Annotated in this window: 47 protein-coding genes; 7 read left to right on the forward strand and 40 right to left on the reverse strand. The window is 37.7% G+C overall.

Annotation, left to right across the window (positions count from 1 at the left end; translation table 11 throughout):
* Positions 1–163: 163 nt before the first annotated feature.
* The 6 genes from tnpA (at position 164) to ACOEN1_RS09690 (ending at position 6,418) form a co-directional block, all read left to right on the forward strand.
* Entirely contained in the window at positions 164–526 is a 363-nt protein-coding gene (gene tnpA / locus ACOEN1_RS09665; protein ID WP_422486690.1) for an IS66 family insertion sequence element accessory protein TnpA, read from the forward strand.
* Positions 520–876 (forward strand): IS66 family insertion sequence element accessory protein TnpB, encoded by a 357-nt coding sequence (gene tnpB, locus ACOEN1_RS09670; protein ID WP_422486691.1) that lies wholly within the window; start codon positions 520–522, stop codon positions 874–876. Before tnpA ends, tnpB begins: the two co-directional genes overlap by 7 nt.
* 112 nt (positions 877–988) lie before the next feature.
* Entirely contained in the window at positions 989–2,560 is a 1,572-nt protein-coding gene (gene tnpC / locus ACOEN1_RS09675) for an IS66 family transposase (protein ID WP_422486692.1), read from the forward strand.
* A gap of 293 nt (positions 2,561–2,853) precedes the next feature.
* Positions 2,854–4,086: an IS21 family transposase gene (gene istA / locus ACOEN1_RS09680; RefSeq protein WP_422486693.1), complete on the forward strand. Its 1,233-nt coding sequence runs from the start codon at positions 2,854–2,856 to the stop codon at positions 4,084–4,086.
* Positions 4,079–4,876 (forward strand): IS21-like element helper ATPase IstB, encoded by a 798-nt coding sequence (gene istB / locus ACOEN1_RS09685; protein WP_422486694.1) that lies wholly within the window; start codon positions 4,079–4,081, stop codon positions 4,874–4,876. Before istA ends, istB begins: the two co-directional genes overlap by 8 nt.
* 576 nt (positions 4,877–5,452) lie before the next feature.
* Positions 5,453–6,418 carry a tyrosine recombinase XerC gene (locus tag ACOEN1_RS09690; RefSeq protein ID WP_422486695.1) on the forward strand — a complete coding sequence of 322 codons (966 nt, stop codon included), beginning with the start codon at positions 5,453–5,455 and terminating at the stop codon, positions 6,416–6,418.
* A gap of 17 nt (positions 6,419–6,435) precedes the next feature.
* Here ACOEN1_RS09690 and yneA read toward each other — a convergent pair whose 3' ends face one another.
* Entirely contained in the window at positions 6,436–6,753 is a 318-nt protein-coding gene (gene yneA / locus ACOEN1_RS09695; RefSeq protein ID WP_422486696.1) for a cell division suppressor protein YneA, read from the reverse strand.
* Positions 6,754–6,927: 174 nt separating this feature from the next.
* Between yneA and lexA the strand changes: the two genes are divergently transcribed.
* The gene (gene lexA / locus ACOEN1_RS09700; RefSeq protein WP_422486697.1) at positions 6,928–7,545 is read left to right on the forward strand and encodes a transcriptional repressor LexA; all 618 of its coding nucleotides are present in this window, start codon (positions 6,928–6,930) and stop codon (positions 7,543–7,545) included.
* A gap of 49 nt (positions 7,546–7,594) precedes the next feature.
* Here the strand turns inward: lexA and ACOEN1_RS09705 are convergent, their stop codons facing one another.
* The 39 genes from ACOEN1_RS09705 to efp form a co-directional block, all read right to left on the reverse strand.
* Positions 7,595–8,890 (reverse strand): aminotransferase class I/II-fold pyridoxal phosphate-dependent enzyme, encoded by a 1,296-nt coding sequence (locus ACOEN1_RS09705; protein WP_422486698.1) that lies wholly within the window; start codon positions 8,888–8,890, stop codon positions 7,595–7,597.
* A gap of 63 nt (positions 8,891–8,953) precedes the next feature.
* Positions 8,954–9,175, reverse strand: a complete 222-nt coding sequence (hfq, locus tag ACOEN1_RS09710) for an RNA chaperone Hfq (RefSeq protein ID WP_422486699.1) — start codon at positions 9,173–9,175, stop codon at positions 8,954–8,956.
* Positions 9,176–9,191: 16 nt separating this feature from the next.
* On the reverse strand, positions 9,192–10,214 hold the full coding sequence (gene miaA / locus ACOEN1_RS09715; RefSeq protein WP_422486700.1) for a tRNA (adenosine(37)-N6)-dimethylallyltransferase MiaA: 1,023 nt from the start codon (positions 10,212–10,214) through the stop codon (positions 9,192–9,194).
* Positions 10,139–11,950, reverse strand: a complete 1,812-nt coding sequence (gene mutL / locus ACOEN1_RS09720) for a DNA mismatch repair endonuclease MutL (protein ID WP_422486701.1) — start codon at positions 11,948–11,950, stop codon at positions 10,139–10,141. The genes miaA and mutL overlap by 76 nt, the downstream gene beginning before the upstream one ends.
* Positions 11,951–11,954: 4 nt before the next feature.
* Positions 11,955–14,567 (reverse strand): DNA mismatch repair protein MutS, encoded by a 2,613-nt coding sequence (gene mutS / locus ACOEN1_RS09725; protein WP_422486702.1) that lies wholly within the window; start codon positions 14,565–14,567, stop codon positions 11,955–11,957.
* A gap of 9 nt (positions 14,568–14,576) precedes the next feature.
* Entirely contained in the window at positions 14,577–15,896 is a 1,320-nt protein-coding gene (gene miaB / locus ACOEN1_RS09730; protein ID WP_422486703.1) for a tRNA (N6-isopentenyl adenosine(37)-C2)-methylthiotransferase MiaB, read from the reverse strand.
* A gap of 144 nt (positions 15,897–16,040) precedes the next feature.
* The gene (locus ACOEN1_RS09735) at positions 16,041–17,033 is read right to left on the reverse strand and encodes a M42 family metallopeptidase (RefSeq protein WP_422486704.1); all 993 of its coding nucleotides are present in this window, start codon (positions 17,031–17,033) and stop codon (positions 16,041–16,043) included.
* Entirely contained in the window at positions 17,034–18,056 is a 1,023-nt protein-coding gene (locus ACOEN1_RS09740) for a M42 family metallopeptidase (protein ID WP_422486705.1), read from the reverse strand.
* Positions 18,047–19,099, reverse strand: coding sequence for a M42 family metallopeptidase (locus tag ACOEN1_RS09745; protein ID WP_422486706.1), 1,053 nt, complete (start codon positions 19,097–19,099; stop codon positions 18,047–18,049). Before ACOEN1_RS09745 ends, ACOEN1_RS09740 begins: the two co-directional genes overlap by 10 nt.
* Positions 19,100–19,178: 79 nt before the next feature.
* Positions 19,179–21,203: a bifunctional 4-hydroxy-3-methylbut-2-enyl diphosphate reductase/30S ribosomal protein S1 gene (locus tag ACOEN1_RS09750; protein WP_422486707.1), complete on the reverse strand. Its 2,025-nt coding sequence runs from the start codon at positions 21,201–21,203 to the stop codon at positions 19,179–19,181.
* Between the two features lie 3 nt (positions 21,204–21,206).
* Positions 21,207–21,785 (reverse strand): lysophospholipid acyltransferase family protein, encoded by a 579-nt coding sequence (locus ACOEN1_RS09755; protein WP_422486708.1) that lies wholly within the window; start codon positions 21,783–21,785, stop codon positions 21,207–21,209.
* 2 nt (positions 21,786–21,787) lie between these two features.
* A complete protein-coding gene (gene cmk, locus ACOEN1_RS09760) occupies positions 21,788–22,450 on the reverse strand; it encodes a (d)CMP kinase (protein WP_422486709.1) in 663 nt (220 codons plus the stop codon).
* A gap of 309 nt (positions 22,451–22,759) precedes the next feature.
* Positions 22,760–23,980, reverse strand: coding sequence for an NAD(P)/FAD-dependent oxidoreductase (locus ACOEN1_RS09765; protein ID WP_422486710.1), 1,221 nt, complete (start codon positions 23,978–23,980; stop codon positions 22,760–22,762).
* A gap of 170 nt (positions 23,981–24,150) precedes the next feature.
* Positions 24,151–25,017 carry a MurR/RpiR family transcriptional regulator gene (locus ACOEN1_RS09770; protein WP_422486711.1) on the reverse strand — a complete coding sequence of 289 codons (867 nt, stop codon included), beginning with the start codon at positions 25,015–25,017 and terminating at the stop codon, positions 24,151–24,153.
* Between the two features lie 15 nt (positions 25,018–25,032).
* Positions 25,033–25,560 (reverse strand): 2-oxoacid:acceptor oxidoreductase family protein, encoded by a 528-nt coding sequence (locus tag ACOEN1_RS09775; protein ID WP_422486712.1) that lies wholly within the window; start codon positions 25,558–25,560, stop codon positions 25,033–25,035.
* 1 nt (position 25,561) lies between these two features.
* Positions 25,562–26,383 (reverse strand): 2-oxoacid:ferredoxin oxidoreductase subunit beta, encoded by an 822-nt coding sequence (locus tag ACOEN1_RS09780; RefSeq protein WP_422486713.1) that lies wholly within the window; start codon positions 26,381–26,383, stop codon positions 25,562–25,564.
* The gene (locus ACOEN1_RS09785; RefSeq protein WP_422486714.1) at positions 26,376–27,512 is read right to left on the reverse strand and encodes a 2-oxoacid:acceptor oxidoreductase subunit alpha; all 1,137 of its coding nucleotides are present in this window, start codon (positions 27,510–27,512) and stop codon (positions 26,376–26,378) included. The genes ACOEN1_RS09780 and ACOEN1_RS09785 overlap by 8 nt, the downstream gene beginning before the upstream one ends.
* Positions 27,513–27,514: 2 nt before the next feature.
* On the reverse strand, positions 27,515–27,715 hold the full coding sequence (locus ACOEN1_RS09790) for a 4Fe-4S dicluster domain-containing protein (protein ID WP_422486715.1): 201 nt from the start codon (positions 27,713–27,715) through the stop codon (positions 27,515–27,517).
* Positions 27,716–27,972: 257 nt separating this feature from the next.
* Complete coding sequence (locus tag ACOEN1_RS09795) at positions 27,973–29,370, reverse strand: oxaloacetate decarboxylase subunit alpha (protein WP_422486716.1); 1,398 nt, start codon at positions 29,368–29,370, stop codon at positions 27,973–27,975.
* Complete coding sequence (locus ACOEN1_RS09800) at positions 29,358–29,945, reverse strand: tRNA (mnm(5)s(2)U34)-methyltransferase (RefSeq protein WP_422486717.1); 588 nt, start codon at positions 29,943–29,945, stop codon at positions 29,358–29,360. Before ACOEN1_RS09800 ends, ACOEN1_RS09795 begins: the two co-directional genes overlap by 13 nt.
* Entirely contained in the window at positions 29,938–30,336 is a 399-nt protein-coding gene (locus ACOEN1_RS09805) for a GNAT family N-acetyltransferase (protein ID WP_422486718.1), read from the reverse strand. The genes ACOEN1_RS09800 and ACOEN1_RS09805 overlap by 8 nt, the downstream gene beginning before the upstream one ends.
* 47 nt (positions 30,337–30,383) lie before the next feature.
* Positions 30,384–31,094 (reverse strand): pseudouridine synthase, encoded by a 711-nt coding sequence (locus tag ACOEN1_RS09810; protein ID WP_422486736.1) that lies wholly within the window; start codon positions 31,092–31,094, stop codon positions 30,384–30,386.
* A 27-nt stretch (positions 31,095–31,121) separates the two neighbouring features.
* Positions 31,122–31,643 (reverse strand): SMC-Scp complex subunit ScpB, encoded by a 522-nt coding sequence (gene scpB / locus ACOEN1_RS09815; RefSeq protein ID WP_422486719.1) that lies wholly within the window; start codon positions 31,641–31,643, stop codon positions 31,122–31,124.
* Positions 31,644–31,661: 18 nt separating this feature from the next.
* Positions 31,662–32,393: a segregation and condensation protein A gene (locus ACOEN1_RS09820; RefSeq protein ID WP_422486720.1), complete on the reverse strand. Its 732-nt coding sequence runs from the start codon at positions 32,391–32,393 to the stop codon at positions 31,662–31,664.
* 9 nt (positions 32,394–32,402) lie between these two features.
* A complete protein-coding gene (locus ACOEN1_RS09825) occupies positions 32,403–32,990 on the reverse strand; it encodes a site-2 protease family protein (protein WP_422486721.1) in 588 nt (195 codons plus the stop codon).
* A gap of 136 nt (positions 32,991–33,126) precedes the next feature.
* Entirely contained in the window at positions 33,127–34,428 is a 1,302-nt protein-coding gene (locus ACOEN1_RS09830) for a pyrimidine-nucleoside phosphorylase (protein WP_422486722.1), read from the reverse strand.
* An 11-nt stretch (positions 34,429–34,439) separates the two neighbouring features.
* Positions 34,440–35,321: a tyrosine-type recombinase/integrase gene (locus ACOEN1_RS09835; RefSeq protein ID WP_422486723.1), complete on the reverse strand. Its 882-nt coding sequence runs from the start codon at positions 35,319–35,321 to the stop codon at positions 34,440–34,442.
* 27 nt (positions 35,322–35,348) lie between these two features.
* Positions 35,349–35,882 carry an NUDIX hydrolase gene (locus ACOEN1_RS09840; protein WP_422486724.1) on the reverse strand — a complete coding sequence of 178 codons (534 nt, stop codon included), beginning with the start codon at positions 35,880–35,882 and terminating at the stop codon, positions 35,349–35,351.
* Between the two features lie 60 nt (positions 35,883–35,942).
* Positions 35,943–37,619, reverse strand: coding sequence for a DNA repair protein RecN (gene recN, locus ACOEN1_RS09845; RefSeq protein ID WP_422486725.1), 1,677 nt, complete (start codon positions 37,617–37,619; stop codon positions 35,943–35,945).
* 14 nt (positions 37,620–37,633) lie between these two features.
* A complete protein-coding gene (locus ACOEN1_RS09850; RefSeq protein WP_422486726.1) occupies positions 37,634–38,431 on the reverse strand; it encodes a TlyA family RNA methyltransferase in 798 nt (265 codons plus the stop codon).
* A gap of 1 nt (position 38,432) precedes the next feature.
* Positions 38,433–39,047 carry a hypothetical protein gene (locus ACOEN1_RS09855; RefSeq protein WP_422486727.1) on the reverse strand — a complete coding sequence of 205 codons (615 nt, stop codon included), beginning with the start codon at positions 39,045–39,047 and terminating at the stop codon, positions 38,433–38,435.
* A gap of 675 nt (positions 39,048–39,722) precedes the next feature.
* Entirely contained in the window at positions 39,723–40,577 is an 855-nt protein-coding gene (locus tag ACOEN1_RS09860; RefSeq protein WP_422486728.1) for a polyprenyl synthetase family protein, read from the reverse strand.
* A complete protein-coding gene (gene xseB, locus ACOEN1_RS09865) occupies positions 40,564–40,818 on the reverse strand; it encodes an exodeoxyribonuclease VII small subunit (RefSeq protein WP_422486729.1) in 255 nt (84 codons plus the stop codon). The genes ACOEN1_RS09860 and xseB overlap by 14 nt, the downstream gene beginning before the upstream one ends.
* Positions 40,805–42,019 carry an exodeoxyribonuclease VII large subunit gene (xseA, locus tag ACOEN1_RS09870; protein WP_422486730.1) on the reverse strand — a complete coding sequence of 405 codons (1,215 nt, stop codon included), beginning with the start codon at positions 42,017–42,019 and terminating at the stop codon, positions 40,805–40,807. Before xseA ends, xseB begins: the two co-directional genes overlap by 14 nt.
* 2 nt (positions 42,020–42,021) lie before the next feature.
* Positions 42,022–42,963 (reverse strand): hypothetical protein, encoded by a 942-nt coding sequence (locus tag ACOEN1_RS09875; protein ID WP_422486731.1) that lies wholly within the window; start codon positions 42,961–42,963, stop codon positions 42,022–42,024.
* Entirely contained in the window at positions 42,956–43,366 is a 411-nt protein-coding gene (gene nusB, locus ACOEN1_RS09880; RefSeq protein ID WP_422486732.1) for a transcription antitermination factor NusB, read from the reverse strand. The genes ACOEN1_RS09875 and nusB overlap by 8 nt, the downstream gene beginning before the upstream one ends.
* Before the next feature lie 26 nt (positions 43,367–43,392).
* Positions 43,393–43,779: an Asp23/Gls24 family envelope stress response protein gene (locus tag ACOEN1_RS09885; protein WP_422486733.1), complete on the reverse strand. Its 387-nt coding sequence runs from the start codon at positions 43,777–43,779 to the stop codon at positions 43,393–43,395.
* Positions 43,780–43,891: 112 nt separating this feature from the next.
* Positions 43,892–44,266: a CD1247 N-terminal domain-containing protein gene (locus ACOEN1_RS09890; RefSeq protein WP_422486734.1), complete on the reverse strand. Its 375-nt coding sequence runs from the start codon at positions 44,264–44,266 to the stop codon at positions 43,892–43,894.
* 13 nt (positions 44,267–44,279) lie between these two features.
* A complete protein-coding gene (efp, locus tag ACOEN1_RS09895; protein ID WP_422486735.1) occupies positions 44,280–44,837 on the reverse strand; it encodes an elongation factor P in 558 nt (185 codons plus the stop codon).
* Positions 44,838–45,017 lie beyond the last annotated feature (180 nt).

The following is a 45,017-nucleotide window of genomic DNA, read 5'->3' on the forward strand; positions in this document are numbered from 1 at the left end:
CGCCCTAACCATGCTGAAATTTGTCAGCTAGCTAGGGCGATTTTTCTATGTCTAGGTGTACTATAATATACGCTTACCTCTAAAGTGTGAAAATGGACATGAATAGACTTTGATAGTGTTTGTAAGTTACAAACACTATCAAACACTTTAGGAGGGATACTTTATGGATATGCGAAGTTTAGATCATCAGGCAAAAGTAATGGATTGGCGTGAGCTGATTTCAGAGTGTAGAAGAAGCGGAAAAACTGTCAAAATATGGTGTGATGAAAATTCAATACCAGTCAGCAAATACTACTACTGGCTAAGAGTGGTCAGGAATGAATCCCTGGTACTGGCAGGAAACAATCTTGGTACTCCTTCCCCGCAATTTGCACAGGTAACAGTAAAGGATATAGAACAGAGTACCCCAGCAACAAACACTACATGTGCCGTACTTAAATCAGGAGCATTCTCTTTGGAAATCAGTAACGGAGCCGATATCAAGGTACTAGAGCACACTTTAAAGATACTGGGTAACCTATGCTAGCAGATCTTGGGGGATTCCTAAAGATATACATAGCATGCGGCCATACTGACATGAGAAAGCAGATAGATGGGCTAGCGGCAATCGTCTCAAACAACTTCAAGTTGGACCCCTTTGAAAAGAGCATCTTCCTCTTCTGTGGAAGAAAAAGAGACAGGATAAAAGCCCTGCTATGGGAGGGAGATGGATTTCTCCTCATGTATAAAAGACTGGAAGGTGGCAAATTCAGCTGGCCAAAAGATGATACAGAAGTCATGGAACTGACACCACAGCAGTACCGATGGTTGATGGAAGGACTGTCCATACACCAGAAGAAAACAATACAAAAGGTTGAAGACAAGATAATATTATGAAGGCTTGAAACTATTGAAAAATACGTAGTTTCAAGCCTTTTTTAGTTGTTTTTGAAGTCGGGAAATGGTATAATTAGATATAGAAAAAACACAAAAGAAAGGCTAAATTCCAATGAATGAGAACTCCCTGATAAAGACCCTGCAAGATACAATTGAATCCCAAAACAAGACCATAGAAGGCCTTAGAGAAGAGCTAAAAAGGACTAATGAGAATATGGAGTATCTCATCAAGAAACTCTATGGAAGAAAGACAGAAAAGACATCAGCAATAGATGGTCAGCTGCTGATTGGAGAACTTGCATTGGAATTGTTTAACGAGGCAGAGGTTGAAGCAGACGATTCAGTGCTTGAGCCGGTACCCTTTGAAGAGCCAGTGAAAAGGACCAGAAAAGGCTACAGGAGAAAAGACCTCTTTAAGGACCTTCCTCAGCAAGACCAGGTATACAAGTTGGACAAAACACAACAGACCTGCCCCATAGATGGAAGTGGTCTATCCGTTGTAGGCAACAAGTTTTTACGTTCAGAAATCAAATACATACCCGCAGAGATAAGCGTCATAAATATATATCAGGAAAGCTACGAATGCAAAACCTGCAAGAAAGAGCACAGGCCAGGGATATTTAACCCCTATACGCCTGAGCCTGTGTTGCAGCATTCCTATGCAACAGCATCAAGTGTGGCATGGACCATGTATCAGAAGTATGTCCAGTCAGTTCCACTGCAAAGGCAAGAAAAAGAGTGGAAAATGATGGGCTTTCCCCTAAGCAGAAGCACCATGGCCAACTGGATACTGAAAACCTCGGAGCAATGGCTAATGCCAGTTGAAAACAAACTCAGAGAAGAGCTCCTAAAGGAGAAGTATCTACATGCAGACGAGACACCGGTACAGGTTATGAACGAACCGGGGAAGAAAAACACTACAAAATCATACATGTGGGTGTACAGCACATCCACAAACGCAAAAAAACAAGTCCGACTCTTCAGGTATGAGACCGGAAGATCCGGAGACTACCCAAAGGAATTCCTAAAAGGATTTACAGGGTATCTGCACACAGACGCCTACTCAGGGTATGAGAAGGTAAAGGGTATAAACCATTGCCTGTGCTGGGCACATGTAAGGCGATACTTTGTGGATGCAAGCCCAAAGGACTTAAATACTCCTGAGGGAACACTTCCTGCAAAGGGGATCGCCTACTGCAACAAGCTCTTTGAATGGGAGAAAAAGTTTAAGGACCTTCCACAAGAAGAAAGAAAACGGAAAAGACTAGAACATGAAAAGCCCGTACTGGAGGCCTTCTTTGCATGGGCAAAAAAAGCAAAATCGCAGGTTCTGCCAAAATCAAAGATAGGCCAGGCTTTAAACTATGCACTAAACCACAAAGACAAGCTGCAGGAATATCTAAAAGACGGAAACTGCGTTATCTCAAACAACATAGCAGAAAACAGCATCAAGCCCTTCACCATAGGAAGAAAGAACTGGCTCTTCTGTGGCAGTCCCCAAGGAGCAACTTCAAGTGCGTGTGTTTATTCCTTGGTGGAAACAGCCAAAGCAAACGGTATAAATCCATACAAATACCTGGAGTACATATTATCTAGATTGCCCGGAAGAAGCTTTGAAGAAAATCCTACCATCCTTGATATGATGATGCCATGGGATTCACTGGTCCAGGAAATCTGTAAATAGAAATAGCTAATGGAGATGATAAGATATCATCTCCATTAATTTTACTAGGCATCAATTATTGTGCGCTTACGTAGCTACTATATTATTAAGTTATTAAAGGGTATTGTTGGAGTAATAAACTTCAGCTTTACTTTTTTTTACGCCCAGCAATAATATTTTGAGAAATTTAATGTGATTTCTGATTTGGTGTCATCGCCGGGATATAATTGAAGCAAAAAGCCGGTTAAGAATTGACCCACACCTACCAAATGAATACCATAGAAGTATGGCGAATACTTTTATGGAGGTACTAAATGATAAGGAGTGGGCTAATTACTATGATACGCGAAAAATCAGACCAGGGCAAGAGCCCTTATGCCATCTCAAAGGAGTTGGGCATATCAGAAAACACAGCAAAGAAATACATTGATAACCGTGGAAAAACTCTGAAGCATGGATTATCAGGAAAAACTAAGCACTCAAAACTTGATCCTTTCAAGCAAGATATTGAAAATCACATGAAGCAGGGGATACTAAATTGCTCAGTAATCTTTGAAAGGCTTCAAGAAAAAGGATACAACGGTGGAATAACCATTATCAAAGATTACATAAAGCCTTTTCGGCCGCTAAATACCCGTAAAGCAGTCGAAAGGTACGAGACACCCCCTGGAAAACAGGCTCAGATGGACTGGGGCATTGTCCACTATGTAGACGGCGAAGGAAAGAGTCATAAAACTCCTGCATTCATCATGATTATGGGCAATTCAAGAGCAAAATATGTAGAATTCACAAAGAGATGCGATTACTACAGTCTTGTGAGATGCATGCTTAATGCATTTGAGTATTTCGGAGGCGTTCCAGAAACAGTTCTGACAGACCATATGAAGACAGTAGTAATAAGGGTCGAATTAGGAAAAGCAATCTTTCATACAAGGTTTTCAGAATTCGCTGCAGACATGGGCTTTGTTCCAAAGCTTTGCAGAGTAAGAACACCACAGACAAAAGGTAAAGTAGAAAGACTGGTTCACTATGTAAAAGATAATTTCCTACCCGGTAGAAAGTTCATAGATCTTGAAGATTTGAACAACCAAGCAATCGAATGGTGCAAGAAAGTTGACAGTAAAATTCACGGAACAACAGGAGAAATACCATTAAAATCCCTTGCTAAAGAACCACTTCTACCTCTGCCTGAGGCATCCACAAGAGACCACTACAGATGGGAAACTCGTAAAGTCACCCGAGATGGGTTTGTAAGCTATGATGGCGTAAGATATGGAGTAGATTGGCAATATAGCAACCGTGAAGTTAGAGTAAGAGCAATCAGAGGCAATTTTGAAGTCTATGACGGAGAAGTCAGGATATTGTGCCGTAAGATAGAGCACACATCAGGTAAAATAGTCTTCTTAAGAGGTCAGTATCAAGGACTTGCTGAAAAAGAGGGAGTAGCATTCCCCATGGCTTATGGGATTAAATCAGACACATTGATTGTAGATAAGAGACCCTTGGCTTTCTACGATGAAGTTATGGGGGTGAGGGCCAATGGTTGAAATTGAAAAAGCCCATGAGTCTTTGGAACTGCTTGGTCTTAAGGTTGGAAGTCAGATTCTTGAGGCCAAACTAGAAGAAGCTGCAAAAAAGGAATTCACTTATCTGACCTTCCTTTCAGATCTTCTAAATGAAGAACTCACAGATAGAAAAAGAAGAAGTGAAGAAACCAGAACAAAACTTTCAAAGCTTCCTCACAGAAAGACCTTAGAGGAGTTTGACTACAGTTTTCAGCCTAGTATTGACAGCCGACAAATAAAGGAATTGTCTACATTGGCATTTGTAAAAAGAGCAGAAAATGTAGTGTTTCTTGGACCACCTGGAGTAGGAAAAACCCATCTGGCAGTAGGTCTTGGGATGCAAGCTCTAAGGAGCGGAATGACCTCCTACTACATAACAACAGCACAACTGATAGCAGACCTTAAGAAGGCAGAACAACAGGGTAAATTGGAACGCAGATGGAAGGTCTATCTGAAGCCAGATTTGCTAATAGTGGATGAAGTGGGATACATGCAATTAGACAGACACTCTGCAGAGCTTCTATTTCGCTTGATTTGTTCTCGTTATGAAAGAGGTAGCATAGTCCTTACCAGCAACAAGTACTTTAGCGAATGGGGAGAACTGATGAGTGATACAGTTATTGCAACGGCTATCCTTGATCGACTGTTGCATCATGCACATGTGATAAATATCCGTGGTGACTCTTACAGAATTCGCCAAAGACAAAAGTCAGGTCTAATGTCAGTGCCGCCGGCGGATATTCCGGCGATGGAGATACCGGCGAATGAGTAGCCGGCATTTGGGTCAATTTCTACCCGGCGATTCCATCATTTTAAATCCGGCGTTGACATTGGAAAGAAACTAGATAAAAACGAGGCTCTGTATTGCGATATAAGGTGCCTATAATTAAATATTAATAGGATTACATGTCTGAAGTGTTGAAGTGCCTCATTCGAGCCTATAGACGCTTATATATCGCAATTGGTGCAAAATGTCCTAAATGAAGCACCCAAAGGCAATAAGGCCTTGAATTGAGCATGGATAAGCATGATCATCCGATACTCTGATGAAATAAATAGGTTTTAGTCGACTTAAAAATTAACGATATAGTAATAGTGGATAAATCATTTCAAAGATAAATTTTTTTTACGACAAACTACAAATGTGTTCGATTTATTAATAGTGCGTATCGAGTTTAAAGACCTAGAATTTTTTGCAAAAGCTAAAGCAATAACAAATCAGATACAAGAAAAATAATATTAGATAAATTAATTGCATGAAAACTAACTTTGTGGTAAAATATTATTAGTCACAAAATAACTATTTTGTGACTAATATACCAAAAATATGGCAAAAAGAGGGATTTTTATGAAAATACCAATAATGCTTGAAGATTATCTCGATTATATGGAAACAATCAAAGGTACCTCCTCCAATACCGTTAAGGAATACTACTTTGACCTGCGTACATTTTTACGTTTTTTAAAAATCAGATTCAAACTTGTGGATACTGATATTGAGTTCAATGATATTGAAATAGATGACATCGATCTTGATGTTATTAAACGAGTTACAATTCAAGATTTGCATGCCTATATTTCCTACACTGATAAAAAACGTTCAAACTCCAGTTCTACCAGAGCTCGTAAGGTTGCTTCTGTCAGGTCCTTCTTCAAATATCTTCACGCAAGAGTAAATCTGCTTGATAAGAACCCTGCACTATACCTGGAGTTTCCAAAAACAGATGCCAGACATCCTGTCTATCTTACCTTGGACCAATCAGAAAAATTACTTAATACAATACTCTTAAACCCCAATGAGCTGTTTCGCTCAAGAGATTACGCCATTATCATGTTATTTCTAAATTGTGGCCTGCGTCTTTCTGAACTGTCAAGTATAGATCTCGATAAGATCAATGGCGAGGACACTTTAACAGTTATTGGTAAAGGAAATAAGGAAAGAACTATTTTCCTAAACAATGCATGTGTTCAAGCTATCAATGATTACTTGGAACTTAGACCTGTTTTACCAGGTGAAAAAGCCTTGTTCCTTAGCAAAAGAAAACTAAGATTGAGCAATCGTGCAATCCAGCATATGATAGACAAGTATCTTGAAAAATCTGGACTGGACCCACATGTTTATTCAACTCACAAGCTTAGACATACTGCAGCAACCCTCATGTACAAATATGGAAATGTTGATATTAGAGCTCTTCAGGAAATACTTGGACATGAATCTGTATCAACAACTCAGATATATACTCATCTAGACGATGAAAGACTTAGGGATGCAGTTAAAAGCAATCCACTAGCCAACAGGTTAAAAGATAAATAAAAGAGGCCTTTCAGCCCCTAATCCATTACTGCAACTACGGGGATCAGCAACTTATCACCCTGATAAATCATGCTGGTCTCCATTTTATTGTGTTCTTTTATATCAAATATGAATCTTCTAGTATCATAACCTTCAGGAGCAAATTTGTCGGCAATATCCCAAAGAGTATCTCCTTGTTTAATCCAATATTCTTCGAAGTGCTCTACTGAAGTCATTGAATATGCTCCTTTCATGGACATTACAGAAAACATTACCAAAGCAATAACTGTAATCAACAAAGTTATAAATAAGAAAAAACGTCTGCTATCTACTATTACATATCTCTTGCTCTTCATTGTATACACCCCTCTATTCAATAAGTACGTTTGTTCGATTAAGTATATTGTACACGAACATATGTACTATGTCAACGCTTTTTGATAAATAAATCGAACTCTTGTTTGATTTATCCTATTTACTATGATATAATCGATTAAACAGTACATTACAATATCAGTGAGGTGAATTCAATGTACGACAATCTATCCAAAAAGCAAACCGAAATTTTACTATACATTAAAAGGGAAACTGCAAACAAAGGTTATCCACCTACGGTTAGAGAAATCTGCGAGGGTGTCAACCTACGGTCCCCTTCTTCTGTTCATGCACATCTCAATACTCTTGAAACAAAAGGATATATTCGTAAAGATGCCACCAAACCTAGAGCAATTGAAATTATCAATTACGATGATGGCATGACTATGATTAAAAAGAAAACTGTTGATGTCCCAATATTGGGACGAGTTACTGCAGGGGCTCCGATACTTGCTGTTGAGAATATTGAGGATACCTACCCCATCCCTCAGGAAGAGGCTGAAGGGGACGACGTATTTATGCTTAAAATCCAGGGTGAAAGTATGATTGATGCTGGAATAATGGATGGAGACCTTGTTCTAGTAAAAGAACAATCCCATGCGCGTGACGGAGATATAGTTGTTGCTCTGTTAGGTGAAGAAGCTACAGTGAAAAGATTTTATAAGGAAAAGGACAGAATAAGACTCCAACCTGAAAACCAGTTTATGGAGCCCATATATTCTCGTGATGTACAAATATTAGGTAAGATTAAAGGTCTTTATAGAAAATATTAAAAGATACGGCATTGACAGAGAGATTACTGTCAATGCCGTATTTAATTACCTATCTAGCAAGATCTACAAGCTTCTTTCTATAAAGATTATCAAGTGATTTAATTACACCCAGTTTACAGTGATCATAAGTCAAACCTCCCTGATAATATGCATAATATGGCTCCCTCATTGGTCCATCAGCACTTAGTTCTATGGATGAACCCTCAATAAACCCACCAGCAGCCATTATTATTCTATCAGCATAGCCAGGCATATCCCATGCTTCAGGTACTACATATGAGTCTACAGTCGATGCTGCCTGTATACCCTTACAGAATTCACTCACCCTTTCTTCAGTCAAGAATTCGATTCCCTGGATAATATCACTTCTCTTGTCATCAAGTTTCGGTACAATATTAAAGCCAAGACTCTTGTATGTCATAGCCACCAGCAAGGCACCTTTCACTGCCTCAGCAACTACATGTGGAGCCATAAACAAACCCTGCAGTGTAGTTCGCGTGGTACCAAATGTAAGGCCTGTATCCTTACCTAAGCCAGGTGCTGTAAGTCTGTTGGCAACTATGTCAATTAAGTCCTCTCTACCGGCAGCATAGCCTCCAGACAGTGCTAGTCCTCCTCCTGGATTCTTAATAAGAGATCCAGCAATAATGTCTGCTCCAGCTTCAATTGGTTCCCTTGTATCCAGGAATTCTCCGTAACAATTATCCACCATAATTATCACATCTGGATATTCCTTCTTAATCCTGTGAATTACAGACTCCATTTCGTCTATTGTAAGAGCCCGTCTATCACTATATCCAGTCGACCTTTGAATGGCAATTATTTTTGTATAGTTATTTATACTTCTTAAAACATTTTCAATATCTATGCCATTATTCAGAAGCGGGACCTCATTATATAGCACTCCATAGTCCATTAGGCTTCCTGGAGCACTTCCCTTCTTCCCAATAACTTTCAGCAATGTATCATATGGAGTCCCTGTTATATAAAGCAATTGATCCCCAGGACGTAAAATACCCGATAGAACGAGATTCAAAGCATGAGTACCTGATGCGATTGCAGGTCTTACAAGTGCTGCCTCTGCTTTGAAAATAGCGGCAAAAATTGACTCGACCTTCTCCCTCCCAATATCACCGTAACCATAACCCGTTGTCCAGTGAAAATCAGTTGATCCAAGTCTATTGTCCTGCATAGCTCCGATAACCTTATATTGATTGAACTCTCTGATTTCTTCCAGTGGTTTAAATCTATTTTCTACCCTGGCTTCCATATCGTTAACAAATTCAATAACTTCTTGATTTACATCATATTGTTTACATAAATATTTTATGGTTAACTTGTTCATATTATCTCCTTATTCTAAATGAATTTTCTCATAAACAAGGTCCCTGTCACCAGAGACCGAGTTTTAATACTCAAAGTTTATAACTGTATTTGGAATAATTGTAGATATGGCGTGTTTGTAAACAAGCTGCTGTTTATCATCTGCATCCAATACAATTGTATAGCTGTCAAATCCTTTCACATAGCCTTTGATTTGATAGCCATTTACAAGAAAAACAGTAATTAAAATTCCTTCACGTCTAGCCGTATTAAGAAACTGATCTTGCAAATTTACACCCTGTTTCATTTGGATATCCCCCTTTTTAATGGAAATGCGTCTTTATATCTTCTATTAAATATTCAACAAGTTCGTCCTTGTCTTTATAAAACTCCACATCTAGCCATTTTATCCGATTATCTCGTCTGAACCATGTAAGCTGCCTCTTTGCATAGTTTCTGGATAGTTTCTTGATCTTTTCAACCGTCGCGTCATAGCTTTCATCTCCATCAAGATACTCCATAATCTGTTTATACCCAATTGCCTTCATGGACACCAGATCTTTCCCATATCCTGAATCCATAAGATTTTTTACCTCTTCTACCAAACCCATCTCAAGCATTATATCCACTCTTTTGTCTATTCTTTCATAAAGCTTCTGTCTGTCCATATTAAGACAATAAATCAGAACATCATATTTATCATTTACAACCCTGAAGTTACTTCCATATTCATCAAATGTCTTACCGGAAATTGTCGTAATCTCAATTGCTCTTACAATTCTTTGAATATCATTCTCTGTATATCGTTCAGCAGCAACCGGATCAATTTCATATAACATATCTAGCAATGCTTTTTTCCCTTGTATTTCTGCAATATTTTCAAGTTTATTCCTTAACTTCTGGTTTGGAGGGACATCTACAAAATTTAGCTCATAGACCAGAGAGTTGATGTAAAGTCCGGTACCGCCAATTATTATAGGCAATTTCCCCATATTGTTAAGATATGTTATTAAATTTGTTGCATTTTCTTTATAATCAGCTACGGTAAACTGTTCTTCCGGGTTAATAAAGTCAATAAGGTGATGCTCCACACCTTCCATTTCTTCTTTTGTAACTTTCGCTGTACCAATGTCCATATACTTGTATATTTGCATTGAGTCAGCTGATATTATTTCACCATTCATTGCTTTGGCAAGAGCGATGGATACAGCAGTTTTACCTACAGCTGTAGGACCAGTAATTATTATCAATTTTTCTTTCATATTCTCACCTATAAAACCCGGAGGAACCTTTTCTCCAGTTCCTTTCTTGTCATTTCTATAATAGTAGGTCTGCCATGTGGGCATGTATAAGGATTATCGCAATCCTCCAGCTGACTGAGAAGAGCATTTGCTTCAATATCCGCAACACTATCCCCTGCCTTAATTGCACTTGTACATGCCAGCTTGATTATCTTTTCAATTCTTGTTTCATAACTTGATGAAAACTTTTCATCCATTTGATCAAGCAAATCTAGAAATAATCTCTTGTTGTCAGGGCTTCCAAAAATAAGGGGTACACCTCTGAGCATAACGCTTTTGTCTCCAAAACCCTCCACTAAAAATCCAATTTTCTTGAAATGTTCAATATTATCCATTACAGTATTGTGTTCTGTCTGGCCCAAATCCAAGACAACTGGCTGAAGAAGTTGTTGTACATGGATGGACTCATTCTTAAATTCCTTAAGAAGCCTTTCGTACATAATTCGCTCATGGGCTGCATGCTGATCAATAATATAAAGCTTTGAAGCTGATACATCCTCAGTTATAATATAGGTTTTAAAAGCTGTCCCTACAGTTCTAAGAGAAGTTAATGAAATCCTGGGTTTGTTGTATTCTTCTTGAGTTTCCTTCCATTCTCCATCAGATTCACTAACAATTTCTAGACCTTTTGAAGAATAATCTACAAATACAATGCTTTTTTCATCGATAGTATCTTCATTATCATTTTCAACTTTTAAAACATCATTATTAGTGCTTTCAATATCCCAAATTGATGGATGAATTTCCTTTTCAGCTTTTAATTTTTGCTTTAAATCTACATTAGGGATGCGCATAATGAAATCAATATTATTTCTCAACGCAGCTTCCAGCTTCTGATAGATATTAGTATCATTAGTAAACTTGATTTCCTGTTTAGTTGGATGAATATTTACATCCACATTTGATGGATCTATTTCAATAAATAGTACAAATACAGGATATCTGTTTATCGGTATCAAGGTATTATATTGTTTTTCAACTATTTTTGAAAGTCTGTAATCAACAACATATCTGCCATTTACATAAAGGTACTGATGATGCCTATTGCTTCTGTAGAGATTGTTGTCAGAAATGTGACCATCGATTTTAAAATCTTCAGTGGAAATTGATACCTTTTTCAAACCTGAGGCCAGCTCCTTGCCTAATAGCTGAAGTATTGTATTTTTAACACTCCCTGTCCCAGTTGTAATATAAATAACTCTGTTGTCTTTAATGTATTTAAATGAAATACTTGGATTACCCACTGCAAGTCTTGTAACTGTTTCCGTAATTGCATTTTCCTCTGCTACCTTGCTTTTCATAAATCTTTTTCTCACAGGTAAATTGTAAAAAAGCTTTCTTATTATCATAGTAGTACCAACTGGTGCACCAGTTGGAGTAATTGATTTAAGAACACCATCCTCAACAAATCCCATAATACCTGCATCCATTTCTTTTTGTCTTGTCAAGACTTCAATCTTTGAAACGGCACAGATACTTGATAGTGCTTCTCCCCTAAATCCCATAGTCAGTATTTTCCCAAGGTCCTCGACCGAAAATAATTTGGAAGTAGTGTGCCTTTCAAAAGCAAGCTTAAGATCCGATTCATCCATACCTTCTCCATTATCGGTTATCCTTATAAAGTCTTTGCCGGCATCGGAAATCTCAATTACAATTTGACTCCCTCCTGCATCAATGGAGTTTTCAATCAGTTCCTTAACAATAGATGCTGGTCTTTCTATTACTTCTCCTGCAGCTATTTTTTGTATGGTAAGATTATCCAGTACTTTGATTTTACTCATAAAGTCACTCCTTAAGCTTTCTTGCATCATCTACCAGATTGTTGAGGGTGTTGAGGGCATCCATTGGTGTCAATCCGTTTATGTCAATATTTCTCACTCGATCTATATAAAAGTCTTTTCTGTAATCCATTAGGTTCATTTGCTTTTGGTTCTTTTTTTGTACGGGTTCATCCATATTAATATCATGTGAGTTTTCGATCGTCGCCAAAACCTCATTTGCCCTTTGAATTACCTCTTTTCTAATTCCTGCAAGTTTCGCAACCTGTATACCAAAACTCTGATTTGTACTACCTTTAACTATCTTTCTGAGAAAAATAATATCATCACCCTGCTCTTCAGCAGTAATAGTAAAATTCTTTACTCCTTTAAGCTTGGTCTGCAACTGAGTTAGTTCGTGGTAGTGAGTTGCAAAAAGAGTTTTAGCCTTGATTTTATCTGATATATATTCCACTACAGCCCAAGCTATACTGAGGCCGTCATATGTGCTCGTTCCTCTTCCTACCTCATCTAGGATTATTAGGCTTCTTGGGGTAGCAAATCTAAGAATATTTGAAACCTCGTTCATTTCAACCATAAATGTACTCTCACCTTGAGATAAATTATCTGAAGCACCAATTCTAGTAAAAATCCTGTCTACTATTCCAATATCTGCTCGTTTTGATGGAACAAATGAACCAATTTGTGCAAGGAGAACGATTATTGCTATCTGTCTCATAAAAGTCGACTTTCCAGCCATATTGGGACCGGTAATTATATGAACCATATCATCTCTTGTATCCATATATGCGTCATTTGGTACAAATAACTGGTGTTTGATTGTAGCTTCAACAACAGGATGTCTTCCTTCTTCAATATCAATAATTCCTTTTCTATTCAAGCTTGGTCTTGTAAAGTTATTTGCATTGGCAACAATTGCAAGACTCAATACAACATCCAAAACAGCAAGTAATTTGCTGGTCCGTTGAAGTCTTTCAATTTCTTTCTTTATTATCTCACGAATCTCCTGGAACAATTCGTATTCAAGCTGGATTGCCTTATCATCAGCGCCTAGAATTTTATCCTCAATTTCTTTAAGCTCGGTTGTATAATATCTTTCAGAGTTTGCCAGAGTTTGTTTTCGAATATAATTTTCTGGCACTGAGTCTATACTTGATTTTCTTATATCTATATAATATCCCATCACTCTGTTGAAGCCAACTTTAAGTGTCTTTATGCCTGAGCGGTTTCTTTCCTCAGCTTCAAGTCTGGCCAACCATTCCTTTCCCTTTAGTTTGCTGGCCCTTAGATCATCAAGATACTCATTGTATCCTTCCTTGATTATTCCTCCTTCTTTTACTGATAGAGGTGGATTGTCACCCAGCGAATCATTTAAGATTGTGTGAATATCAATAAGGTCATCCATATCCTCTTGAAGTTTAACAAACTGACTTAAATTTGTTTCCAAAAGAACACCCTTAAGTCCTGGTATATTCTCAATTGATTGTCTTAATGCTACCATATCCCTACCACTGCAATTTCCATTTGAAATCTTGCTTATTAATCTTTCAATATCATATATGTTTTTTAAAATATCTCTAATTTCTTCAAGATGGAACGGATTATTCTTTATAAACTCAACCATATCTAGTCTGTTTTCAATCTGTTTCTTATCCAGCAATGGTTGTTCAAGCCATTTTCTTAACAATCTTCCACCCATTGCAGTTTGAGTTTTATCTAGAATACCAATAAGTGCTCCTCTTTTTTCTTTAGACCTCATAGTTTCATGGATCTCAAGATTGGATCTTGTGTTTATATCCATAAGCATATAATGTTCAGGCTCATAATACTGTAACTCCTTGATATGGTCAACAGCATTGAACTGAGTATCCTTCAAATAGTTCAATAATTTTCCTAATGATATTGTAGAGTATATTTTTTCTTTAAGTCTTTCAATTTCAATGTTTTTATCATTGAAGAATCCACTTATTAACTCATTATAGTTTTCAACATCATTTGATAAATCATCCAATGCATTAATATAAGGATTGATTTTATCCATAATTACAGTTACTAGCTTTTTATTTCTAATTAACCCTTCGTTGCAGACTACTTCCGAGGGCATTATTTTCCCCAATTCATCCAGTATAAATCTGCTACTGTTTTCCTCTTCACCAATAAACTCTGTTGTATACATTTCTCCTGTTGAATTATCAACATATGATAACCCAGCACCGTACTCATCCAGAAATATACTAGCCAAAAAATTATTTGACTTTTCATCCAGAAGACTACCATCCATTATTGTACCAGGAGTAACTATCCTTACAACTTCACGCTTTACAAGGCCTTTTGCCAAAGCAGGGTCTTCTACTTGCTCACAAACAGCAACCTTGTAACCTCGGTCTACAAGTCTCGTTATATATGTTTCAGCAACATGATGAGGCACACCACACATTGGTGCTTTCTCATCAAGCCCGCAGTCTCTGCTGGTCAGCGCTATTTCAAGCTCTCTTGAAGCAGTTTTTGCATCTTCAAAAAACATTTCGTAGAAATCGCCCAGTCTGAAAAAAAGCAGTGCATCCTTGTACTTTTCTTTAGTGTCTACATATTGTTGCATCATTGGAGTTAGAGTAGCCATTTGGTCCTCCTAGTCAATCATTATTCCCTCAAGTGTAAATGTTTTTACATTATCTATTCTTACACTGACAATTTTCCCAATCAATTCTTCTCCACCCTTAAAATGGACAAGCTTGGCACTTCCAGTTCTTCCACTCATCACTTCATTGTCATTCTTGCTTACCGCTTCAACCAAAACTTTCTGAACAGTACCAAGAAGTTTCTGATTCAATTTTAATCCAATTGGATTAAGTGTATCCAGAAGTCTTTGGAATCTTTCATGCTTAATCTTATCAGGTACTTGTTTTTCCATCTTAGCTGCTGTAGTCCCTTCTCTTATTGAGTAAAGAAATGTATAAGCAAGATCAAATTCCACTTCCTTAACCAGATCCAATGTTTCCTGGAAATCCTGCTCAGTTTCACCAGGAAAACCAACTATTATATCGGTAGTTATAGCGATATTGGGTACCAAGTTCTTGATTGTTTTGATCTTCTCGAGATATTCATCCCGAGTATACTTCCTATTCATCAGCTTAAGCATCCTGTTGCTCCCTGACTGCACGGGAAGATGTAGATGGGGGCTTAGTTTGTCTAAGTCCATATAAGCCTTTATAAGCTCATGTGTGAAGTCCTTTGGATGTGATGTCATAAACCTAATTCGCTGGATTCCGTCAATTTCATTTATTTCCCTTAACAAATCAGGAAAACTATAATCAACTGATAGAGTTCTTCCATAGGAATTGACATTCTGACCTAGCAAAGTTACCTCTTTTACCCCTGACTGGACAAGCTTTTTCACCTCATCAAGTATTACTTTAGGTTCTCTGCTTCTCTCTCTGCCTCTTGTATACGGAACAATACAATAGGTGCAATAGTTGTCACAACCATACATTATATCAACATACGCTTTATATGAATACTTTCTATGTGCATCAATACTCTCATCTATCTCCCTTGTGTCTTCGACAATATCAATAATTGTCTGTCCTGTTTCAAGTTGTCTGGATATCAATTGAGGTAGCTTATGAATATTGTTGGTACCAAAAACCAGATCAATATGCTTGTGTTTTGATAAAAAGAATTCCCTGATGTCTTCACGTTGCATCATGCATCCACATATTCCTAGAACCACATTCGGTTTTCTTCGTTTAAGCTCTTTCAATTCTCCCAATTGACCAAAAACCTTGTCCTCAGCACTTTTTCTAACAGCACAGGTATTAAATAGTATAATATCAGCCTGCTCCTTGTCTTCAGTAGGCTCATAACCAATTGTATCCAAAACCCATGAGATCTTTTCGGAATCCAGCTCATTAGCCTGACAACCAGATGTATTAATAAGATATTTCTTCATTTTATATATCTCCTTGCTATTACTTTTCTTCAATTGCTTTAACCATAATTATAACATATCTCAATATAAAAAGCCTGCTGACAGAAACCAATACTTGATTCTGGACCAAACAGACTTTTCATTTTTTCAATGATTCTTGTCTAACTAATGCTTCATTGTCAAATATTCTTCCAAAAGGGTTATGCTGCTTTCAATATCCTCTTTTGAAGCCATCTCAACAGTTGAATGCACATATCTTGTAGGTATTGAAATCACTCCTGAAGGAACTCCAGTTTTTGAAATATGAATTGCACCTGAATCCGTTCCTCCGAATTCCAGAACTTCCAATTGATAAGGAATATTTTTTTCCTTGGCAATTTCTATCAATACATTCCTGACAGATGGATGAGTTATTATCGAATTGTCTTTAACTTTGATGGCTGCACCCTTATGGAGTCCTATTGCAAATCTCTTAGCCTTTGGTGTATCTCCATGAGCAGTTACATCTACAGCTATTCCAAAATCAGGCTCTATACCATAAGCAGCGGTTCTTGCACCTCTTAATCCAACTTCTTCCTGAACAGAAAATACAAAATAAACGTCATTTTCTGTATTGGGTAGTCTTTTCAACGCCTCAATTGCAACAAAGCATCCTGCTCTATCATCAAGATATGGAGTAAAAACAACATTCTCATTACTCGCAAATGGACTGTAATAGATACACATATCTCCTACATTTACCAGTTTTTCTGCCGATTCCTTATTCTTGGCACCAATATCAATATACATATTTTCTAGTTTTCTTTCAGAAGACTTTTCTATTGGTTCTGAGAAGATTGCTCCTACAGTTCCATTCTTAAAAATTACCCTCTGACTTAAACTTATATCAGGAGATATACCTCCCACGTTTCCAAATCTCAAGAATCCTTCCTTATCAATATCAGTTACAATAAAACCTATCTGATCCATATGAGCAGAAACCATTATTTTTTTCCCACTGCCTCTTTTTCTTGCTATTAGATTCCCAAGGGCATCAGTAGTTATTTCATCAACATATTCTGAAATTTCCTGACGGATTGTAGCACTTATTAATGACTCATCTCCTGATGGTCCGTATACTGACACTAATTTTTGTAGTAAATCAACATTAAAATCCATTTATATTGCCCCTTTCTTGAATTCTTCAATCAAAGATAATACCAGCCTGTATGTGTTGTCATAGTCTGCTCTGCTTATAACAGACAAAGGACTGTGAATATATCTTGTTGGTACTGATATTCCAGCAGTAGCACATCCAGTACCTGAAATATGAATTTTACCAGAGTCATTTCCACCCATGGCTGTTTTTCTGTACTGATATGGTATATTGTTTGCTTCAGCAATACGAATAATCTCATCTCTTAAGTCTCTATTGTAAACTGTAGTTCTGTCTATCAATGAAATTGCAGGTCCTTCGCCAAGTTTTGTTGGCATTTGGTGTGAGTCCAAATCATCTGTTTCATAGCATATTGTTCCTTCCAGTACTATTGCAACATCTGGTTTTATTTGATACGCTGCTGGTCCTGCTCCCACAAGTCCGACTTCCTCCATTACTGTAAAAGCACCGTAAATATCAGCATCAACATCTGATCTCAATATATCTAAAAGTATTGAACATCCTACTCTGTCATCAAGGGATTTTGCCTTAATAATCCCATCTCCAATTTCATCGTATTCAGTATCAAAAGCTACATAATCTCCAATTGATACATGCTTTTCAGTATCTTCCTTTGATGATGTTCCAATATCTATATATAGATCATCGATATCGAGTACCTTCGACCATTCATTTTTCTTTTGAAGATGTATGGGCTTAGCACCAATAACTCCAGGTAGTTTTTTATCTCCAATGGTAACTGCTTTTGATACAAGTATTCTCTTGTCAATCCCTCCAACAGGCATGAACTTTATCAAGCCAGATGAATCAATATCCTTTACCATCAATCCAATTTCGTCCATATGTGCAGCTATCATAAGTTTTCTACCACTTGAATTGCTGGCTTTCTTATGGACAATAAGATTTCCTATTCTATCGACTTTAATTTCATCTACATAACCTTCCAGGGCTTTTTTGATAAAATCTCTTACTTCTTTTTCGTTGCCTGATACACCGGAGGCTTCAGTTAGTTCTTTTAGAAACATAGTAATCCCTCCAATTCATTTTCCAATATGGATGCACCGAAGAAAGCGAGCAGTTTAGCAGTGTGTGACACATCATTAAGATCCAGTACTTCAACCGATGTGTGCATGTACCTTAAAGGTATGGATAATACTAAAGCTGGCACTCCGTCCCTTGTAATCTGCATTGCCCTTGCATCAGTACCAGTTGGACCTGGCCACACATTGGTCTGCACCGGAATATTATAATCTCCAGCCACAGATACAAGTCTTTTCCGAAGTCCCGGATGAATATTCCCACCCAGTGTAACTCCAGGACCTTTGCCCATCTCTATTGAATTAGAGTTATTCAGCTCAGGGGTTCTTCCAAATCCAACATCCACAGCAATTCCAATATCAGGATTTATACCGTATGTTGCAGTCAAGGCTCCAGCCATTGTTACTTCCTCCTGGATAGTGGCAACAAAATATATATCTGCATAGTGTTTTATCTTAGACAACTCAACCATGGTTTCAAAAAGCGCAGCCACACCTGCCCTGTCATCCATAGCTTTTCCTGTTACTCTATTATTAAGGAGAGATTTCATCTTTCTGTCTACTGTAATCGAATCTCCTATTGATACAAATTCAGACACTCCATCCTTGTCAAAGCCTGTATCGATTATCATATCTTCCATTTTTATTGATTTATCCTTTTCTGATTCTTCTTGCAAATGAGGTGGTTTTGAACCGATTACTCCCCTAATGTCTTTTTTACCATGAATCCTAACTTCCTGGGCAAGAATGGTTCTTGGGTCTATTCCTCCTATATTTGTAAAATGAATAAACCCCTTCTTATCAATATCCTTGACCATGAAGCCTATCTCATCCATATGAGCTGCCATCAGGATCTTAACATCACCATTTCCCGTCCCTTTTTTGTGGGCAATTATATTACCTAGTTTGTCTACAGTGATGGAATCCGTATATTGGCTAAATGCATCCATTATAGTTTCCTTAAGGTTAAATTCAAAACCTGAGACTCCGTTACCATTGGACAATAACTCCAGAAATTCTTTGGTATTCATCTATTAACCTCCCTATTATCTTCAAAAAAATGGGTTAAAATTTAATTTAACCCATTTCGAATAATAAAATTGTCTAATATTAGTCTTCTTTTGTAAGCTCTTCAACAGATGTATTGAAATCTCCAGCATCATAAGCTTCTTCAGCTTCTTCTTTCTCAACAGCAGGAGTTTCTTCAGAAGTTTCTACTGATGTTTCTTCAGTCTCTTCAGTCTCTTCAGTCTCTTCAGCATCTTTTGCGCTAAGACTTATTTTTTTGTCAGCTTCGTTAATTTCTGTAATCCTTACAGTAACCTTATCTCCAACCTTTAATACATCCGAAGGTTTTTCAACATGGTCCTTTGAAATCTGTGATACGTGAAGAAGTCCGTCAACTCCCTTAATTACTCTGACGAATGCACCAAAGTCAAGAATATTAACTACTTCACCATCGATAACATCTCCAACCTTGTATTCCTTAAGGAACACTATCCATGGCTCTTCTGTAGTTTGCTTAAGTCCAAGTGATATTCTGTTCTTCTCTTTGTCAAAAGCAAGAACTTTAACTTCTACATTATCTCCTTCTTTCAACACTTCTGAAGGATGCTTAACTCTGAACCAAGCAAGGTCTGAAATGTGAATAAGTCCATCAATTCCTCCAAGATCAACAAATGCACCGAAATCAGTAAGTCTTTGAACAACTCCTGTAAGAGTTTTTCCTTCTTCGATTGTCTCCCAAAGCTCAGCTCTCTTCTTCTCTACTTCAACTTTTTCAACAGCTTTTCTTGATAATATCATCCGTCTCTTTTGAATATCGAAATCTATAATTTTTGCACTTAAAGTCTGTCCCTTGAATTGATTAAGATCTGACACATAATTCATTGAAATTTGTGATGCAGGCATAAATCCATTCACACCATTGACAAGAACTGTAAGCCCACCTTTTACTGCATTTAAAACTTTAACTTCCAGAATTTCTTCTTCTTTGTAAGATTCTTCAAGAACTTCCCAGTCTTTTATAAAGTCAACCCTTTTAGCTGAAAGTACAACATTACCCTCACCATCATCAAGTTTCATTACATATACGTCAATTTCATCTCCTACACTAAAAAGCTCTTTAGGATTAGCATCTGATTCTTTTGTCATCTCGCTTTTAACAATAATTCCATCACTCTTGTAGTTGATGTTAACCATTACCTCATTGTTTGTTACATAAAGTACTGTTCCTTTCAGAACGTCTCCTCTGTTGACCCTTTTAAAGGAACTCTCAATTGCTTCCATCATTTCATCTTGATTATAATTCTCCATTACCTTAACAGCCTCCTTAATTATCCAATCAGGTGTTGAAGCACCTGCGGTTATACCTATTGTATTAAAATTTTGTAGCTCTTGTAAAGCTAATTCTTCAATAGTTTCTATATGAAATACATTTTTGCAGTATTTACTGCTAATTTCAACCAACTTGATTGTATTAGAACTGTGTTTTCCACCAATTACTATCATTGCATCGGCTTTTTTTGATACATCTTCAGCAGCTTCCTGCCTCAGTTTAGTAGCATTGCAAATGGTGTTGAATAAAACAACCTCATCTGATTTTTCTTCTACTATTCCACTAAGCTCAATAAATTTATCAAGTCTATTTGTTGTTTGTGATACAACACAGGACTTGTCCATACTTGGTAACTCAAAAGCTTCATCCCGGCTATTGACAATATATGCTCTGTTTTCACACCAGCCATTTATACCAATTACTTCTGGATGCTCACTGTCTCCAATTATTACTATGTTATAGCCCTTGGAAAAGTAATCTTCTACTCTCTTGTGGACTGCACTTACATACGGACATGTGCAGTCAACCAAGTGTAATTCTGATTCCTCAATCTCTTTAATGACATCTTTAGGGACACCGTGAGATCTTACTATTATTCTTCCTTCAGGAATCTCTGAGAAGTCATCAACTGTCTTAAGTCCTTTGTCTTCCAGTGACTTTACAGCCTGTGGGTTATGAATCAATGGTCCATAAGAATATACCTTTAATCCATTCTGGGACAATTCATTATCTGTCATTTTGACTGCTCTGTCTACACCGAAACAGAATCCTGCATTCTCAGCCAATATAATTTCCAATTCTTAGCCTCCCAACTTATATATCTTAGCCAGAATTTCCTGGCTTATATTGCTATATTCCTCATTGCCCAGCTTGCCAGTGTACTCCTTGTGATACTCTAAAGGTTCACCGATAGTAATACTTAATATACTGAACAATTTATAACTACCCTCGATATAAACCGGTAAAACGGGTGCCTTTGATTTCATTGCCAATAAAGCTACTCCTGCCTTTGCATTGTTAGGGTCAAATTCCTTTACCCTGGTTCCCTCAGGAAAGATTCCCAGTACCTTTTCTGCCTTCAATAATCTTAATGCAGTTTTTACAGCAGAAATATCAGCTACCTGCCTGTCTACTGGAAATACTCCAAGCCAGGTTAGTGGTGCTTTAAGTAATTTATTATCGAAAAGCTCCTTTTTTCCCATCCACGCAATTTTCCTTGGGAATACTGATGCTAAAATCAGTGGGTCCCAATTGCTTTTATGATTGGAGCAAAGCACAAGCCTGCCACTTACTGGAATTTGCTCTTTGCCTTTAACTTTAATTCTAAAAACAAAGTTGAAAACCACAAAGGCAATAGCCTTTACCAATGAATAAAACAATCCTATTCTCCCCCCTTTACAAGGTCGATAATCATGTCAACTGTTTCTTCGATGCTAAGCTCGGTTGTATCAATAAGTACTGAATCCTCAGTTCTTGTAAGAGGTGACTCTTCTCTGGTACTGTCAATTTCGTCCCGTCTTCTGATATCATCAATAACACTTTGGAGGGTTATGTTTTTAACACCCTTGTTAATCAACTCCAGATATCTTCTATTGCCTCTTTCCTCAACCGAAGCCGTGACATAAAACTTATAATCTGCTTTTGGCAGAACAACTGTTGTTATATCCCGGCCATCCATCACCACTGATTTTCTCTCCGCCATCTTTCGCTGAAGTGATACCATCTTTGATCTAACTTCCTTGATGCTGGCAATGTAAGAGACATTATCACTGATACGATTGTCTCTTATTTCATCATCAACCATTTCACCATCAAGATAAATATGATTGTCTATGAAGTATATATCAGTAGAATCAAGAAGAGATTTCACCTCATTCTGATTTTTAGGATCTAGATTGTTTTGTAGTACTTTTAGTGTATAAGCTCTGTACATGGCTCCTGTATCAATATATTCAAAGTTCAATTTCTTAGCCACAATTTTAGCCACTGTGCTCTTTCCAGCTCCAGCAGGTCCGTCTATTGCAATAGAATAATGCCTAGCCATAATCTGCCTCCATATAAAAAAGAATAACCACCGCGAGGTGGCTTGCAATCAAGTAGCTTTTCAGGTCTAAGACTATTGACATCTCCAGAAATCAGTTTCCAGAGTTAGACTCGGTCCGGATATATTGTAGCAGAAAAAATCATGCTGATAACCTTATCCATTTTAGATGGTTTCGTCGTCAATCTTCCTCATGATCCATTCCCGAATATGACAATGGATTCTTATCTACAGTAATAGCCCTCTTATATACTACAATTCTACAAACTCTCCTATTAATTATATAATAAAAGCGCAATATAAACAAGTTATTTATACATTTATTCCGGCCAAATATCCGGTTGAATAAGCTATTTGAAGATTATATCCCCCCGTAAGTGCATCAATGTCAATAATCTCCCCTGCAAAGAATAAACCAGGAATAATTTTTGACTCCATTGTAGATGGATTGATTTCCTTTACATTGATTCCTCCTGAAGTAACTATCCCTTCTTCAATCGGTCTGAATCCCTTGAAATGAAGTGGGAAATTTTTTAACGCTTCAACAAGTCGCTCTCTTTCTTCTCTGGTTATCTGGTGAACTACTTTTTCAGGATAAATCCCAGATGCTTCGATAACCCAAGGAATAAGCTTTTGTGGCAAGAGATCATTTAAAGCATTCTTAAGCTGTTTATTGCTATATTCTTCGAAATCTCTAACAATCCTGGCATCCAGCTTCTCTCTTACAAGCGCTGGCTTAAGGTCCAGAGCTAGTCGAAGTTTGGATTTGATACTATTGATATAATTGCTTATTGAAAGTACAATTGGTCCTGATATTCCGTAATGCGTAAATATCATTTCTCCAAATTCACTGTGAACTTCCTTTTTACCAGAAAAAGCAGTCAAGGAAACATTACGCAATGACAAACCCATTAAATCATTAATCCACGAATCATTTAGCTCAATAGGTACAAGGCTTGGTCTTAAATCTGTGACAGTATGTCCCAGAGACTTTGCAAACAAGTATCCATCACCTGTTGATCCGGTAGCGGGATAACTCTTTCCTCCTGTTGTTATAATCAGCTTGTCAAATTGATAACTTTCCTTATCCTTAATGAACACTGTGAAACTCTTGCCATCAAACTTTATGTGAGTAACAATTGAATTCAGTTTAATATTAACGCCTGTATCATTCAGATACTTTTTAAATGCTTTTATTACATCGCTTGATTTGTCAGTTTCTGGAAATACTCTGTTTCCTCTTTCAATCTTTAACTTTAAACCATACTTTTGAAGCAATTCCATTATGGCATTATTATCAAAAGTATATAGACTGCTATACAGGAAATTTTTGTTTGTAACCAGATTATCAAAAAATTCCTCAATGGGTGCAGCATTTGTGATATTGCACCTTCCTTTACCAGTTATAAACAATTTTTTACCCAACTGATCGTTCTTTTCAATCAAGACTACATCATGTCCGTTATTTGAAGCAGCTCCAGCAGCCATAATCCCTGCCGGTCCACCTCCTATAATTCCAACCTTTAATTTCAAAAAAATCCTCTCCTTAGAAACCCTCATTAAAAGAATCATAACACAAAATCAAAATAATTGCTTATCATTTATGATAATATTATCTATGATATTTATTCCATTCATTATATAGTCGACATAAAAAATCCGTTGCGTTTAACACAACGGATTTAATAAGCTACAAATTATGTTTATAAACTATTCTGATCGTATATACTGTAAGTTTTCCAAACATGCTCCAACTCTTCAAAATATGGAGTAATATCTTCCTTCTTCTCGCTGCCCAAAGCAATTATAAATGCGTTAATCAAACTCATTGGAGCAACCAGTGAATCCACGAATGATAACATGTCACTTCTTGCAATAATACTGATATCTGAATTGTCCGAAGCAGGTGAAATAAGACTATCTGTAAAACTAATCACTCTACAACCCTTATTTTTAGAATACTCCAATGCTTCAAGTGTTCTCTTTGAATACCTTGGATATGTTAGACATATAATAATATCCTCTTCCTTTACCTTGGCAAGCTGCTCGAATATATCGTTGGCTCCTGGCTGTACAAGTCTTACATTATCAAATATGAAGCTCATGTAAAATGCCATGTATCCAGATAAAAATGAAGAACTCCTAAGACCCATAATATAAATTTGTTTAGCCTTTAAAGTCATGTCAACTGCATTATAAAACTTGTCAAAATCAATTTCTGAAAGAGTCTTTCTAAGATTCTCCACATCCTTTTCCATTACTTTTGCAATGGAATTCTGAGTTTTTGAATAATCTTCAGACAGGTTCAACCTCTGAACCGTAGTAAGCTTATTTCTGATTAGCTCCTGAAGTTCTCTTTGCAGTTCCTTATAGCCCGAATACCCCAGCGCATTGGCAAATCTAACAACTGTTGATTCACTTATGTTCAGATTCATACCAAGACTTGCAGCAGTCATAAATGCTGCCTTGTCATAATGATTAATCATATATTCAGCAATAATCTTCTGACCCTTGCTCAGTCTAGAATAGTTATCCTGAATATTCTGTATTACATTTTGATTTTGCACCATCAGACAACAACCTTTCTACTTGACAAGTTCATACCCCTCTTTTAGAGCTAACTTGTTCAATTCTTCAGTTCCCTTTGGCACCCTTGAAAGAACAGCATTTTGCAGGGATTCCTGAGAAACTATGTTAGTAATACTATAAATTGCACCTAGAGCAACTATATTTGCCACCATTGGTTTGCCAAGCTTTGTAGTGGCTGTTGAAAGTATTGGGATGCTAAAAATTTGAATATCATCTCTTTCTGGCGTCACAACTGAATCATCGATTACAAGAATTCCTCCTGGCTTGAGCGTTTCCAGATATTTATCACAGGAAAGTTGTGTCAATGATAACAGCAAATCACAACGTCCTACCTTTGGAAAAGAAATTTCTTCATCACTTATTATAACTTCAGCCTTACTGGCCCCACCTCTTGCCTCTGGTCCGTAGGATTGTGACTGCAGGGCATTTTTACCATCTAGAATGGCTGCCTCAGCTAGAATTATTCCCCCTGTAATCAAACCTTGACCACCGGCACCTGAAAACCTCAATTCCCAACGTTTCATATTAGCCCTCCCTCCTTACAGATGTGATAAGCTTGTCGTATTCTTCAGTATACTCTGGTCTCTCTATATTGTGTAGCTCGCCAATTACAAATTTCCCTTCCTTCTTCTCATCAGGCAGTTTATCCCAGGCAACTTTGTTTATGGCGCTTTCCTTAAGATAAGTTGTCATATCAACAGCAGTACCTTTTTTGTTTTTTCTGCCGTAGTAGGTTGGGCATGTTGACATAGCCTCAATAAACGAGAATCCTTTGTTCTCTATGCCTGAGATTATATTTTTTTCGAGCATATTCGCAGCAAAAACTGTACCCCTTGCAACATATGATGCTCCGGCTGCTTTTGCAAGATTGCAAAGATCAAAGTTTGGGTCCACACTTCCATAAGGAGCAGTCGTTCCCTTGTCTCCAGTCGGTGTTGTTGGTGAGAACTGTCCTCCAGTCATTCCGTAAGTATTATTATTAAAGACGATTGTCGTTATGTCAATATTTCTTCTTGCAGCATGTATAAGATGATTTCCTCCGATTGCTGAAGAGTCTCCATCTCCAGTAACTACAATAACTTTAAGCTCAGGATTTGCCATCTTGACACCAGTTGCAAATGCAAGTGCTCTTCCGTGAGTAGTATGAAGAGTATTAAAGTCCAAATAACCAGGTGCTCTTGATGAACAACCTATCCCCGATACAATACAGACCTTGTCCTTATCAAGCCCAAGTGTGTCAATAGCTTTTACCAATGCCCTAGTAACAATTCCATTACCGCAGCCAGGACACCAGATATGAGGTAAATTCTCGGTTCTAAAATACTTGTTTACTAATTCACTAGGCATTTTGATCCTCCTTCACAACTGCTACAATTTCTTCAGGAGTGATAATATCTCCATTAATTTTGCCAAATTTATTTACCTTTGTATGCTTTCCAGCAATTCGGTCAACTTCCAGGAAATACTGGCCAGCATTCAACTCAACTACGAATATCTTTTTCATTTTCTTACCAAGTTCTTTCAGTTGTTCCTCAGCTGAAGGCCAAATCGTAATCGGTCTGAATAGGCCAACCTTATATCCTTGACTCCTCAATGAATCAACCGAAGTTTTAGCAGACCTGGCAATAGATCCAAAGGAAACGATTGCTATTTCAGCATCATCCAACAAGTATTCCTCGTAAGTTACTATATCTTCTTTATTATTCTCAATTTTATCAATTAGTCTGTTAAGAAGTTTATCAGCAACTAGTTCATTGCCTGATGGAAATCCTGTCTCATCGTGAACTAGTCCAGTTACGTGGTATCTGTAGCCTTCACCAAAAGCAGCCATTTCAGGGACAATGTCTCCATCCTGTACTTTAAATGCCTTGTATTCTGAGGGTGAGGAAGTAGGTCTTTTTCTGTCTATTATTTCAACATCGTCATTTTCAGGTATTTCAATTTTTTCTCTCATGTGACCAATTATTTCATCCAATAGCAGTATTACAGGTGTTCTATATTTTTCAGCCAGATTAAAAGCTCGTATTGTCGTGTAGTAAATTTCTTTTACTGATGATGGATAAAGTACAATTATCGAATGGTCGCCATGCGTTCCCCAGCGAGCCTGCATTATGTCTCCTTGAGCAGGTGATGTTGGAAGGCCAGTACTTGGGCCACTTCTTTGAACATTGACTATTACACATGGTGTTTCAGTTATTATGCCATACCCGATGTTTTCCTGCTTAAGACTAAATCCCGGACCTGAAGTTGCAGTCATGGATTTTAGACCAGCCAATGACCCTCCAAGTGTTGCTGCAATACCAGCAATTTCATCTTCCATCTGTATGAATTTTCCTCCTACTTTTGGTAAACCTTCAGCTGATAATTCAGCAATTTCAGTAGAAGGTGTAATAGGATAACCTGCATAAAACTTCATTCCAGCCTTAAGTGCTCCGGCGACGCAGGCTTCATTACCCTGCATTAATTTTACAGTCATTACTATTCCTCCCTTAAGTAAATTGCATAATCCGGACAACGCAATTCACATTGGCCACACTTTATGCATGCTTCCAGATCCACAATCTCAACTTTACCATCTTTCAAAGCAAGAACACTTTTGGGACAATATGCTACGCAAATGCCACAGCCCTTGCACCATTCTTTTTCAACGGTAACGATTTTTTCCTTCTTATCTGGCATCTTTTTCCCTCCTATAGGTAACTTGTTTGCTTAACTAAATAATAACAAAGTAATGAGTGTTTTGCAAGATTTATTTCATAATTTACCATCTTCTAATATTTTTTGCAAGTTTGCTTTCAAACGATTGAATATATGGACATTAGAATTCATTTTTTTTTTAGTAATACTCACTATTAGACAAAAAAACAAGCCCTTTTGACTATGATATGTCAATTGGGCTTGTTTTATATTTGTTTACTCATTCATTGAATTGACTTTTAAACCGGATGTGTTTGATTTTCCTGATCAAGTAGATCTGTTTCAATCTTATACTTGGCTGCCAGACGCTGCTTAAAAAATGGTATAGCAACTTGTGGAAATAATGCATAACTTAAAACATCTTCATCCTGTTCAATATATTCCCTGATTTCATTTCTATAATTATCCAACTGTGGTTCCAGCATATCAGCAGGCCTTCCCTCAAACACCTCATCATCTCCGATTATTTTTTTTCTTATTTCATCTGAGATTGGCTTTGGTGGTCTACCATACAGTCCTTTTACATAATTCTTGGTTTCTGTTGGGACCATTTTATATCTCTCACCTGTGATAACATTGAAGAGAGCAGTAGTTCCTACCATCTGACTCATTGGTGTTACAAGTGGTGGAAATCCCAATTCTTCCCTTACTTTTGGAATCTCTTTCAAAACCTCATCATAGAGCTCCTCTTTCCCTTGAGCTTTCAATTGGGATACGAGGTTTGACAGCATACCTCCGGGTACCTGGTATTTTAGTGTATTGACATCCACATTCAGAACCTTTGGATCCAGCAATCCAGCTTTCATGTATTTGTCCCTAAGTCCCTTGAAGTACTCAGAAACTTCAAGAAGCAGATCAAAATCAATGTCTGGATAATACTCAGTACCTTCCAATGCTGCAATCATAGGCTCCGTTGCAGGCTGGCTGGTTCCATTGCCAAGAGGTGATATAGCAGTATCTATAATATCAGCACCTGCTTCAATTGCTTTAAGATAAGATAAATTTGCTATTCCGCTTGTAAAGTGAGAGTGCACTTCTATTGGAACTTCAACAGCAACTTTTAAATCCTTTACAAGATCATATGCCACATAAGGAAGTAGAATTCCTGACATGTCCTTGATACATATGGAATCAACTCCCATTTGGACCATATCCCTTGCAAGGTTCACATAGTACTTGTTATTGTGAACAGGACTTACTGTATAGGAAATTGCTCCCTGGGCATGGCCACCATATTTTTTTACAGCCTTGATTGATGTTTCTAGATTTCTTAAATCGTTAAGTGCATCAAATATTCTTACAATATCTATCCCGTTCTCTATTGCCTTTTTTACAAATTCCTCTACTACATCATCCGGATAATGCTTGTATCCTAAAATATTCTGCCCTCGTAAAAGCATTTGCAGCTTGGTGTTCTTAAATACCTTTCTAAGTTCTCTTAGTCTTTCCCATGGATCCTCGTTCAAGAATCTAAGGCAAGAATCAAAAGTAGCTCCACCCCAGACTTCCAATGCGTAATAACCTACCTTGTCCAATTTTTCAGCTATTGGAAGCATCTCTTCAGTAGTCATTCTGGTTGCTATAAGCGACTGATGAGCATCTCTTAATGCCGTCTCCATAAACTTTACCTTTGCCATGTTTTACCTCCTCTGACTTCCACCCCTATAGTAACAGGTGGATTGTTCTTTTGATTTATAAACTTAAACTCAAACACATTGTATTTTTTCTGATCAAGTCCTTCTGTAATTTTTTTTACTGCTTCATACTCCAGAAGTCCACCTTCATGACCTCTATATGAAGTTATTAACATTATAGCACCGGGAGCCATTATTTCTAAAGCATTCTTTATACTTTTTGATGTAGTACTAGAATCTGTCCTTATAGCTTTGTCTCCCCCAGGAAGATAACCCAGATTATATACCACAAAATCAATCTTGTGGCCAATGTATTCCTGAATGTCTACATGGCTATCCTCAATTAAATTAACCCTGTGCCTTAGATTTTTCCTTATTAGAAGCTCTTCTGTATTTTTTATTGCTTCTTTCTGAATGTCAAAACTGTATACTAAGCCACAATCTCCAACCAAGTTGGCAAGAGTTACTGTATCCATACCATTTCCAGCAGTTGCATCAAGACAAGTTTGACCTTCCACAACGAAGCTTTTCATCAATGTTTCTACTAATTGTGTTGCATTATTCAATCTATCATCCATGATGATTATCCTCACAGCATGAACAACCACCTGAAAACATCATTTTCAGATCACAGTAATATTCGCCCCGATCCATAGAAAACCCAATTTTTTCAAGATATTCGTTCTCAACCTTTGAATAAACCATATGGAAACCATTCATTTCGAGTTTGTTTAACAGGGACCTTACCATGGCATTCCCTAAACCCTGACCTCTATACTCTTCATCCAGGTAGATATACTGCACGTAAGCCTTACCATCTTCAAGTACAATCTGAGTTGTTCCAAAGAGAATTCCATCATTGAATGCTCCAAAAAAAAGACCTTTTGGACTGAATCTATCCCATATATCATTCTTGTGAAGAAATTTTTTTATCATATCAATATCTGAAACATCTTTGAAACTAAGCATCGATTCACCTCTTAATATTTGTAATAAATTTTGTTGAACGCAACTAATTATTTAAGAGATTTTATATAGTCCAGTTCTTCATCGTTAAGGTATCTCCAGTTTCCTGATTCCAAACCTCCGAGTTCAATCTCTCCAAAGGAAATTCTCTTGAGCTTCTTAACAGGATGGTTTATTGTTTCGCACATTTTTTTTACTTGTCTATTTCTACCTTCGTGAATCTGTATATCCAAAATGGAGTCTTCTCCAAAGTTTTTTAGTATCTTTACCTTGGCAGGTGCAGTCATTCTACCCTCCAGTTTAATACCATTTCTCAACCTTTCAAGTTCTGCCTTGTTTGGTAACCCTTCAACAATTGCGATATACCTCTTATAGACCATTTTGCTTGGATGAGTCAATTTAAATGCAAGCTCTCCATCGTTGGTCAGGAGAACCAAACCACTTGTATCTGCGTCAAGTCTACCAACAGGATAAATTCGTTCTTCAACCTCTTCAATCAGGTCAGTCACGACTGTTCTACCCTTTTCATCCTTTACACTTGTAACAATCCCCACTGGCTTGTTAAGGATTACATAGACCTTGTTGCTTTCAGGTTTAATGTTCATCCCATCAACCTTAACCTTGTCTTTGCCGGGTATTACTGTAATACCCATCTCAGTGACTATATTGCCGTTTACTGAAACCTTGCCTTCCTTGATAAGCTCCTCTGATGCTCTTCTTGAAGCTACACCACTCATGGCCATGAATTTTTGTAATCTTATTGGTTTATCCTTCATATCAAAACTCCTCTATTCTTCTTCTAATTCTTCTATTCTAAAATCATCTATCGGTGGCAGTTCCTTTAAAGATTCAAGCCCAAAGTATCTTAAAAACTCATCTGTAGTACCATACAAGTTTGGTTTTCCAGGCTTATCCAACTTGCCAACTTCTTTTGCCAAGCGTCTTCCAATAAGCGTTTCCAGACTTCTGTCGCTTTTAACTCCCCTTATATGATCAATATCAGCCTTTGTGACAGGTTGTTTATATGCGACAATGGATAGTGTTTCCAAAGCTGCATTGGACAATGATCTTGTATTCCTTCCCTGAACAATCTGCTTAATCCACTCATGGTGCTCAGGTCTGGTGCCCAATTGGAAAGAATTATTAAATCTTATGATTCGGATTCCTCGACGGTTAAAGTCGAACTCATCTTTCATTTCCAATAGAATTGAAAGGACTTCCTTATTTGGAACTCCAAGAACCTTTGCTACCTCATTGCACTCAATAGGCTCTCCAAAAGTAAAAAGCAAGCCTTCAATTATAGATTTCATCTCTCGTTTGTCCATGAACTATATTCCTCTCATCTCAATAATCAAATCTGAAAAGCTGTCATTTTGTCTAACAAATATGAATCTTGTTCTCATTAGCTCCAGTAATGATAAAAAGTAAGCGATTATTCTTGATCTTGATGCTTGTGCAGTGATTATATCGCTGAATCTGACTTTTCCGTTGATTTTAAGCTGGTCTTCTATATACCTGGTACATTCTTCAAGGCTTACTTCCTCTCTTCTGATCTCAAAGAAATTCTCCTGAGGATTGTTGTATCTATGCCTTTGAAGGATATTTTGTAATGTATCGACAAGATCCTTAAGTTGCACTGCGTTTAATTCCTCAAATGGATCCCTGAAGTCACTGACATCTTCCTGTGGCTTGTAATATACTTTGCTGTATACATCTTCTGATGATTTTAAGCTTGCTGAAATGTCCTTGTACAACTTGTATTCGATCAGGCGCATTACAAGTTCTTCTCTTGGATCAAGATGAACTTCCTCTCCATCAATCAGAACTACCTCTTTAGGAAGCAGCATTTTAGATTTTATTTCAATCAATGTAGCGGCCATGATAATAAAGTCGCTGGCTACTTCAAGGTTCATGTCCTCCCATTTTCTCAATTGTGAAACAAACTGGTCTGTAACCGTATTGATGGGAATATCATATATATCTATTTCATTTTTATCTATAAGATTCAACAATAGGTCCATTGGACCTTCAAAAACCTCAACACTCACATTATAGCTCATGGCATGCTCCTATATTAACAAATTAATTATAAGACTGTATACAAAATCCACCAGTGGTCCAAGTATTCTTTGTATTCCCCTGGTTGCTATAAGGAAAATAAGAATCAGGTAAAAATACTTTTCGTACTTGTAAAACAAGTACTCAATCTTAACAGGTAAGAGACTGGCAACTACCTTTGATCCGTCAAGTGGCGGGAAGGGCATAAGATTGAACACTCCCAGCATTATATTGTACCAAAGGGTTATTACAAGCATCTGTGCGACAATTTCATTTCTTATTGGTGCATGTACCAATATTGCACCAGTTATTACTGCAATTACAAAGTTGGTGGTTACCCCTGCAATGGAAACCAGTATTGTATCCCTTTTTCTATTCTTAAAGTAACTAGGATTAATGGGTACAGCTTTTGCCCATCCAAACCTGAATATCAACATAAACATGAATCCCATCGGGTCAATGTGCTTGATGGGATTCAGCGTTAGTCTCCCGGCATTCTTTGCAGTTGGGTCTCCCAGCCAGTAGGCAGTAAGGCCATGTGCCAGCTCGTGAAAAATTATCGCTATGAGAAGTCCTGGCAAACTAATAATATATTCCATATAAGTCCTCTACTTTCAAATTTCTTAATAGATTCAGAATTAAAGAATCCTAACCCAATTCATTTGGATATAGAATTATTTGTTCCGTAATAACAATGTACCCCGACTCTATCTTGTCGAGGCATCATAGACCAACTCACTTTATTATATTATAAATATATGGTTTTGTCTTTGGTTTTTCATTGGAAATCACATATGCTTCCTTGATTCTTTCAATAGCTTCGTCATACTCATCGAGATTTGTCATTAAAGTGCAGATTGTTTCGCCTTTTTTAACTGAATCACCGATTTTCTTACTCAGAGTGATTCCTGCCCCATAATCGATCTTATCTTCTTTGGTCCTTCTTCCAGCTCCAAGAAGCATTGCACTTATCCCGACTGTTTCAGCATCTATTTCGAAAACATATCCATCCTTTTCAGCAAGAACATCATAAAAGTTCTTTGCTCCTGGCAAAAGATCAGTATTGTCAACAACCTCGGGATTGCCTCCCTGTATAAGAATTAATTCCTTAAGCTTTTCAATGGCTTTTCCCGATTCAATGGTTTCCTTGAGATTCTTATAAGCCGTATCAAAGTCATCGAAGGCTCCTCCAAGCACACACATATGTGAAGCAATGGTAAGAGCGATTGTAGTCTCATCCTCTGAACCATTACCAGCAAGAACCTGTATGGCCTCTTTTACTTCATTGCTGTTTCCAACCTGGTTTCCAAGGGGCTGATCCATGTTTGTAATTACAGCTACTGTATCCCTGTTCAAACTCTTACCTATTCCTACCATGGTCTTTGCAAGCTTTTCTGCTTCTTCAATCGTCTTCATAAAAGCACCTGAGCCCATCTTTACATCAAGAACTATGGCATCGGCACCTGAGGCAATTTTTTTACTCATTATTGAGCTTGCAATCAGTGGAATACTGTCAATAGTAGATGTTACATCCCTAAGGGCATAAATCTTCTTGTCGGCAGGTGTAAGATTTGCAGTCTGACCTACGATTGCCATTTTATACTTGTTAACATTGTTGATAAACTCTTCCGAAGACAATTCAATCTTAAATCCGTCAATTGACTCAAGCTTGTCGATTGTACCACCAGTATGCCCAAGACCTCTCCCGCTCATCTTGGCAACAGGAACTCCTGCTCCTGCTACCAGTGGAAGTACTATTAGACTGATCTTGTCTCCTACTCCTCCGGTTGAGTGTTTATCCACCTTTATTCCTTCAATTGGTGACAGATCTACTTGCTCACCAGAATTTACAAAACTCTCAGTTAGGTATGCTATCTCATCTTCTTTCATTCCGTTGAAATAAACAGTCATCAGGAATGCTGACATCTGATAATCAGGTATTTCATCCCTGGTATATCCAGAAATCATAAACTCAATTTCTTCCTTTGAAAGAATTTCTGCATGTTTCTTCTTTTCAATTATATCTACTGCTCTCATTTTTGACCCTCCTATGCTCTTGGATGAGCCTTTTTGTAGACTTCCTCCGTTGTATCTTTTGGATCGGTCATGGTGTATACCTGAGTGGATGCAATATCAGAATGTCCCATAATTTCCTGAACCGTTTTGATATCTGCACCATGACTCAATATATGTGCCGCAAATGAATTTCTTAAAATCTGAGGAGTAATACTTTTGCTCCCAGATATCTTGTCAGCATAAGTTCCAATTATTTTCCAAAGTCCCTGTCTTGTAAGTTTCTGTCCATTGTAATTCACAAACAGAGGTGCCTCAACATTATTCTCATCCCTATAGTTTTTTAAGTAGAATGCAATACTGTTAATTGCTTTTGAACCAACCGGTACTTTTCTAATTTCATCATCTTTAGACAATACTATTGTACCCTTGGACAACAGTACATCATCAATCTTAAGGGAACTAATCTCAGATACTCTCAATCCTGAGGAATATAACAACTCCAGCAAGGCTCGATCCCTGCAGCCTTTCGCAGTGCTTAAATCAGGAAGGCTCATAAGCTTGGTTATTTCATCCTCAGTAAGAATCTGAGGAATTTTTTTATCCTTTTTAGGAGGTTTCAGGTTTAGAGTAGGATCCTCTTTTACGATACTATGATTGATCAGATACTCGAATAGACATCTTATGCTTGCTAGATGTCTTGAAATCGTGGAATTAGATCTGCCTTCTCTTTGCAGCTGCAGCAGATATCTTATCACGTGTGTGTTATTGACATGATTTACGTTATTTATACCTGAATCATTCATAAAATTTCTGAATTTTATTATATCGCTTGTATACGCTTCAACCGTGTTCCTGCTAAGCTTTTTTTGTTTCTCTATATATCTGGTATACTCTTCCATTATACCTTTTAGCATAGTCTATCCCCTTTACAACAAAATTTATTATGCAAATCGATTAATCAAAGCCTGTATTCCAATAATGGTTTTTGCATCCATTATCTCTCCTCTTCTAAGGAGTTTCTTAACCTCTTCAAGGGTATAGCTCTCAACATCAATAAATTCACCTGATTCTAGCTTCTGTTCTCCCGGCTGTACATTTTCACCATAGAAAAGATACAGCTTCTCACTGCTGAATCCCGGTGAAGTATAGAACTCCAAAAGGTACTCCAATTTTTCAGTTGTATAGCCAGTTTCTTCCTTCAATTCCCTATATGCAGTTTCTTTTGGTTCCTCATTAACCTCAAGTTTTCCTGCAGGTAGTTCCAAAAGTACTTTGTCAGTCGCTTTTCTGTACTGCCTTACCAATAGTATTTTCTTGTCTTCAGTCAATGCAACAATTCCAACTCCACCTGGATGCTCAACTATCTCTCTTTTTGAATACTTCTTGTCAGGAAGTTCCACGGTGTCTATTCTAAGATTTAAAATCTTGCCCTCATATATCCTGTCACATTTCATGGTTTTCTCTTCGTAAGTCATACAGATCCCCCTAATTATTATTACTAGCATTACATATACATTGATTATAGCATAAAGACGCTATTTCTTCATCCTATTTGACATTTGGAGCATTTCATTTGCATGTTTCCTTGTGGTTTCAGTTACTTCTACACCTCCAAGAAGTCTTGCCAATTCATCTACCCTCTCATCTTCAAGCAATCGCTCTACCTTTGTTATGGTACCTTTTTTGTCTGAAGCTTTTCTTATGACAAAATGTGTGTCCGCAAGGGCTGCGATTTGTGGAAGATGGGAAATTGAAATAACCTGATGAGATTTTGATATCCTTCTGATTTTTTCTCCAACAACCTGTGCGGTCCTTCCACTTATTCCTGTGTCGATCTCATCAAATACAAGCGTTGGCATATTGTCCATATCTGCTAGGATACCTTTGAAAGCCAACATTATTCTTGACATTTCTCCACCTGATATGATTTTTGAAAGAGGTTTTAAATCTTCACCTGGATTTGTTGAAATCAAAAATTCAACCTTATCCACCCCTCTGTCAGTTGGCTCCTTAGTCCTATTGAAATCCACCTTGAATCTTACATTGTCCATGTTAAGGGCAAAAAGCTCCTTTTCCATATCCTTCTGAAGCTTTTCCGCCACTTTTTTTCTAATAATACTCAAGTTTTCAGAGTCACCTAAAAGCATCTCTTTAGTTGCAAGTATATCTTCCTCAAGTTTTTCAAGCTCTTTATCAATATTGATCAATCTGTTATATCTCTCTTCTATTTCATCCCTGTAGGATAATATCTGTTCAACAGATGAACCATATTTTTTCTTGAGTGTATTGACAAGGTCAAGTCTTTCTCTCAGTAGAAACAGCTCTTCTTCATCGATGTCCAGGCTTTCGATATAGCCGTTTATTCCACGGTACAGTTCCTGCAATTCATATAAGATTGCCTGAAGACTGTTCCCATGTTCCTGAAGAATCCTATCATACCTTCCAGAATGACCAATCATTTCAATTGATTTTTCAATAAGTGAAATTGCAGCTGGGCTCTCATAATCATCGTTCAATAATGCCAATGCCTGATATGACTGGGCAATGGTGTCCTTTAGATTATCAAGTCTCTTGAATTGCTGTTCAATAGCTTCATCATCTTCTTTCAAGTCAGCAGCATCAATTTCATCAATCTGGAATTTTAAAAGATCCAGTTCACGCTCTCTTTCCTGTGAGGATACTGATAGCTCCTGAAGCTTTTTCTGAAGTCCTCTGTAATCTATATAAGCCTCTCTGATTGTACGAATCAAAATCTTTCCTTCTTCCGGTATCAAGGAGTCGATAATAAGTATATGATTACCAGTATCAAGTAGAGACTGGTGTTCATGCTGTCCAAATATGTCTACCATTCTACCTGTTAGTGTTTTTAATACATTAAGAGTCAATGGCCTGCCGTTGATTCTTGAAACACTGGGATAGCCTTCTGAAATTTCTTTAGTAAGGATAAGAACATCACTCTCTTCATATCCCATTTCTGAAAGTTGCTTCTGTAGATTTTTATCAACAAAAAACATAGCTTCGATAACAGCCTTGTCTTGTCCAGATCGTATCATTTCACGACTTGCCCTTCCGCCAAGAACCATCTCGAGTGCTTCAATGATTATGGATTTTCCGGAGCCAGTCTCTCCTGTAAGAAGATTCAGACCCTCAGTAAAATCAATTGTCAGATTATCAATAATTGCGAAGTTTCTAATCCTAAGCTCCTTGAGCATAAGCCTACCTCCATCTATTTAAGGTTTTCGTGTGCCTTGTAGATAACCTGGTCTATTGTGTTTTCATCAATGTGAGTCTCCTCTTTCTTAAGGAGAAGTAAAAACTCAATATTCCCGGTAGTTCCCGTTATAGGTGAAAAGGTGAGTCCATGAGGATAGAATCCAATTTTTCCACTAAAATCAAGAACATTTTCAATTACCTCTTTATGGGTTGATTTTTCTCTTACAATCCCTTTTTTCCCGACCTTATCCCTTCCAGCTTCAAATTGAGGCTTAACCAAAGCTACAACGGACCCTCCATCCTTTAAGAGTTTATGGGCAACTGGAAGTATAAGTTTGAGACTTATAAAGCTGACATCAATTGATATAAAATCTATCTTGTCAGGAATGGACTCTGTATCCATATGCCTTATATTTGTTCTTTCATGTACCACAACCCGCTCATCGCTACGAAGTTTCCAATCGAGCTGTCCATAACCAACATCCACTGCATAGACCTTGCTGGCACCTGACTTAAGCATGCAGTCTGTGAATCCACCGGTTGATGAACCCATATCCATACATACAAAATCTCTAAGCTGCAGTCCAAATTCATCCATTGCCTTTTCCAGCTTCAGTCCTCCTCGACTGACATACTTAAGCGGATTACTTCTAATCTTGATTTCAACATCGTCTGAGTACTTTTCGCCAGGCTTATCAACTCTGGTTTCTCCAATATAAACAGAACCTTCCATTATAATTCTTTTTCCCTTTTCCCTTGACTCAACTAGTCCCTTTTCAAAGAGAATGACATCTGCCCTTTTCTTTTCCATTCTATTTCCCCTTGTCCTTCCTGTCCTTGGATTTCTTTTTAGTTTTAAAAATCTCTACCTTGAAAAGTTTCTCGGCGAAATTGACAATTCTAGCCACCTGATAGATTATGTGCTCGTGGTGATATTCTGCAATTGATTTTCCAATTCCCTTTCCACCTACTGTAAGAGAAGCAGTAAAAGCGGTCAAAAGAATTGTAAGTATTGTTCCATCTGCAATCCCAAAAATCAGGACAATTCGAAATACAATACTCGTTGCTACGGCACCTGAAATGATTCCACTTATATCTCCAATAACATCATTACAAAAGTTACTTACCTGGCTGGAGTTTCTTACAAGTTTTATGGCAGTTCTCGCTTCATCTATTTTGTTGGCAGCCATTGCATGAAATGGCCTTTCACTGGCAGCTGTAACTGCTATACCAATTGTATCAAATATAATACCTGTAAATACAATGATAAGTAGTATTAAAAACGCAAAAAGGACATCAAGATTTTGCACCAGATTTTCTGCAATTATAGAAATTCCGATAGCAAGCATAAACGTCCAGAAGGTTATAAATAATACCCATTTCATATTGTACTTTAAATAAAAACTTTCATCATCCTTCTTAGCCATTCCTATCCCCCTATGTAGATAAAAAAGCTGATAGCTTAGCTATCAGCCCAATAATGTGGTAGTAATCTGAGTAAATCTTACGGCTTTAGGTCCAGCAGGATTTCCCTGGAAAGAACTGCCTGTCGCCAGCTCAGCGGTTTCCCTTTATTCTCTCCACTACCCTGTTGCCAAAAGTAGAACTGGATTACCACTTAGTCCGCACTGTAATCCTCCGATTACCTCATAATGAACAGTCTAGGAGTTTTCCTCAACAGCCAGTCTATTCCCTAGCCTCTTTTGCAGATTAGATTTCGATAACAAAACCTGGCAAAACCGGGCCCTGGTTAGGCCAAGTCGAACTTACCATCCGCGCTACTCCACTCAAGGCAGGCTACTCTGCACTTTTAATTAAAAATTTATGTCTTGCAGGTTTATCACTACAGGGTACTATTTATCACCCTGCAATGTCTCCACGAAGGTAGGGTCTCGCCTGCATGCCATTGCAGATCGCCCCATCCTTCTTACTCCTTATGAAGACCCACGACTGGGCGTCGCAAGCCACACATAAAGAACTTCATCGATATGCCCTTTGACGGATTTTTAGCCCCGCCTTCAAGAATAGTTGTGCTGACTAGAATACTGTACCACTACTTACTAAGCTGATTATATCATGCTTTTTCTTAAATATCAATATTTCTAGACTTCCCTGTGGATAAGTTCCATTGTAAGATTCTGAAAAAATTCAGTGTCGAGATGCTTAAGCTCATGAAGAATTGAATTAGCTTCATCGCTTAGTTCATTAATCTTTTCTCTGGTCTCATCTTCACCATGAAAGCTAAGGTAAGTGTTCTTGTCGATTTCACTGTCTTCCTGATAATCCAGAAGATCATCCTGGAGTTGATAGGCGATTCCCAGTTTTTCTCCGTATAATCTTAAAGCGGCCACATCATCATCAGGTGCGCCACCTGCTATGGCACCAGCCAGGATACTTGCCTGAATCAATGCTGCTGTCTTGCCCTTGTACATATGAAACAGCTCGTCTTCAGACATTTCAACTTCCTCACCCCTTACATCGAGAACCTGACCACCTATCATTCCTGAATGTCCAGATGCTTTTGCTATTTCATAGCCAGCCCTTGCCGCTCTTTTATTGTTACTCGCTACAGCTGTTTTAAAAATTGTCTGAAATGCTAGATTCAAGAGGGCGTCTCCAGTAAGTATCGCCAATGCCTCGCCAAACTTTTTATGACAAGTAGGCTTTCCTCTTCTGTAGTCATCGTTATCCATTGATGGAAGATCATCGTGGATCAAGGAATAGGTATGAATCATTTCAATGGCCATGGCAAATGGCATGGCATCATGTATATAGCTGTCATACATTTCATAAGTCTTCAATGTCAGTAGGGGTCTTAAGCGTTTTCCTCCAGTAAAAAGACAGTACTCCATTGCTTCATGAAGTTGATTTTCATACTTGTTTCCAGATTTTATTGTCTCCTCCAGATAATGATCAATCAGGTCGTGATACTCCTTCAGGTCTTTAAAACTCGTCATCAGGTTCCTCCCCAAACATTTCTGGGAAATCAACTTCCTCTACACCCATACCCTTGTCAAGAATCATCTTAACATCACCTTCTGCTTTTGTAAGGATTTCATTGCAATGGTCATAGACTTTCATTGCCTCTTTGAACTTTTTAATGGTCTCATCAAGTTTGAGATCTTCCTTTTCAAGTTCCTCAAGTAACTCCTGCAATAATTTCATTCCTTCTTCATATGTAAGTTTATTGGTATCCATTCTTATCCTCCTTTGTATCAATAACCACAACATCCGCCCTACCATCAATCATCCTGATATAAAGGCGTTCATCTTTATTCAGCTCAGCAACACCTTTTCTGACATTTCCCTTATGGTCTGTAATAATTCCGTATCCCTTTGCCAGAACACCTTCAGGATTTGCAATCTGCAGTCTGCTCTCCAATGCAAAAAGATTTCGCTCTTCCCTCATTAGCCTCTTTTCGATATTGTGTTGAATTCCTCTTAAAACATTGTCAAGATCAATTTTTCTGTCCATAATTCTCTGCTCAGGACTTAAAAAAGACAAGGTCCTGTTGTGTGCAATAAGAGTTCTTCGCTCATTCGTCAGTGAGCTTTCCATAATTCTTTCAACAGTCCATCCTATGCTTCTAAGCTCTTCCAGCAAACTTTCCTTGTCTGGTACTGCAAGTTCTGCTGCTGCTGAAGGCGTTGAAGCTCTTACATCTGCTACGAAGTCAGCAATTGTAAAATCTGATTCGTGCCCAACTGCTGATATAAGAGGAGTCTTAAGGCCAAAGATGCATCTGGCAAGTTTCTCATCATTGAATGCAAACAGTTCTTCCATGGAGCCTCCTCCACGACCTGTTATTATAAGATCAATGTCATCCCTGACATCCAGCATCTTTAGACCCTTTATGATATTTGATGGAGCTCCGTCACCCTGTACAAGCGCCGGATACACCACGATTTTAATCGGAGGATATCTTCTCTTCAGGATGCTTACTATATCCCTAATTGCCGCTCCTGTAGATGATGTCACAACACCTATGGTCATTGGAAAGGCTGGCAGGTCTTTCTTAAACTCAGAGTCGAAGAGACCTTCTTTTTCCAGTTTATCCTTAAGAAGATTGAATGCCCTGTACAAATCACCGATTCCCTGTTTTTCCATCTTTCGTACATATACCTGATAGCTTCCATCCTTTTCATAAACAGAAATACTGCCGGTTACAGTTACCTTTGCACCATCCTTTGGTCTGAAATTTACATTGATATTATCACTATTGAACATTACACATCTGATTCGGCTTTTTTCATCCTTCAAGCTGAAATACATATGCCCGCTATAATGGTGAGTATAATTGGATATCTCACCCTCAATCTGAATTGAGTTAAGAAGCATATCGCTGGAAATCAGCTTTTTTATGTATTGATTTACTTCACTTACCATTAGTGGTCTCATGGTTATTCCTCCCATCCTTTTTTGCAGGCTGCAAGGTATGCAACACCAACACCATTGTCAGTTGACAAGGTATTCTCAGGAAAAACTACTTCTTTCTCATTGATACCATTTTCCAGACTTTTTCTTATTACAGAGTTTGCAGAAACTCCACCCGCTACATATATCTTCTTTACTGGATAGTCTTTTAACCCTTCTCTTATCAGTTCACCAATTATATCTCCAAGATGCATAAACATTGTGTAGACAACATCTTCTTTTCTAAATTTACCATCACCTAGAAGCTTCTTAAAGAGGTTCTCGTATCCTGATAAGTTAATCCATCCATCTCTTGTTCTATACTGAAGTTTCTTGACAATCTTCTCTCCATTTCTGGCTATTCTGTCAAGCTCCACTCCACATGGAAAATCCATTCCCAAATACACGCCTATTCTGTCTATCAGTTGCCCCATGCTGATATCAAGTGTTCCTCCAATAGTCTGGGTCAAAAGATTCTCTTCCTCATTTCTTGTGTATACAACTTCAGTAGTGCCTCCTGATAGATGCAATGAAAGAAAAGGCTCCTCCTCTTTATTGCCGAGTAAGCAACACCCAATATGTCCTTCCTGATGTGAGAATCTCTTAAAAGGAACCTGGAGGGATTTTGAAATAATCCTGCCAGTATTTTCGCCTGCCAAGAATACAGGCATGTATGATCCTTCAATTGTCCTTGGCCTGGTACTCGCTCCTATTGCTTTTATCAGTGTCAAATCCGTCGACATTTCTTCCAGAAGATCAGGCAGGTTCTTTATATGCTGAAACAGGGCCTCCTGTTGTCGGAGCCCCTTCTTGCCACTCTCAACAAAAAGAGCCTTTCTCTTGTCTTCAATTATATTCCCCATTTGATCTACAATTGCCAGTGAAGTGGTGTAATTGCTTGTATCAATTCCCAGATAAAGATTACTCATCCTTATTCATGGACCTTACAAATCCACCAAGCACTCCGTTGACATATTTATATGACTCATCTGTACTGTACTTCTTTGCAATTTCAATAGCTTCGTTGATTGAAACCTCAATTGGAATATCTTTCATATGTTTAATTTCAAATATTGCCAACCTTAGAGTTGCCAGATCCACCCGGGCAATCCTATCCAGCAACCATCCTTGAAGATTCTCCTGGATTGAGTTGTCAATTTCTTCCCTGTTCTCCAATACACCTTTGACGACTGCTTCGATGTAGTCTGTTTCACCTTTGTCAAAAGGAAAATTTTCCAGATACATTTCAAGATTTTCTTTGGTGAAATCCTCATTGCTGTCCATCTGAAACAACAGCTGCATGGCTCCTTCTCTTGCTTGTTTTCTTCCCATTTTTTACTCCTTAAAATGTATTTCGATTATAATCTAGAATCAGATTCCTCGTTTTTAGTTCTGCTGATTCCATCTACATGAACATTTACTGTCTTAACGCTTAAGTCTGTCATGTTTTCAATAGCTTTTTTTGTCTCTTCCTGAACCTTCAGTCCAACATCATTAAGCTTGGCTCCGTATTCAAGTAGGAGATGCATCTCAACAGAGACTTCCTTGTCTCTAATATCCACCTTTACTCCCTTGCCAGGATTCTTTTTCCCCAAGAGCTCAGAAATACCTCCTGCAAGGTTACTGCTCATTCCCACTACACCTTCGACTTCCATGGCAGCAGTTCCTGCAATCGTTGCAATAACATCATTGGAAATCTGTATGCTTCCATTTTCCATATATTCCATGTGGTCTTTTTCGGTCATATTAACACCCCTCTGTTATAATTCGTATAATACATTATATCAAAGCCGGATACCCTTTACAATACGGCTTGATTCCAGAGAAAAAGCCTAAAGCTAAGCTTTAGGCATCTGACTATTCCTCGTCACTATCTTCATCACTGTCTTCGTCTTCGAATAATTCATTATCCTCGTCATGACCTTTAAAGCAATTGCAACCTTCATCATCACAACAGTCATCAAAATCTTCGAAATCAAAATCCTCGTCAAAGTAGAAGTCTTCCTCATCTCCGTAGACGTCATCTTCTACGTCAGCCAGGTCCTCATCGATAAAGTTAACATACTCTTCAAGATCAATCTGATCCTCGACTACTTCTTCCATTACTTCTGCAAATTCCTCAATAGTTTCAACAATCGCCAATAGAAGCTTGCCTTCTTTGGTGGATTCATCGATTCCCAGGCCGTCTGCAAGACCTTTTAGATAAGATACCTTTTGAAATAAAAATTCCATTTTAACCCCTCCTTTAAACTCTGGACAGATATTCTCCGGTCCTTGTGTCTATTTTTATTTTATCACCTGTGTTCACAAAAAGTGGAACATAGATGGTAACACCAGTTTCACATACTGCAGCTTTAGTGGCTCCCTGTGCAGTATCTCCCTTAACTCCAGGCTCAGTCTCTGTTACTTCAAGCTCAACAAAGTTTGGAGGCATAACATCAAAAGCCTTACCCTGATAGAATTTTATTGTAGCTGTATCATTCTCTCTCAGATATTGTATTGCTTCCTCAACAGATTCACGCTCCAGTGGAATCTGCTCATATGTCTCATTGTCCATAAAGTAATATAGTTCACCATCAGAATAAAGATATTGCATTTCCTTGGTTTCAATAATTGCCTTTTCAAATTTTTCTGAAGGATTGAATGTAACTTCCTTGAATCCGCCATTCATTACATTTCTTAGCTTTGTTCTAACAAATGCAGCTCCCTTTCCAGGCTTGACATGCTGGAAGTCAACTATTTGAAATACACTTCCATCCATTACAAATGTTACTCCATTTCTAAAATCTCCCGCTTGTATCATCTATTCCCTCCTGTTCAATGTTTCTTATTGAAAGATTAATATCCCCCGTATAATAGTTATTATATCAGTATAAGATGTCTGTAACAAGCTAAAAGTTAGTCTGCTGTGTTTATCTTTTGATAATGTCACCTTATAATTATCTTTTGATTATGTCACAATAATCTTATGAAAAAAGAGGTG

It is taken from the genome of Gudongella sp. DL1XJH-153 (assembly GCF_049310905.1).
Classification (GTDB): Bacteria; Bacillota; Clostridia; order Tissierellales; family Tissierellaceae; genus Gudongella.

Coding starts and splice junctions, on each gene's coding strand:
- tnpA (WP_422486690.1), top strand. CDS start 164: ATGGATATGCGAAGTTTAGATCATCAGGCAAAAGTAATGGATTGGCGT.
- tnpB (WP_422486691.1), top strand. CDS start 520: ATGCTAGCAGATCTTGGGGGATTCCTAAAGATATACATAGCATGCGGC.
- tnpC (WP_422486692.1), top strand. CDS start 989: ATGAATGAGAACTCCCTGATAAAGACCCTGCAAGATACAATTGAATCC.
- istA (WP_422486693.1), top strand. CDS start 2,854: ATGATAAGGAGTGGGCTAATTACTATGATACGCGAAAAATCAGACCAG.
- istB (WP_422486694.1), top strand. CDS start 4,079: ATGGTTGAAATTGAAAAAGCCCATGAGTCTTTGGAACTGCTTGGTCTT.
- ACOEN1_RS09690 (WP_422486695.1), top strand. CDS start 5,453: ATGAAAATACCAATAATGCTTGAAGATTATCTCGATTATATGGAAACA.
- yneA (WP_422486696.1), bottom strand. CDS start 6,753: ATGAAGAGCAAGAGATATGTAATAGTAGATAGCAGACGTTTTTTCTTA.
- lexA (WP_422486697.1), top strand. CDS start 6,928: ATGTACGACAATCTATCCAAAAAGCAAACCGAAATTTTACTATACATT.
- ACOEN1_RS09705 (WP_422486698.1), bottom strand. CDS start 8,890: ATGAACAAGTTAACCATAAAATATTTATGTAAACAATATGATGTAAAT.
- hfq (WP_422486699.1), bottom strand. CDS start 9,175: ATGAAACAGGGTGTAAATTTGCAAGATCAGTTTCTTAATACGGCTAGA.
- miaA (WP_422486700.1), bottom strand. CDS start 10,214: ATGCCCACATGGCAGACCTACTATTATAGAAATGACAAGAAAGGAACT.
- mutL (WP_422486701.1), bottom strand. CDS start 11,950: ATGAGTAAAATCAAAGTACTGGATAATCTTACCATACAAAAAATAGCT.
- mutS (WP_422486702.1), bottom strand. CDS start 14,567: ATGGCTACTCTAACTCCAATGATGCAACAATATGTAGACACTAAAGAA.
- miaB (WP_422486703.1), bottom strand. CDS start 15,896: ATGAAGAAATATCTTATTAATACATCTGGTTGTCAGGCTAATGAGCTG.
- ACOEN1_RS09735 (WP_422486704.1), bottom strand. CDS start 17,033: ATGGATTTTAATGTTGATTTACTACAAAAATTAGTGTCAGTATACGGA.
- ACOEN1_RS09740 (WP_422486705.1), bottom strand. CDS start 18,056: ATGTTTCTAAAAGAACTAACTGAAGCCTCCGGTGTATCAGGCAACGAA.
- ACOEN1_RS09745 (WP_422486706.1), bottom strand. CDS start 19,099: ATGAATACCAAAGAATTTCTGGAGTTATTGTCCAATGGTAACGGAGTC.
- cmk (WP_422486709.1), bottom strand. CDS start 22,450: ATGGCTAGGCATTATTCTATTGCAATAGACGGACCTGCTGGAGCTGGA.
- ACOEN1_RS09770 (WP_422486711.1), bottom strand. CDS start 25,017: ATGGTGCAAAATCAAAATGTAATACAGAATATTCAGGATAACTATTCT.
- ACOEN1_RS09775 (WP_422486712.1), bottom strand. CDS start 25,560: ATGAAACGTTGGGAATTGAGGTTTTCAGGTGCCGGTGGTCAAGGTTTG.
- ACOEN1_RS09780 (WP_422486713.1), bottom strand. CDS start 26,383: ATGCCTAGTGAATTAGTAAACAAGTATTTTAGAACCGAGAATTTACCT.
- ACOEN1_RS09785 (WP_422486714.1), bottom strand. CDS start 27,512: ATGACTGTAAAATTAATGCAGGGTAATGAAGCCTGCGTCGCCGGAGCA.
- ACOEN1_RS09790 (WP_422486715.1), bottom strand. CDS start 27,715: ATGCCAGATAAGAAGGAAAAAATCGTTACCGTTGAAAAAGAATGGTGC.
- ACOEN1_RS09795 (WP_422486716.1), bottom strand. CDS start 29,370: ATGGCAAAGGTAAAGTTTATGGAGACGGCATTAAGAGATGCTCATCAG.
- ACOEN1_RS09800 (WP_422486717.1), bottom strand. CDS start 29,945: ATGGATGATAGATTGAATAATGCAACACAATTAGTAGAAACATTGATG.
- ACOEN1_RS09805 (WP_422486718.1), bottom strand. CDS start 30,336: ATGCTTAGTTTCAAAGATGTTTCAGATATTGATATGATAAAAAAATTT.
- scpB (WP_422486719.1), bottom strand. CDS start 31,643: ATGAAATCTATAATTGAAGGCTTGCTTTTTACTTTTGGAGAGCCTATT.
- ACOEN1_RS09820 (WP_422486720.1), bottom strand. CDS start 32,393: ATGAGCTATAATGTGAGTGTTGAGGTTTTTGAAGGTCCAATGGACCTA.
- ACOEN1_RS09825 (WP_422486721.1), bottom strand. CDS start 32,990: ATGGAATATATTATTAGTTTGCCAGGACTTCTCATAGCGATAATTTTT.
- ACOEN1_RS09830 (WP_422486722.1), bottom strand. CDS start 34,428: ATGAGAGCAGTAGATATAATTGAAAAGAAGAAACATGCAGAAATTCTT.
- ACOEN1_RS09835 (WP_422486723.1), bottom strand. CDS start 35,321: ATGCTAAAAGGTATAATGGAAGAGTATACCAGATATATAGAGAAACAA.
- ACOEN1_RS09840 (WP_422486724.1), bottom strand. CDS start 35,882: ATGACTTACGAAGAGAAAACCATGAAATGTGACAGGATATATGAGGGC.
- recN (WP_422486725.1), bottom strand. CDS start 37,619: ATGCTCAAGGAGCTTAGGATTAGAAACTTCGCAATTATTGATAATCTG.
- ACOEN1_RS09850 (WP_422486726.1), bottom strand. CDS start 38,431: ATGGAAAAGAAAAGGGCAGATGTCATTCTCTTTGAAAAGGGACTAGTT.
- ACOEN1_RS09855 (WP_422486727.1), bottom strand. CDS start 39,047: ATGGCTAAGAAGGATGATGAAAGTTTTTATTTAAAGTACAATATGAAA.
- ACOEN1_RS09860 (WP_422486728.1), bottom strand. CDS start 40,577: ATGACGAGTTTTAAAGACCTGAAGGAGTATCACGACCTGATTGATCAT.
- xseB (WP_422486729.1), bottom strand. CDS start 40,818: ATGGATACCAATAAACTTACATATGAAGAAGGAATGAAATTATTGCAG.
- xseA (WP_422486730.1), bottom strand. CDS start 42,019: ATGAGACCACTAATGGTAAGTGAAGTAAATCAATACATAAAAAAGCTG.
- ACOEN1_RS09875 (WP_422486731.1), bottom strand. CDS start 42,963: ATGAGTAATCTTTATCTGGGAATTGATACAAGCAATTACACCACTTCA.
- nusB (WP_422486732.1), bottom strand. CDS start 43,366: ATGGGAAGAAAACAAGCAAGAGAAGGAGCCATGCAGCTGTTGTTTCAG.
- ACOEN1_RS09885 (WP_422486733.1), bottom strand. CDS start 43,779: ATGACCGAAAAAGACCACATGGAATATATGGAAAATGGAAGCATACAG.
- ACOEN1_RS09890 (WP_422486734.1), bottom strand. CDS start 44,266: ATGGAATTTTTATTTCAAAAGGTATCTTATCTAAAAGGTCTTGCAGAC.
- efp (WP_422486735.1), bottom strand. CDS start 44,837: ATGATACAAGCGGGAGATTTTAGAAATGGAGTAACATTTGTAATGGAT.